General features: G+C 62.2%; 45 protein-coding genes (2 of these 45 only partly in view). 29 read left to right on the top strand and 16 right to left on the bottom strand.

Annotation, left to right across the window (positions count from 1 at the left end):
- On the top strand, window positions 1-874 hold the 3' portion of the coding sequence (locus K1567_RS02300; protein WP_034113882.1) for an amidase. 836 nt of this gene lie to the left of the window's left edge; only the last 874 of its 1,710 coding nucleotides appear in the window; the start codon falls outside the window, past its left edge; it ends in the stop codon at window positions 872-874.
- A gap of 29 nt (window positions 875-903) precedes the next feature.
- Here K1567_RS02300 and K1567_RS02295 read toward each other — a convergent pair whose 3' ends face one another.
- Together K1567_RS02295 and K1567_RS02290 are read right to left on the bottom strand one after the other, a co-directional pair.
- A complete protein-coding gene (locus tag K1567_RS02295; protein ID WP_034113883.1) occupies window positions 904-1,641 on the bottom strand; it encodes a CPBP family intramembrane glutamic endopeptidase in 738 nt (245 codons plus the stop codon).
- The gene (locus tag K1567_RS02290) at window positions 1,638-1,871 is read right to left on the bottom strand and encodes a DUF6434 domain-containing protein (protein ID WP_034113884.1); all 234 of its coding nucleotides are present in this window, start codon (window positions 1,869-1,871) and stop codon (window positions 1,638-1,640) included. Before K1567_RS02290 ends, K1567_RS02295 begins: the two co-directional genes overlap by 4 nt.
- Before the next feature lie 243 nt (window positions 1,872-2,114).
- Here K1567_RS02290 and K1567_RS02285 point away from each other — a divergent pair, with 243 nt between their 5' ends.
- The gene (locus K1567_RS02285) at window positions 2,115-2,546 is read left to right on the top strand and encodes a nuclear transport factor 2 family protein (protein ID WP_034113885.1); all 432 of its coding nucleotides are present in this window, start codon (window positions 2,115-2,117) and stop codon (window positions 2,544-2,546) included.
- Window positions 2,547-2,570: 24 nt separating this feature from the next.
- Here the strand turns inward: K1567_RS02285 and K1567_RS02280 are convergent, their stop codons facing one another.
- A complete protein-coding gene (locus K1567_RS02280) occupies window positions 2,571-3,896 on the bottom strand; it encodes a PLP-dependent aminotransferase family protein (RefSeq protein WP_220698068.1) in 1,326 nt (441 codons plus the stop codon).
- 89 nt (window positions 3,897-3,985) lie between these two features.
- Here K1567_RS02280 and K1567_RS02275 point away from each other — a divergent pair, with 89 nt between their 5' ends.
- The 3 genes from K1567_RS02275 (at window position 3,986) to yghX (ending at window position 6,396) form a co-directional block, all read left to right on the top strand.
- Complete coding sequence (locus K1567_RS02275; RefSeq protein WP_220698067.1) at window positions 3,986-4,870, top strand: DMT family transporter; 885 nt, start codon at window positions 3,986-3,988, stop codon at window positions 4,868-4,870.
- A 99-nt stretch (window positions 4,871-4,969) separates the two neighbouring features.
- Window positions 4,970-5,464, top strand: a complete 495-nt coding sequence (locus K1567_RS02270; protein WP_047882347.1) for a PaaI family thioesterase — start codon at window positions 4,970-4,972, stop codon at window positions 5,462-5,464.
- A gap of 44 nt (window positions 5,465-5,508) precedes the next feature.
- Complete coding sequence (yghX, locus tag K1567_RS02265; RefSeq protein WP_034098182.1) at window positions 5,509-6,396, top strand: YghX family hydrolase; 888 nt, start codon at window positions 5,509-5,511, stop codon at window positions 6,394-6,396.
- Window positions 6,397-6,489: 93 nt separating this feature from the next.
- On the opposite strand, the gene K1567_RS02260 is transcribed toward yghX, so the two are convergent.
- The gene (locus tag K1567_RS02260) at window positions 6,490-7,674 is read right to left on the bottom strand and encodes a DUF2252 family protein (RefSeq protein WP_034098185.1); all 1,185 of its coding nucleotides are present in this window, start codon (window positions 7,672-7,674) and stop codon (window positions 6,490-6,492) included.
- A gap of 84 nt (window positions 7,675-7,758) precedes the next feature.
- Window positions 7,759-8,637: a LysR family transcriptional regulator gene (locus K1567_RS02255; RefSeq protein ID WP_034098187.1), complete on the bottom strand. Its 879-nt coding sequence runs from the start codon at window positions 8,635-8,637 to the stop codon at window positions 7,759-7,761.
- Window positions 8,638-8,771: 134 nt separating this feature from the next.
- Between K1567_RS02255 and ampC the strand changes: the two genes are divergently transcribed.
- On the top strand, window positions 8,772-9,914 hold the full coding sequence (gene ampC / locus K1567_RS02250; RefSeq protein ID WP_220698066.1) for a class C beta-lactamase: 1,143 nt from the start codon (window positions 8,772-8,774) through the stop codon (window positions 9,912-9,914).
- A 28-nt stretch (window positions 9,915-9,942) separates the two neighbouring features.
- Here the strand turns inward: ampC and K1567_RS02245 are convergent, their stop codons facing one another.
- Together K1567_RS02245 and K1567_RS02240 are read right to left on the bottom strand one after the other, a co-directional pair.
- The gene (locus K1567_RS02245) at window positions 9,943-11,220 is read right to left on the bottom strand and encodes an ATP-binding protein (RefSeq protein ID WP_220698065.1); all 1,278 of its coding nucleotides are present in this window, start codon (window positions 11,218-11,220) and stop codon (window positions 9,943-9,945) included.
- Window positions 11,221-11,928: a winged helix-turn-helix domain-containing protein gene (locus K1567_RS02240; RefSeq protein WP_220698064.1), complete on the bottom strand. Its 708-nt coding sequence runs from the start codon at window positions 11,926-11,928 to the stop codon at window positions 11,221-11,223.
- A 160-nt stretch (window positions 11,929-12,088) separates the two neighbouring features.
- Between K1567_RS02240 and K1567_RS02235 the strand changes: the two genes are divergently transcribed.
- Window positions 12,089-13,288, top strand: a complete 1,200-nt coding sequence (locus K1567_RS02235; protein WP_034098196.1) for an MFS transporter — start codon at window positions 12,089-12,091, stop codon at window positions 13,286-13,288.
- Here the strand turns inward: K1567_RS02235 and K1567_RS02230 are convergent.
- Window positions 13,244-13,846: a tRNA-(ms[2]io[6]A)-hydroxylase gene (locus K1567_RS02230; protein WP_034113894.1), complete on the bottom strand. Its 603-nt coding sequence runs from the start codon at window positions 13,844-13,846 to the stop codon at window positions 13,244-13,246. The two genes, K1567_RS02235 and K1567_RS02230, sit on opposite strands and share 45 nt — an antisense overlap.
- Window positions 13,847-13,996: 150 nt before the next feature.
- On the opposite strand from K1567_RS02230, the gene K1567_RS02225 reads away from it, so the two are divergent.
- Window positions 13,997-14,860 (top strand): universal stress protein, encoded by an 864-nt coding sequence (locus K1567_RS02225; protein ID WP_034098198.1) that lies wholly within the window; start codon window positions 13,997-13,999, stop codon window positions 14,858-14,860.
- A 73-nt stretch (window positions 14,861-14,933) separates the two neighbouring features.
- On the opposite strand, the gene K1567_RS02220 is transcribed toward K1567_RS02225, so the two are convergent.
- The gene (locus K1567_RS02220; RefSeq protein WP_034098199.1) at window positions 14,934-15,404 is read right to left on the bottom strand and encodes a DUF1289 domain-containing protein; all 471 of its coding nucleotides are present in this window, start codon (window positions 15,402-15,404) and stop codon (window positions 14,934-14,936) included.
- Between the two features lie 398 nt (window positions 15,405-15,802).
- Between K1567_RS02220 and acnB the strand changes: the two genes are divergently transcribed.
- Window positions 15,803-18,412 carry a bifunctional aconitate hydratase 2/2-methylisocitrate dehydratase gene (acnB, locus tag K1567_RS02215; RefSeq protein WP_034098200.1) on the top strand — a complete coding sequence of 870 codons (2,610 nt, stop codon included), beginning with the start codon at window positions 15,803-15,805 and terminating at the stop codon, window positions 18,410-18,412.
- 123 nt (window positions 18,413-18,535) lie between these two features.
- On the opposite strand, the gene K1567_RS02210 is transcribed toward acnB, so the two are convergent.
- The gene (locus tag K1567_RS02210) at window positions 18,536-19,813 is read right to left on the bottom strand and encodes a serine/threonine transporter (protein ID WP_034113895.1); all 1,278 of its coding nucleotides are present in this window, start codon (window positions 19,811-19,813) and stop codon (window positions 18,536-18,538) included.
- A gap of 260 nt (window positions 19,814-20,073) precedes the next feature.
- Between K1567_RS02210 and K1567_RS02205 the strand changes: the two genes are divergently transcribed.
- From K1567_RS02205 to K1567_RS02190, 4 genes are all read left to right on the top strand, one after another.
- Entirely contained in the window at window positions 20,074-21,027 is a 954-nt protein-coding gene (locus K1567_RS02205; protein WP_034098202.1) for a 2-hydroxyacid dehydrogenase, read from the top strand.
- A 129-nt stretch (window positions 21,028-21,156) separates the two neighbouring features.
- Complete coding sequence (locus K1567_RS02200) at window positions 21,157-22,224, top strand: phosphotransferase family protein (RefSeq protein ID WP_034098205.1); 1,068 nt, start codon at window positions 21,157-21,159, stop codon at window positions 22,222-22,224.
- 9 nt (window positions 22,225-22,233) lie between these two features.
- Entirely contained in the window at window positions 22,234-23,001 is a 768-nt protein-coding gene (locus K1567_RS02195; RefSeq protein WP_034098207.1) for an SDR family oxidoreductase, read from the top strand.
- A gap of 70 nt (window positions 23,002-23,071) precedes the next feature.
- Window positions 23,072-24,505: a PLP-dependent aminotransferase family protein gene (locus K1567_RS02190; RefSeq protein ID WP_220698063.1), complete on the top strand. Its 1,434-nt coding sequence runs from the start codon at window positions 23,072-23,074 to the stop codon at window positions 24,503-24,505.
- 116 nt (window positions 24,506-24,621) lie between these two features.
- Here the strand turns inward: K1567_RS02190 and K1567_RS02185 are convergent, their stop codons facing one another.
- Window positions 24,622-25,251 carry a DNA-3-methyladenine glycosylase I gene (locus K1567_RS02185; RefSeq protein WP_034113898.1) on the bottom strand — a complete coding sequence of 210 codons (630 nt, stop codon included), beginning with the start codon at window positions 25,249-25,251 and terminating at the stop codon, window positions 24,622-24,624.
- A 218-nt stretch (window positions 25,252-25,469) separates the two neighbouring features.
- On the opposite strand from K1567_RS02185, the gene K1567_RS02180 reads away from it, so the two are divergent.
- The 3 genes from K1567_RS02180 (at window position 25,470) to K1567_RS02170 (ending at window position 28,271) form a co-directional block, all read left to right on the top strand.
- Window positions 25,470-26,795: a C4-dicarboxylate transporter DctA gene (locus K1567_RS02180; RefSeq protein ID WP_220699017.1), complete on the top strand. Its 1,326-nt coding sequence runs from the start codon at window positions 25,470-25,472 to the stop codon at window positions 26,793-26,795.
- A 70-nt stretch (window positions 26,796-26,865) separates the two neighbouring features.
- A complete protein-coding gene (locus K1567_RS02175; RefSeq protein WP_034098214.1) occupies window positions 26,866-27,567 on the top strand; it encodes a FadR/GntR family transcriptional regulator in 702 nt (233 codons plus the stop codon).
- Window positions 27,568-27,584: 17 nt separating this feature from the next.
- The gene (locus tag K1567_RS02170; protein WP_220698062.1) at window positions 27,585-28,271 is read left to right on the top strand and encodes a GntR family transcriptional regulator; all 687 of its coding nucleotides are present in this window, start codon (window positions 27,585-27,587) and stop codon (window positions 28,269-28,271) included.
- A gap of 312 nt (window positions 28,272-28,583) precedes the next feature.
- Here K1567_RS02170 and K1567_RS02165 read toward each other — a convergent pair whose 3' ends face one another.
- Window positions 28,584-33,452 carry an NAD-glutamate dehydrogenase gene (locus K1567_RS02165; protein WP_220698061.1) on the bottom strand — a complete coding sequence of 1,623 codons (4,869 nt, stop codon included), beginning with the start codon at window positions 33,450-33,452 and terminating at the stop codon, window positions 28,584-28,586.
- 504 nt (window positions 33,453-33,956) lie between these two features.
- On the opposite strand from K1567_RS02165, the gene K1567_RS02160 reads away from it, so the two are divergent.
- The 11 genes from K1567_RS02160 to K1567_RS02110 all read left to right on the top strand — a co-directional run bounded on the left by K1567_RS02160 (window position 33,957) and on the right by K1567_RS02110 (window position 48,588).
- Window positions 33,957-35,567, top strand: a complete 1,611-nt coding sequence (locus K1567_RS02160) for a dermonecrotic toxin domain-containing protein (RefSeq protein ID WP_034098220.1) — start codon at window positions 33,957-33,959, stop codon at window positions 35,565-35,567.
- Between the two features lie 91 nt (window positions 35,568-35,658).
- Window positions 35,659-36,009, top strand: coding sequence for a hypothetical protein (locus K1567_RS02155; RefSeq protein WP_034098222.1), 351 nt, complete (start codon window positions 35,659-35,661; stop codon window positions 36,007-36,009).
- A 173-nt stretch (window positions 36,010-36,182) separates the two neighbouring features.
- Window positions 36,183-37,142, top strand: a complete 960-nt coding sequence (locus K1567_RS02150) for a MoxR family ATPase (protein ID WP_034098224.1) — start codon at window positions 36,183-36,185, stop codon at window positions 37,140-37,142.
- A 5-nt stretch (window positions 37,143-37,147) separates the two neighbouring features.
- Window positions 37,148-38,080, top strand: coding sequence for a DUF58 domain-containing protein (locus K1567_RS02145; protein ID WP_034098225.1), 933 nt, complete (start codon window positions 37,148-37,150; stop codon window positions 38,078-38,080).
- Window positions 38,077-38,571 (top strand): DUF4381 domain-containing protein, encoded by a 495-nt coding sequence (locus K1567_RS02140; protein WP_034098227.1) that lies wholly within the window; start codon window positions 38,077-38,079, stop codon window positions 38,569-38,571. Before K1567_RS02145 ends, K1567_RS02140 begins: the two co-directional genes overlap by 4 nt.
- A complete protein-coding gene (locus K1567_RS02135) occupies window positions 38,564-39,652 on the top strand; it encodes a VWA domain-containing protein (RefSeq protein ID WP_034098229.1) in 1,089 nt (362 codons plus the stop codon). Before K1567_RS02140 ends, K1567_RS02135 begins: the two co-directional genes overlap by 8 nt.
- Window positions 39,649-41,397: a tetratricopeptide repeat protein gene (locus K1567_RS02130; RefSeq protein ID WP_034098231.1), complete on the top strand. Its 1,749-nt coding sequence runs from the start codon at window positions 39,649-39,651 to the stop codon at window positions 41,395-41,397. Before K1567_RS02135 ends, K1567_RS02130 begins: the two co-directional genes overlap by 4 nt.
- Window positions 41,394-43,031 (top strand): BatD family protein, encoded by a 1,638-nt coding sequence (locus K1567_RS02125; protein ID WP_220698060.1) that lies wholly within the window; start codon window positions 41,394-41,396, stop codon window positions 43,029-43,031. The genes K1567_RS02130 and K1567_RS02125 overlap by 4 nt, the downstream gene beginning before the upstream one ends.
- Before the next feature lie 90 nt (window positions 43,032-43,121).
- Complete coding sequence (locus tag K1567_RS02120; RefSeq protein ID WP_047882359.1) at window positions 43,122-44,363, top strand: exonuclease SbcCD subunit D C-terminal domain-containing protein; 1,242 nt, start codon at window positions 43,122-43,124, stop codon at window positions 44,361-44,363.
- Complete coding sequence (locus K1567_RS02115) at window positions 44,360-47,998, top strand: AAA family ATPase (RefSeq protein ID WP_220698059.1); 3,639 nt, start codon at window positions 44,360-44,362, stop codon at window positions 47,996-47,998. The genes K1567_RS02120 and K1567_RS02115 overlap by 4 nt, the downstream gene beginning before the upstream one ends.
- A complete protein-coding gene (locus tag K1567_RS02110) occupies window positions 47,995-48,588 on the top strand; it encodes a glutathione S-transferase (RefSeq protein WP_169902658.1) in 594 nt (197 codons plus the stop codon). The genes K1567_RS02115 and K1567_RS02110 overlap by 4 nt, the downstream gene beginning before the upstream one ends.
- Before the next feature lie 14 nt (window positions 48,589-48,602).
- Here K1567_RS02110 and K1567_RS27450 read toward each other — a convergent pair whose 3' ends face one another.
- The 4 genes from K1567_RS27450 to K1567_RS02095 form a co-directional block, all read right to left on the bottom strand.
- Window positions 48,603-48,728, bottom strand: a complete 126-nt coding sequence (locus tag K1567_RS27450; RefSeq protein ID WP_256203866.1) for a hypothetical protein — start codon at window positions 48,726-48,728, stop codon at window positions 48,603-48,605.
- A gap of 160 nt (window positions 48,729-48,888) precedes the next feature.
- Window positions 48,889-49,068, bottom strand: coding sequence for a hypothetical protein (locus tag K1567_RS02105; protein ID WP_034098240.1), 180 nt, complete (start codon window positions 49,066-49,068; stop codon window positions 48,889-48,891).
- Between the two features lie 156 nt (window positions 49,069-49,224).
- A complete protein-coding gene (locus K1567_RS02100; RefSeq protein ID WP_220698058.1) occupies window positions 49,225-50,400 on the bottom strand; it encodes a lactonase family protein in 1,176 nt (391 codons plus the stop codon).
- Window positions 50,387-50,677, bottom strand: a complete 291-nt coding sequence (locus tag K1567_RS02095; RefSeq protein WP_034098244.1) for a DUF5629 family protein — start codon at window positions 50,675-50,677, stop codon at window positions 50,387-50,389. Before K1567_RS02095 ends, K1567_RS02100 begins: the two co-directional genes overlap by 14 nt.
- Before the next feature lie 149 nt (window positions 50,678-50,826).
- Here K1567_RS02095 and K1567_RS02090 point away from each other — a divergent pair, with 149 nt between their 5' ends.
- Together K1567_RS02090 and K1567_RS02085 are read left to right on the top strand one after the other, a co-directional pair.
- Window positions 50,827-55,515, top strand: a complete 4,689-nt coding sequence (locus tag K1567_RS02090; RefSeq protein ID WP_220698057.1) for a hypothetical protein — start codon at window positions 50,827-50,829, stop codon at window positions 55,513-55,515.
- 40 nt (window positions 55,516-55,555) lie between these two features.
- Window positions 55,556-57,671, top strand: the beginning of a protein-coding gene (locus tag K1567_RS02085; protein WP_220698056.1) for a dermonecrotic toxin domain-containing protein. Its footprint extends 2,759 nt past the window's final position; the window shows 2,116 of its 4,875 coding nt (coding positions 1-2,116); the start codon lies at window positions 55,556-55,558; the stop codon falls past the right edge of the window.

The following is a 57,671-nucleotide window of genomic DNA, read 5'->3' as shown; positions in this document are numbered from 1 at the left end:
GGCCGGCAAGCGCTTTGGCGTGCCGCGCATGTACATCAATGCCGACCCGGACGCCGGCACCAGCGAAAAACCCGGCATCGGTGGCCCGACCGGGCAGAAGATCCACACCCGTGCCAGCGTGATCGATCTATGGCAGGCCGCGCGCCAAGCCTTGGAAGCAGCCGGCGCGGAAGTGATCGAGGTGGATTTCCCGCTGGTCTCCAACTGCGAAGGCGACCGCCCGGGCGCACCCACAGTGTTTACCCGTGGCCTGGTGTCCAAGCAGTTCCTGCACGATGAACTGTGGGAGCTTTCCGCCTGGGCCTTTGACGATTTCCTGCGGGCCAATAACGACCCGGCACTCAACCGCCTGGCGGACGTTGATGGCCCGCAGATCTTCCCCCATGACCCCGGCACCTTGCCCAACCGCGAAGACGACCTCGCCGCCGGCATGGACGAGTACGTACGCATGGCCCAGCGCGGCATCACGCCATGGAATGAAATCGCCAGCGTGCCCGACGGCCTGCGCGGCCTGGAACAAACCCGGCGCATCGACTTGGAAGACTGGATGGACAACCTCGGCCTCGACGCGGTGCTGTTCCCCACCGTGGCCGACGTTGGCCCGGCGGACGCGGATGTCAACGAAACCAGCGCCGACATCGCCTGGAGCAACGGCATCTGGGTGGCCAACGGCAACCTCGCCATCCGCCACCTGGGCGTGCCCACCGTCACCGTGCCGATGGGCGTGATGGCGGATATCGGCATGCCGGTGGGGCTGACATTTGCCGGGCGGGCGTACGATGACTCGGCGTTACTGCGCCTCGCCTCGGCCTATGAAGCAACCGGCAGCAAACGCCTGATCCCGCCGCGCACCCCACCACTGAACACACACTAACGGGTTCGATGCCTCGAACGCATTTCACGTCAGGCCACGTAGGGCACGGCAATCAGCAGGATTGCCGTGCCATGGCAGGCGGTTGCAGGCACTACCCCATAACGCATGCGCACCAGGGCACAGGCCAACCCTTCCACAAGGGTAAACAGCAGCACAGGCCATCCCAGTTGGGTCACGCTAAGGGCCAGGAAACTATGGCACGCGGCGAAGGCCACGCCGCTGATCAAGGCCGCACGAATCGGCGCGACCTGCTGCTCCAGGTGGCCCTGTAAAAAACCGCGAAACAGCACTTCCTCCAACGCGTTGGCGCCGTAAGCCAACACGATCATGCCCGGCAACCACAGCCAATAGCCTGGGATCTGTTGGGCGTCGATCCCTTGGTAGGCACGCAATGGCACGCCGATCAGACATCCCACCGCCAACCCCATCAACAACCCCGTTAAGCGGGTTCCTCGGTACCACACCACCAGTGCCCACAACTGCGGGGCCACGCGCGCAAGGCCTGCGATCAGCAGCAACGACAGCCCGCCTAACGTCGCGAGCACGACCGGGTTCGCGCTGAACGCGATCTGCATCTCGCTGCCAAGGGCCCACATGCGCAGCGGCGTCATTGCATCGCGCATCAGCACAAATGCCGCCAGCAGAATCAGAATGCGCATAGCCACCAGCGTTCTGGGGGTGAGCGCGAACCACAAGCCGAATAACAAAAGGCCTGGCGCCAGGTACGCTCCAAAGTCCAGCAGAACCACGATTGCCTGGGCGATCATCGGTTCTCAAGCGCCGACCTGTTCACACCGTGCAAACGACACCACTGATCGGCTACGTCGCCCAAAGTGCTGGGTTCGCCGCTACGAAGCCACGCCATAAAGGCCCGGTCGAACTTAAACGTCGCCCCACACTGATCACGCATAAAACGCCGAACGTTCTGGGTGCTTTTGTATTGCGCGGTGATGGGGGTGGCGCGGGTGAGAACGTCACGATGCCAGTCAATGTCCATTTTGAATCTCGGCTGAGTGATATTAAGGCGCTAGCATAACGGTGCGCGGTCCGCACAGGAAAGCACCAAGCCCTGAAAACCTTTCGACACCCACTGTTAGGACGTCACATAAATAAATCCCCTCATAAATCTCTCTATTTTTCTAGATAATCCAAATTTTACTTTCCATCCCAAGCTGATTTATTGCATGGTTGTACGACGACTTAATCGTCGTCTCGCCTCCATAACAATAAGGACCTCTCCATGCAAAACATCAAAGTGCTGATCGGCTTTCTATGTCTGTTCAGCGGCTACGTCGCCGCCGGCCCTGCCGCCGACGACCAGGATGTAGCCCAAGCCGTCGACCACCTGACCCAAGCCATGCTGCATAAAGACATCAAGCAATTGCAGGCCCTCACCGCCGAGAAGCTGACCTACGGCCACTCCAGCGGCAAGATCCAGAACAAACAGGAATTTATCGCCGACATCGAAACCGGCCGCAGCGGCTTCAAGACCCTGGAAATGCAGAAGCAGACCATCACCTTGAACGGCGATACGGCATTGGTACGCAACCACTTTCACGCCCAAGCGGTGAACAGTGGCGTCGAGGTGCCGACCGATATCGAAAACTTCCAGGTTTGGCAGAAGCAAAAAGGCCACTGGCTGCTGATCGGTCGCCAAGCGTTCAAGTTCTGACACACCCGGTGAGCCCAGCGCGGCTCACCACGCCACGATGTTGCGCACCTTGAGCAACGCCTCGCGCAGCGCCGGCATGTCCACCGACCCCAGGGCCAGGCGCAGCGCATGGGGCACATGGGTCGAGACCGCGAACGGCTCGGCGGTGGACACCGACACGCCCTGGCGCTGCAAGGCCATTGCCACTTGATCGGCGCGAGCGTCTTCGGCCAGCGGTAACCACAAAAAATACGAAGACGGATGACAGGTGTAATCCAACCCCTTGAGCACCTGTGCCGCCAACGCCTGCCGCGCCTTGGCGTCCTCGCGTTTTTTTGCTTCCAACTGCGCCACAGTGCCGTCTTCCAGCCAGCCCACGGCGATGGCGCTCATGATGCCGGGCACATTCCAGGTCGTGGCCATCACCCTGCGCTCCAGCGCGCCGACCCACGCCGGCGGTGCCGCGACAAATCCAACGCGCAAACCGGTAGCGACACTCTTGGATAACCCGCCGACATATACCGTGCGCTCCGGCGCCAGGCTGGCAACCGGCGGCGGTGCGTCTTCGGCGAGAAACGCGTAAGCCGCATCCTCGATGATCATCAGATTGTGCTGGCGGGCGATGTCCACCAACCGCTCGCGCTGCGCCAGGTCCATCACCCAACCGAGTGGGTTATGCAGGGTCGGCATGCTGTACACCGCGCGCACCGGGCGGCGGCGACACAACTGTTGCAGAGCGTCCAGGTCCGGACCGTAGGCAGTGACCGGCAGGGCAAGGATTTCCAGATGCAGGGTTTCGGCCAGCACCTTGAACCCCGAGTAAGTCAACGCATCGACGGCAATCACATCGCCCGGTTTGAGCAGCGCCATCATGGTCACCGCCAGGCCATGTTGCGCACCGCTGACCACCAGCACCTGTTCGGCCGCCACCGTTAAACCGCGACTAAGCAAGTGCCGAGCGACGGCGGCGCGCTCGTGTATACGGCCGGCATGGGGCTGGTAACGCAGTAATGCTTCCAGGTCGCCGGACAGCGCCAACTGGCGCAGAGCCGTGCGCAGCAGGTCGGCCTGGCCGGGCAAGGACGGATAGTTGAAATTCAGATCGAGCAGGCCCGCCGCCACGTTCATCTGCCCACTGCCCTGCCCCGGCGGCAAGGCGATTTCACGGACAAAAGTGCCCCGTCCCGTTTCGCCACTGACCAGGCCCATGGCCTCCAACTCAGTGTACACGCGGCTCGCCGTTGCCAGCGCCAAGCCATGTTCGGCGGCCAACTGACGGTGCGTAGGCAGCCGGGTTCCGGGCGCCAACGCACCTGAGCGGATGGCGTGGGCGAAGCGGTCGACCAGCAGTTTGTAACGGGCTCGCGGCATGGCGGCTGTATCCATGACAATTTTTTGATTGTCCCAATCCTCGCTCCTAGGATGACGCCCACGCAACTTCTCTTTTTCAGGCAGACCTCATGGAACGTTCCCTCGACACCCCGGACACCCGCACCCAGGGCTGGATCAACGGTTTTATCGGCGTGGTGATCTTCAGTGGCTCACTGCCGGCCACGCGCCTGGCGGTGATGGAATTCGATCCAGTGTTCCTGACCGTGATCCGCGCCACCCTCGCCGCGCTGCTGGCGGTATTGCTGCTATGGGTATTCAAGGAGAAACGCCCCACACGCCAGCAGTGGCTGCCTCTGGCGATCGTCTCGCTGGGCGTGGTGATCGGTTTTCCCCTGCTCACCGCCATGGCGTTGCAATACGTGACCTCCGCCCATTCCATCGTGTTTATCGGCCTGTTGCCGCTGGCCACTGCGGTGTTTGCGGTGTGGCGCGGTGGGGAGCGGCCGCGCCCGGTGTTCTGGTTGTTTTCGCTGCTGGGCAGCGCATTGGTGGTGGGTTACGCCTTGTCGCAGGGCCTGACCGCCGCTCCGGCTGGCGATTTGCTGATGCTGCTGGCGGTGCTGGTGTGCGGCCTGGGGTATGCCGAGGGCGCCACGCTGTCGCGCAGCCTCGGCGGTTGGCAGGTGATCTGTTGGGCACTGGTGGTGGCACTGCCAGTGGTGGCGCCGCTGAGCCTTTTACTGGCGCCGTCGAGCGTCTCCGGGATCAGCCTGTCGGCGTGGCTGAGCCTGGGCTACGTGGCGTTGTTCAGCATGCTGATCGGCTTCGTATTCTGGTATCGCGGCCTCGCCCAGGGCGGTATTGCGGCTGTCGGCCAGTTGCAGTTGCTGCAACCGTTCTTCGGCCTGGCGCTGGCGGCTGGGTTGCTGCATGAACAGGTCAGCCTGGGCATGCTGCTGGTGACGCTCATGGTGATCGCATGTGTGGCGGGCGCCAGGCGCTTTGCGCGGTGATCCGTCGTCGCGCAGCAGCACCATTAGCTCAGCGTTCTGTTCCCATTCGTCGTTTGTCCTGCTAAACAGAGCTATCGCCACAGAATAAAAGGATGCGACATGCACGCCCCTTCACTGCAGGACACTACTGCGCCGGAAGGCGTCTGCTACGGCTGCGGCAGCAGCAACCCCCATGGTTTGCATATCAAGAGTCGCTGGGACGAAGACCGCATCCATGTGATCGCCGAGCATCAGCCCGACGCTCGCTATTGCGGCTGGCCGGACCTGGTCTATGGCGGCCTGATCGCCATGCTGGTGGACTGCCACTCCAACTGGACCGCCATGGCCTATCACTATCAGGCCGAACAGCGCGAACCCGGCAGCCTGCCGCGTATCGACTGCGTCACCGGCAACCTGGGTATCAAATTCATCAAGCCCACCCCCATGGGCGTGCCGCTGACGTTGCGTGCGCGGGTCGAGGGCGAAGTCGGGCGCAAAACCCAGGTAATCTGCGAGGTGTACGCCGGCGATGTGCTCACGGCCATCGGTGATTCGGTGTTCGTGCGCGTCGATACCGGCCAATTGGCTGCCGCTGCCCACGGTCGCAACGACTGAACCTGGGCTACCCTCACTGCCATCGCTTATTGAGGACTGCACTAATGGAACGTCTGACCGCCAAAGACTTCGCTCCCGAACTGCTGGAACTCTATGACGGCTATGCCCACGGCACGATCAACCGCCGCGAGTTTCTCGACCGCGCCGCGCTGTTCACCTTGGGCGGGCTGACCGCATCGGCGCTGCTGGCGGCGCTTAGCCCCAACTATGCCCTGGCCGAACAGGTGAAATTCACTGACCCGGCCATCGTCGCCGACTACATCACCTACCCCTCGCCCCAAGGCCACGGCACGGTACGCGGCTATCTGGTGCGCCCGGCCAATGCCAGCGGCAAACTGCCGGCGGTGGTGGTGGTGCATGAAAACCGCGGCTTGAACCCTTATATCGAAGACGTCGCGCGACGCCTGGCCAAGGCCGGTTTCATCGCCCTGGCGCCGGACGGTCTCACATCGGTCGGCGGCTACCCCGGCAATGACGAAAAAGGCAAAGCGCTGCAAGAGAAAATCGACCCGACCCGACTGATGAACGACTTCTTCGCCGCCATCGACTGGCTGATGAAACACGACAGCAGCACCGGCAAAGTCGGCATCACCGGTTTCTGCTACGGCGGCGGCGTGACCAATGCGGCGGCGGTGGCCTACCCCGACCTGGGCGCGGCGGTGTCGTTCTACGGGCGCCAACCGGACGCCAAGGACGTCGCGCGTATCAAGGCGCCGATCATGCTGCACTTCGGCGAGCTGGACACGCGAATCAACGAAGGCTGGCCGGCCTATGAGCAAGCGTTGAAAGCGGCCGGGACGACCTATGAGGCGTATATCTACCAGGGCGCCAACCATGGGTTTCACAACGATTCGACACCGCGCTATGACGAAGCGGCGGCGAACCTGGCGTGGGAGCGCACCTTGGGGTGGTTTCGCAAATACCTGGCGTGAGATCGACTGTCAGCGGGGGCTGCCTGCCGAAAGCTAGCACATGCAACGCTTGTGATGAGCAGGCTTGCCCTGCTCATCACGGCACGCTGAGGATCAGTGTTCCAGAGCATATCGCCGGCAATGGTTGAGGTAGCCTTGTTCATGGCTGCCCACCAGTTGCACCACGCTCGTCCATAGCCATGACGGCGCATCCAGTTGTCGGGTGCGGTTTTCCTGGAGCACTGCCATCCATGCTTTGCGGGTGGCGCGATCCATCTGGCGGGCGTGGGCGATGCCGACTACGCGGGCCAGATAACCGGCAGCGTGCATGGCATCGGTTTCGCTCAGTTCATCCAGCTCCAACTTCATGTCCTGGGGCAGCAGTTCGCGGATAAAAAAGCCGTGATCCAGAAAACGCGTCGCCACCATGCGCTCGCCCAATCCTGGCGATAGATGGCGTGCGCCTTCGACCACGCGACGACCATTGTCCCGAGGCATCTTCGCCCGCGGCGCTCGAGGTGCGGCTGCGCCCACGGCTTCCTTGATATCGATCAGGCAGTATTCCTGATCATCTTTGTCACCCACGCCGAGCAATACCGCATAGCGCATCAGGCCAAGGGAACTGCAGCCTTTTACCCAATATGCAGAGTCCAGCAGTTCAACCTTGGCATCCTTTGGCCGACCTTTAAGCGAGGTGACCAACTGTTGAATGTCATCCGAGGCGCAGACGTGCTCCAACGCGCTTTTTTCCGCGCGCGACAGCGACCAGAAGTGTTTGCCCAAGGGGATCGTCGGCCGCACGCTTTCGATCCGTTCCCGCGCCAGATTCTTCCAGGTGCGTGCCACTGCGCTGCGCATGCCGGCCTTGACCTGGGAGGGGCGCGGCGGGGCTTCATCCGGCTTGTCTTTGAAGGCTTGCTCGTAACCCAGCATCATTTCTTCGAGCATGCGCGCAGTGGTCACACCTGGCAGGTCCGAACCCCGCGCGGCGGTGGCCAGGGACAGGGCCAGGCGCACCAGATCATGGGCCGGGTTGCCGATCACCGTTTGGTCGAGGTCGCGGATATGCATGTCGATACGGCCGTTGTTGTCGCCGGTCGGGCCCAGGTTGCCGGCGTGGCAGTCGCCGCAGATCCAGATCGCCGGTCCATGGGGCAAGCGGCGCCCCGGCAGGCTGTGCAGCCACTCGTAAAACTGTACGGTGCTGCCGCGCACATAGGCGTGAGCCGAGCGCGCCATCTTCAGATTGCGCAGTTGAGTCAGGTGCGGCATGCGAGCGGAGGGGCGTGGAATTTTCATGAACAGCCTCAGGTGGGGCCACAGTAGATCGCAGCGCCCGGGAGAATGTTTCATTTTGTTTCAAGATAATGGCACTAGGACAGCTCAGACGTCGCCGGATTGCACTTGCAACCACTCCTTGAACGCCAACATTGCCGAGGTTTCGGCCCGCGATTGCAGGCGCGTCAGCCAGTAACTGCCGGTGTTGATGCCGACATCGAAAGGCTGGCGGATCAGATCGTTCTCCAGTTGCCGCGTGAACATCAGCGCCGGTGCCAACGCAACGCCGATGCCTTGCAGCGCCGCATCCATCATCGCCAGTGAGGAGTCGAACACGATGCTGCGCGGCACCAGGGTGTCGACGGGCAAACCCGCAGCGTGAAACCACAGGCTCCACTCATCGGCGCGATAGGAGCGCAGCAGCGTGTGTTTCAACAGGTCGTGTGGCGTATGCAGTTGCTCGGCGATCGCGGGGATGCACAGCACCGTCAGCGGCGCTTCCAGCAGATGGCAGGCATCGGTGCCATGCCAGGCGCCGGCACCGAAACGTACTGCGTAGTCCAAGCCTTCGGCGGCCACGTCGACACGGTTGTTATGGGTGGACAAGCGCAGGTCGATAAGCGGGTAGCGGGCCTGGAAGTCGGCCAGGCGCGGCAACAGCCAGCCTACTGCGAAGGTGCCCACCGCCCCCACGGTCAGCACTTCGCGGTAATGCCCGCCTTCGAACTGGCCCAAAGTCTGGGCAACGCGATCGAAGGATTCACGCAGCACCGGCAGCAGGGTTTCGCCTTCGCGGGTGAGCATCAGCCCGCGCGGCAAGCGTTTGAACAAAGTCACATTGAGTTGCGCCTCCAGGCTTTTTACCTGATGGCTGACCGCCGCCTGGGTCACGCACAGTTCAATAGCGGCGCGGGTGAAGCTCAAGTGCCGGGCCGAGGCTTCGAAGGCACGCAAGGCATTGAGGGGCATATGGGAACGCAACATGGGTTTGAGCCCCAATTTTTCTAATGGCAGGTGCGAGATATGATCGTTTGTCGACCGAATGAAATCCACCTAGATTTGCGGCGCCTGCGCAGGCCTTTATCGCTATCGCGACACTTATAGGGAAGCCAACCACCATGCGTCACTACGCACACACCCTCGTTCTTTCTGCGCTGCTGCTCGGCGCGGGCAACTGCATCGCCAGTACCGACCTGCGCCCCGTGGTCAACGCCAGTATCGAGCCGCTGATGCGCCAGCAAGGCATTACCGGCCTGTCGGTCGCGGTGATTCACCAAGGCCAGGTGCAATACTTTAATTACGGCCTTGCCTCCCGAGAAACCCAACAACCGGTCAGCGAAAACACGCTATTTGAAGTGGGTTCGGTCAGTAAAACCTTCGCCGCCACCCTCGGCGGCTACGCCCAAGCCACCGGCAAACTCACGCTGTCGGACAAGGCCAGCCAGCACCTGCCGGCCCTCAAGGGTAGCGCCTTCGAGCAGATCAGCCTGTTGCAACTGGCCACCTACACCGCCGGCGGTTTGCCGTTGCAGTTCCCCCAAGCCGCTGACAATGCAGGCGGCATGCTCAACTACTTCCAGCACTGGAAAGCCACCTATGCGCCCGGCGCACAGCGGCTGTATTCCAACCCCAGCATCGGTCTGTTCGGTTATCTGGCGGCGCAAAGCCTACAACAACCGTACAACGTCGCCATGGAGCAAACACTGCTGCCCAAACTGGGCCTGAAACACACCTATGTGAACGTGCCAAAGGCGCAAATGGCCCTTTACGCCCAAGGCTATGACAAACAGGACAAACCCGTGCGCGTCAGCCCCGGCGCGCTGGACAGCGAAGCCTATGGCATCAAGACCAGCGCCCACGACCTGGCACGCTACGTGATCGCGAACATGCACCCGCAAACCCTGGAACAGCCGCTGCAACAGGCCATCGCCACCACCCATAGCGGTTACTACCGCGTGGATGGCATGACCCAGGCCCTGGGCTGGGAGTACTACCCCTACCCCATTTCGCTGCAAGCGTTGATCGACGGCAACTCCACGCCCATGGCCCTGCAACCCCATGCAGCCAGCTGGTTCACCCAGCCCCAGGCGCAACCGGCCAATGTGCTGTACAACAAAACCGGCTCCACCAGCGGGTTTGGCGCGTACGTGGCGTACGTACCGAGCCAGGACAAAGGCGTGGTGATCCTGGCGAACAGGAACTACCCGAACGCCGAACGGGTGAAAGTGGCACATGCCATCTTGAGTGCCCTGGCCCCATAACGCACTCAGGCGGGCGTGGTTCTGCGGGTTATTCGGCGTACGCCCAGGTCATGCGAAACGACGCCCCGCCCCATTCCGAATCCCGCACCTCGACCTGCCCGCCGTGCCACTGTGACACCCGCTGCACCAAGGCCAGCCCAAGGCCGAAGCCGCCAGTGCGGCGGTCGCGGCTGGCGTCCAGGCGCATGAAGGGTTGGAAGATTTTCGCGCGGCCGCCCTCAGGCACGCCGGGGCCGTCGTCACACACGCGCACTTCATAACCGTTACCGAATGCGAGCAATGACACGTGCACCCGGCGTTCGGCGTAACGAATGGCGTTGCGCAACAGGTTGATCACCGCGCGGGCCATAAAGCGCGGTTCGATCTGGATAAAATCCACCTCGCACACGCGCAACGATAACTGCACACCGGCCGCCTCGGCCTCCAGCGCCACGCTGCCGATCACGCTGTCGAGCCAGCTGTGGGCTTCGATGCGCTCGCGGGTGACCTGGGTGGCGCCGCGTTCCAGGCTGGCATAGGTGAGCAACTCCGAGACCATCTCTTCCAGTTCGCCGAGGTCTGCGTACATGTCGGCAATCAGTTCGCTGCGTTGGCGGGGGTCGGCCTGTTGCTTGAGCTGGTCGAGCTCGAACGACAACCGTGCAATCGGTGTACGCAATTCGTGGGACACGGCGTTGGTGAGTTCGCGCTGATTGGCGATCAGGCTTTCGATGCGTTCGGCCATCTGGTTGAAGTGGCCGGCCAGCTCGCGCACGGTGGAGCGGCGCGGCAGCAGGATGCGTGAGCCCAGGTCGTTATCGCCGAAACGCTGGGCAGCCAGGCGGATGTGTTCCAGGTCGCGCCAATGCGGGCGCACCCAAAAATACAGCACAAGGGCCAGGCACACGCCGAGAAGGCCATAGGCCCATAGGTACAGCCATTTGGGTTCTTCCGGCAGTTTGATCTCCAGCAACTGCGGGCCAGCGTCGATAGCGGCGAGGAACTCCTTGAAGTCGCCACGCACCACCAGCAGGCCCTGAGCCAGCAGCGCTTGCTCTCGGGAGGTTAGCGCCTGGGTGTCTTTGTGCACCAATTGCAGACGCAGCCCATAGTGCGGTTGCAGCTCGGCGAGCCGGTCCTGGCGCTGTGCACTGGGTAATGGCCGCAGTTGTTCGACTACGCCATACGCCGGGCCACGCATGGCCTCGCGGTTGTAGGTTTCGTTGGCGTCGGGCAGCAGCTCGTCGAAGGTGTAGTTGACCAGCCAGATTGCGCCTGCCAGGCCCAACGCCAGGATCAGATATAAACGCAGGTACAGCCGCAGCACCTAGACCTCCCACGCAAATGGGTTGAACAGGTAGCCCTTGCCCCAGATGGTCTTGATGCACACCGGTTCGCGGGGGTTGTCGTTGAGCTTGGCGCGCAGCTTGCTGATGTACACGTCGACACTGCGGTTGAGGCCATCGAAGGCGATGCCGCGCATGCGGTTGAGGATGTCATCGCGCGACAGGATGCTGCCAGCGTTACTGGCCAGCAGCCAGAGCAGCTCGAACTCCATGGTGGTCAGGTCGATGCGCTCGTCCCCTAGGCTGACCACCCGGCAACTGCGGTCGATGGCCAACCGGCCGAACGCTAGGGCTCCGCGCACCGTAGGCTCCGGCGCCTGGCGGCGTTGCAATGCACGCAGGCGCGCCAGCAGCACCGGTGGTTTGATCGGTTTGATCACGTAGTCGTCGGCACCGGACTCCAAGCCCAAGATATGGTCCAGATCGTCCTCTTTGGCGGTGAGGATCACGATGGGCGTGTCCGACACCCTGCGGATCTCGCGGCACACCTGCAAGCCACTCTGGCCCGGCAGCATCAAATCGAGCACCACCATCTTTGGCATGAAGTCTAGAAAGGCCGCCAGGGCCTCGTCGCCCCGGTGTACCACGCGCACGTCAAAGCCATGCTGCGACAAAAAATGTGCGATCAGCCCTGCCAGCCGCTCGTCGTCCTCGACAAGCAGGACCTTGCCCAGCCCCAGGTTTTCCATAGGTTCTCAGTTGCAAACGGCGATTGATTGAAGAGCGCGCAGTATAGGTGGCAAGCTGCACCACTTGAGCGGCCGGCCGGCATCGATGGGCCAAGCTTCATGCTTTTAAGAGTTTTTAACAAATAGCCCGCAGTTTTTTACGCCATCTACAGGGAGTTGTATGCGCAAGGATTACCTGGCGTTCTTCGTGTCGCTGTTCTTGTCGCGGCTGGCGGACCAGATTCTGTTATTTATCGTGCCGCTGCTCGTGTTCCAGACCACCGGCAGCGTGGCGTGGGCGGGCCTTGCGTTTTTTGTCGAGTCCCTGCCGCGCTACCTGGCATTCCCGGTGTGCGGCGCGTTGTGCGACAAGTTTTCGCCGCTGCGGATGTTGCATATCAGCCAGGTCTATCGGGCATTGGCATGTGCAGTGGCGGTGGTGCTGTATGGGTTGTTTGATGGGATTTATTGGTTGGTGATCCTGTCGGCCCTGTGCGGGGTGCTGACGACCCTGGGCATTATGGCGCGGGAAGTCGTGATGCCCCATGGCTTCGCACAGTACAGCTACGCCAAGACGTTGTCCTATTCACAGATTGCCGATCAGAGCGGCCTGGTGCTCGGCCCACTGCTGGCGGCGTTGCTGCTGGAAATATGGAGCTGGCCGTGGGTGGTAGCAGGCGTGGCCGGGCTGTTCGTGCTGGCCGATCTGGCCATGCTGATCTGGCAACGCCACACCTCGATGGGCCTGCCCAGTCATGCGCAGCATTCCGACATCTGGCTGCAACCGCTGCGTATCGCCTTGGGCCACATCGGCCGCCTGGCGGCGTTGAAGCGCATCATTATTCTGGCGGTCGGCGTCAACCTGATCGTCGGTGTCACGCTGGCGACCTCGGCGGCGTTGGTCACCGGCCAGTTCGCCGCCGGCAAGGACGCCTACGCCCTGCTCCAGGCTGGCGGGGCGTTGGTCACCATTGCGATTCTGTTCTACCTGGCCCGCGCCACTTTACCCTTGAAGCTTATGGGTGGGCTGGGGTATTCGATGATTGCAATCGGTGCGCTGATCACCGCGATCAGCCCTGCTGTGTGGGTCTATACCGTGGGTTTCCTGCTGATCACCGGCTTCGACAAGATGTTCAACGTGTACCTGCGCAGCACCCGCCAGCGGGTCATCCCGGTTCAGGACTTCGGCAAGACGGTGGGGGTGATTACCCTGCTCAACAACCTGGCGCAACCCCTGGCGGGGTTGGCGATTGCGCTGTTGGCCACGCCCCTGGGCACACAAACGGTGATCCTGTTATTAACCGGGATCACCGCGCTGATCGGCCTGGCGGTCGCCTCAGGCTGGCACGCCACTGTGAAAGCGGAACTCGACGTCGGGTGACTCGATCAGCTCTTGCTCGGCCGCCCTTACCCGCTCGATCACTTGGGCGATGTCCTTGGCGTCGCCATATTGGTAGGCCAGCTTCAAGTACCCCTGAAAGTGCCGGGCCTCGCTTTTGAGCAGACCGAAGTAGAACTTGCCGAGCTCGTCGTCCAGATGGGGCACCAGCGCTTCGAAACGCTCGCAACTACGCGCCTCGATAAACGCGCCCACCACCAGGGTATCCACCAATTTGACCGGCTCATGGCTACGCACCACTTTGCGCAGTCCCGAGGCATAGCGCCCGGCGTGCAACTGGCGCAGTTCGACCTTGCGCTTTTTCATCAGGCGCATGACCTGCTCGTGATGCACCAGCTCTTCCCGGGCCAGGCGCGACATCATATTGATCAGGTCGACATGGGCGTGGTACTTGGCCATTAGGCTCAGTGCCGTACTGGCGGCCTTGAATTCACAGTTCTTGTGGTCGATCAACAAGGTGTCCTGATCGGCCAATGCGGCCTGGACCCAGGCGTCAGGGGTACGGCAACCGAGGAATTCGTGGATTTCGGGCAGGTTCATCGGGCTCACGGGCAAAGGATCACAAAAGGGCGCCGATTATACCGACCGTGCCGCAGACCACCAGCCACCGGGCTTGATGTGCATCAACATGACGCCCGGCGCGGAGCAACTATAGTTGTGACACCCCCCTTGTTTCCGGAGTAACCGACCATGCAAGACGTCCGCAGCATCCTGGTGGTCCTTGAAACCGAACATTCCGAGAGCCTGGCCCTCAAGCGCGCCAAGCTGATCGCCGGGGTGACCGGGGCGCATCTGCATCTGTTGGTGTGCGACCGCAAACACGAGCACTCCGCGCTGCTCAGCGTACTCAAAGCGAGCCTGACCGAAGAAGGCTACAGCGTGACCACCGAACAGGCCTGGAACGATAGCCTGCATGACACCGTCATCGCGGTGCAGCAGGCTGAAGGCTGTGGCTTGGTGATCAAGCAGCACTACCCTGATAGCCCGCTGAAAAAGGCCCTGCTGACACCGACAGACTGGAAATTGCTGCGCTACTGCCCCGCGCCGGTGCTGCTGGTCAAAACCGCCACACCCTGGGCCGGCAAAGTGATCCTGGCCGCCATCGATGTGGGCAACAGCGATGTGGAGCACCGCTCGCTGCACCATTCGATCATCGACCATGGTTTCGACATCGCCTACCTGGCCAAGGCCCAGTTACATGTGATCAGCGCCCATCCCTCGCCGATGCTGTCGGCGGCGGACCCCACGTTCCAGCTCAAGGAAAGCATCGAGGCACGGTATCGCGAGCAGTGCCAAGCCTTCCAGGCCGAATTCGATGTGGACGATACCCACCTGCATATCGAAGAAGGCCCGGCGGATGTGCTGATTCCTCATATGGCCAGCAAGCTGCAAGCGGCGGTGACCATTATCGGCACCGTGGCGCGCACCGGCCTGACCGGCGCATTGATAGGCAACACCGCGGAGGTGGTGCTGGATAAAGTGGAAAGCGATGTGCTGGTGCTCAAACCGGAGACGTTGATGGATCAGTTGCAAGAGTTGGCTGCCAAGGACTGACGCCAACTTCCAACACAACTGAGATCCAAAGTGGGAGGGGGCAAGCCCCCCTCTCATATTTGGAATTGCGCTGTCAGTCAGCCAGCGCATCGTTCAGGAAAGCCGGCGCGATATAGCGCTGGTAGTGAGCCTCGGACAGGATAAAAAACTCACGGTCGATAGCATCGCGCAGTTCCGGCAGGGCCCAGTCACGAAACTCCGGCAACAGCACCATGCCATAGGCCTCCAAATTGGAAATCACCCGCGCTCCGCGAGCAATCAACTGATACGCCCAGCAGTACTCGGACTGGTGCGGCACGAAACGGATCTTGCGCTGTTCCAGTTGCCAACGCAGTTTCTGCGGGTCGAATACTTCAAGCTTGCCGGCCATCACCTGTACCAGCAACTGCTCCAAGCGCAGCCATACCGCGCGCTTTGCCTCCTCGTCGTAGCCGTTCCACTGGATCACTTCGTGATGGAAACGCTTGCAGCCGCGGCACACGAGATCGCCGTAGACCGTGGAGCACAGACCGACGCAGGGCGTCTTGATGGTTGAGTTGGACATGGGCGGCAACACGCAAATCAGCGAAACAGTGCGCCATGTTAGCCCTTTGTCTAAGCTCGATCACCCGGCAAACGTGACATGGCAACTTACCTTTAGTTTTTTTTTGCCGTAGAATCATCCGGCCTTGTAAGGCGCCAATAATCCGCTGGAAGCTGTTTTCAAAGCGTCACGAGCACAGTCGTTCCTTCAGAACGGTGTTGGCGATGGTGAATGACCCGGTAGGTCGAGCATCAGCGCCAACCCTCATCAGCTCCGTTCTGCAGGCGTAAAACTTTGAAAGCAGCTTCTGTAAGGAATGCCGGCAGCGCTGGCTTTGCGGCCCAAAAAGCCCCCGAGCGCATGCGTGCCGTTCATTTCTGGATGAGCGTCCCGTGGGACCACTGATGAGGGTAATAACTGTGCTTGAAGCCTACCGCAAACATATCGAAGAGCGTGCAGCCCTGGGTATCGTTCCCCAGCCGCTTAACGCCGAACAAACCGCAGGCCTGGTCGAGCTGCTGAAGAATCCTCCGGCTGGCGAAGAAGAATTCCTCGTTGACCTGATCACCAACCGCATTCCACCAGGTGTTGACGAAGCTGCCTACGTCAAGGCCGGTTTCCTGTCTGCCCTGGCCAAGGGCGAAGCCACTTCCCCCCTGATCGACAAGAAGCGCGCCGTTGAACTGCTTGGCACCATGCAAGGCGGCTACAACATCGTGACCCTGGTCGAGCTGCTTGACGATGCCGAGCTGGCACCTGTTGCCGCCGCTCAACTCAAGCACACCCTGCTGATGTTCGATGCGTTCCACGACGTGGCAGAAAAAGCCAAGAACGGTAACGAACACGCCAAAGCGGTGCTGCAGTCCTGGGCCGACGGCGAGTGGTTTAAGAACCGCCCGACCCTGGCCGACAAGATCAGCCTGCGCGTGTTCAAGGTCACCGGCGAAACCAACACCGACGACCTGTCCCCTGCCCCAGACGCCTGGTCCCGCCCTGATATCCCGCTGCACGCCCTGGCCATGCTGAAAATGGCGCGCGAAGGCATCGTGCCGGACGAGCAAGGCAAGACCGGCCCAATGAAGCAGATCGAAGAGATGCGCGGCCAAGGCTTCCCGATCGCCTACGTCGGTGACGTGGTCGGTACCGGTTCGTCGCGTAAATCCGCCACCAACTCCGTACTGTGGTTCTTCGGCGACGACGTTCCTTATGTACCGAACAAGCGTGCCGGTGGTTTCTGCTTCGGCAGCAAGATCGCTCCGATCTTCTACAACACCATGGAAGATGCCGGCGCACTGCCAATCGAGTTCGACGTCACCAACATGCACATGGGCGACGTGATCGACCTGTACCCGCATGCTGGCAAAGTCTGCAAGCACGGCACCGATGAAGTCCTGACCACCTTCGAAATGAAGACCCCAGTGCTGTTGGACGAAGTCCGCGCCGGCGGCCGTATCCCGTTGATCATCGGCCGTGGCCTGACAGACAAGGCCCGTGCCGAGCTGGGCCTGGGCCCGACCGATCTGTTCAAGCTGCCAGAAGCCCCGGTCGACACCGGCAAAGGCTTCACCCTGGCACAGAAGATGGTCGGCAAGGCGTGCGGCCTGCCGGAAGGCAAAGGCGTGCGTCCAGGCACCTACTGCGAACCGAAGATGACCACCGTAGGTTCTCAGGACACCACCGGTCCGATGACCCGTGACGAACTGAAAGACCTGGCGTGCCTGGGCTTCTCCACCGATCTGGTGATGCAGTCTTTCTGCCACACCGCGGCCTATCCAAAGCCGATCGACGTGACCACCCACCACACCCTGCCTGACTTCATCATGACCCGTGGCGGTGTATCCCTGCGTCCGGGCGACGGCATCATCCACAGCTGGCTGAACCGCATGCTGCTGCCGGACACCGTCGGCACCGGCGGCGACTCCCACACCCGCTTCCCGATGGGCATTTCGTTCCCAGCCGGTTCCGGTCTGGTCGCGTTCGCCGCCGCCACCGGCGTCATGCCGCTGGACATGCCGGAATCGATCCTGGTGCGCTTCAAAGGCAAAATGAAACCTGGCATCACCCTGCGTGACCTGGTTCATGCCATTCCTTACTACGCGATTCAGGCTGGCCTGTTGACCGTAGAGAAGAAAGGCAAGAAAAACGCCTTCTCCGGCCGCATCCTGGAAATCGAAGGTCTGAACGACCTGACCCTGGAGCAAGCGTTCGAGCTGTCCGACGCCTCGGCCGAACGTTCGGCTGCCGGTTGCACCATCAAGCTGTCCAAAGAGTCCATCACCGAGTACCTGAACTCCAACATCACCCTGCTGCGCTGGATGATCGGTGAAGGCTACGGCGATGCACGCACCCTGGAACGTCGCGCCCAAGCGATGGAAGCCTGGGTCGCCAACCCGGAGCTGATGGAAGCCGATGCCGACGCCGAATACGCCGAAATCATCGAGATCGACCTGGCCGAGATCAACGAGCCGATCCTCTGCGCACCGAACGACCCGGACGATGCCCGTCTGCTGTCCAGCGTTGCCGGCGAGAAGATCGACGAAGTGTTCATCGGTTCTTGCATGACCAACATCGGTCACTTCCGCGCTGCCGGTAAGTTGCTGGAACAGGTCAAGGGTCAGCTGCCAACCCGTCTGTGGCTGTCGCCGCCGACCAAGATGGACGCTCACCAACTGACCGAAGAAGGCTACTACGGCATCTATGGCAAGGCTGGCGCACGCATGGAAATGCCGGGCTGCTCGCTGTGCATGGGTAACCAGGCACGGGTAGAACCGAACTCCACCGTGGTGTCGACGTCGACCCGTAACTTCCCGAACCGTCTGGGTGACGGCGCGAACGTCTACCTGGCTTCGGCTGAGCTGGCGGCTGTCGCTTCGACCCTGGGTCGCCTGCCGACCGTCGAGGAGTACATGGGCTACGCGGCCAAGCTGGACACCATGGCCAGCGACGTCTACCGCTACCTGAACTTCGACCAGATCGCCGAGTTCCGCAAGATCGCGGCCAGCGCCAACATCCCGGTGCTGCAAGCTTAACGGTGTGTTGATGTGAAAAACGCCGCGTATCGCAAGATACGCGGCGTTTTTTTGTGTCTGGAATAAGCCATTAGTGGCAAGACAAAACAATGACGGGAGAGGACAAGCCCCCTCCCACACCACTTAAGCCATCAGCGAATACACCAACGCCGTAATCGCCACCAGACCAACCGCCGTGACAAACACGTTGGACGCCTGCCCACGGTATTTGGCCATGGCCGGCACTTTGCGGATGGCGTACATCGGCATCAGGAACAGGATTGACGCAATCACTGGGCCGCCGAGGGTCTCGATCATACCGAGGATGCTGGGGTTGAGCGTGGCGACGATCCAGCACACCACCAGCATGAAGGCGGCAGTCATGCGGTCCAGGGTCTTGGCGGCCGGGCGGCGACCGGTTTTAAGCACCAAGCCCTTGAGGCCTTCACTGGCACCGATGTAGTGGCCCAGGAACGACTTGGCGATTGCCACGAACGCGATCAGCGGCGCGGCGAACGCGATGGTCGGGTTGTTGAAGTGGTTGGCCAGGTACGACAGGATCGACAGGTTCTGCGCCTTGGCTTCGGCCAACTGGGCCGGCGACAGGGTCAGCACGCAACTGAACACAAAGAACAACACCATCGCCACCATCAATAGGTGCGCGCGGGACAGGATCTGCGAGCTGCGCTCATCGGCATTGGCGCCGTATTGGCGCTTCTGATCCACCGCGAACGCCGAAATGATCGGCGAGTGGTTGAACGAGAACACCATCACCGGAATCGCCAGCCACAGCGTATTGAGCAACGCCGACGGCGCCGGCAGCTCGCGGGCGGTGCTGAGGATGCCGCCGGTCCAGTGCGGCACCAGGTACACCGCCAGGAACAGCAAGGCGACGATAAACGGATACACCATCAGGCTCATGGCCTTGACGATCACCTGCTCGCCGCAGCGCACCACGGCCAGCAGGCCCAGGATCAGCACGAACGACAGAATCGCCCGTGGCGGCGGCAGGATATGCAGCTGGTGTTCCATGAAGCTGCCGACGGTGTTGGTCAGCGCCACGCTGTAGATCAGCAGGATCGGGAAAATCGCGAAGAAGTACAGCAACGTGATCAACGCCCCGGCCTTGATACCGAAATGCTCTTCCACCACGTCGGTAATGTCGGAGCCTTCACGACCGGACAGCACGAACCGCGTCAGGCCACGGTGGGCGAAGAACGTCATCGGGAATGCCAGCAGCGCCAGGATCACCAGGGGCCAGAAGCCGCCCAGCCCTGCGTTGATCGGCAAGAACAAAGTACCGGCGCCAATGGCGGTGCCGAACAGGCCGAGCATCCAGGTGGTGTCCTGGCGGCTCCAGCGCGTGAGGGTTGCAGGTGTCGTTGCATAGCGTTCGTCGACGCTATTGGCCTGATCATTCATCCAGTCGGATCTCCGCATTTACACAGCCGGGACGAGTCAGAAAAACCTGACAGGCAGCGCCCCGACCATAGAAGGGGCCGGATTGTCCGGGATTCTCGTGAAGAAGCAAAGACTTAGCTGAGGAATGGTTGACCGGTGCAGCCGCAGACAATCACGAACTTGCCCGACCCACGAGCAGTAAATTTTCCTTCCCGATAAAACGCTCTGTCTTACAAATCCAGCATACTGGTCCTGTCTACCCTCCAAGGAAGAGCCTTGCGATGACCACCACTGTTCTGGTCCTGGTTGAAACCATCAACGACTACCTGCCCATCATCGAAAGCAACGACTTTCATGTGATCCTGGCGCCGACGCCCGCCGAACGCGCCCACGCCATCAAAGCCCACGGCGGGCAGATCCAGGCCGTGCTGACCCGTGGCCCATTGGGCCTGTACGCCGAAGAAATCGCCGCCTTGCCACAGCTGGAGATCATCTGCGTGATCGGCGCCGGTTATGAACACGTCGACCTGCAAGCCGCCAGCAATCGCGGGATCGTGGTTACAAACGGCGCCGGCGTGAATGCACCGTCGGTGGCCGACCACGCCATGGCGCTGTTGCTGTCACTGGTACGCGGCATCCCGCAGAACGACGCCGCAGTGCGGCGTGGCGAGTGGCCCAAAGTGATGCGCCCGTCCCTGGGCGGCAAGCACCTGGGCATTCTCGGGCTTGGCGCCGTCGGCCTGGAGATCGCCAAGCGCGCGGCCCTGGGTTTTGGCATGGAGATCAGTTACCACAATCGCCAACCACGGGATGACGTGGACTACACCTACTGCGCCACGGCTCTGGATCTGGCGCGCAGCGCGGACTTCTTGATTCTGGCCACGCCCGGCGGCGACGGCACCCGGCACCTGATTGACCGACGCGTACTGGACGCCCTCGGTCCCCATGGCTACTTGGTGAACATCGGGCGTGGCAGCGTGGTGGTCACCGCCGACCTGATTGCCGCCCTCGAACAGCGGCGCATCGGCGGTGCGGCGCTGGATGTGTTCGACGACGAACCCAAGGTGCCCGACGCCCTCAAGCGCCTGGGCAATACCGTACTCACCTCCCATGTCGCCGGGCTGTCGCCCGAGGCCGCCCATGACACCGTGCAGCGCGTGGCCGACAACCTGGTGGAGTATTTCGCCGGGCGCCCGGTGCTCACCCCGGTCGCCCTGCCCCCGCCCGTAAAATGACCGATCAGGCACGTTGATCATCCTGCAACACGCTAACCTATTAAACCGCCCCGACCTTGTGGCTGGGCGGTGGCGCGCATTAGATTAGCCAATAGTCCGAGGCCTTTAGAATAAGCAGAAGGGATAAGCATGGCGCTGAACGACCAATCCACCCAGATTCGCCCCGGCGAGGAACTCGATGCCGGCCTGATCGATCCCTACCTCAAGGCCCACATCCCGGGGTTGAGCGGCACGCCCACCATCAGCCAGTTTCCCGGTGGCGCCTCCAACCTGACTTACCTGCTGGAATACCCCGATCAGGAATTCGTACTGCGCCGCCCACCTTTTGGGCACAAAGCCAAGTCCGCCCACGACATGGGCCGCGAGTTCCGCATTCTCAACCAACTGAAGGATGGCTTCCCCTACTGTCCCAAGGCCTACGTGCATTGCACCGATGAGTCGGTGATCGGCGCCGAGTTTTATGTGATGGAGCGCGTCAACGGCATCATCCTGCGCTCCGACCTGCCCGCCGAGCTGGGCCTGGATGCAGCGAAGACTCAAGCACTGTGCAAAAGCTTTATCGACAAGTTCGTCGAACTGCATCAGGTGGACTACACCGCTTGCGGCCTGGCCGACCTGGGCAAGCCCGAAGGCTACGTGGCGCGGCAGATTCGCGGCTGGAGCGACCGCTACGAAAAAGCCCTGACCCCCGATGCGCCAAAATGGGAGGCGGTACGCGCCTGGCTCAACGACAAGATGCCGGCCGATCACCCCACCTCCAGCATCGTGCATAACGACTACCGCTTCGACAACGTGATCCTCGACCCGCATAACCCGATGCAGATCATAGGCGTGCTGGATTGGGAACTGACCACCTTGGGCGATCCGCTGATGGACCTGGGCAACACCCTCGCCTACTGGATCGAAGCCGCCGACCCGGCGCCGGTGCAATTGATGCGCCGCCAGCCGAGCAACGCGCCGGGCATGCTCACTCGCCGAGAATTCGTTGACTACTACGCCGAACGCGCGGGCATCCGAATCGATAACTTCGATTTCTATTACACCTACGGCCTTTTCCGCCTGGCCGGCATCGTGCAGCAGATCTATTACCGTTTCTTCCATGGCCAGACCCAGGACAAACGCTTCGCGCAGTTCATTCAGATGAACGCACTGCTTGAGCAAATGAGCCTGAATGTCATCAGCAAATCAGCCCTTTAAGGAATCCCCATGTCCAAGACCCACCTGTTCGACCTCGACGGCAAGATCGCATTTGTCTCCGGCGCCAGCCGTGGCATCGGCGAGGCCATCGCCAAGTTGCTGGCCCAGCAAGGCGCCCATGTGATCGTGTCCAGCCGCAAGCTCGAAGGCTGCCAGCATGTGGCCGATGCGATCATCGCCGACGGCGGCAAGGCCACAGCGGTGGCCTGCCATATCGGTGAAATGGAGCAGATCAGCCAAGTATTCGCCGGTATTCGCGAGCAGTTCGGGCGCCTGGATATCCTGGTCAACAACGCCGCCACCAACCCGCAGTTCTGCAATGTGCTGGACACCGACCTCGGCGCGTTCCAGAAAACCGTGGACGTGAACATCCGTGGCTACTTCTTCATGTCGGTGGAAGCCGGCAAGCTGATGCGCGAAAACGGCGGCGGCAGCATCATCAACGTGGCCTCGATCAACGGCATCTCGCCCGGCATATTCCAGGGCATTTACTCGGTGACCAAGGCCGCGGTGATCAACATGACCAAGGTGTTCGCCAAGGAATGCGCCGAGTTCGGTATACGCTGCAACGCGCTGCTGCCGGGCCTGACCGACACCAAATTCGCCTCCGCACTGGTCAAGAACGACTCGATCCTGAAAATGGCCCTGGCGCAGATCCCCCTCAAGCGCGTAGCCGACCCGAGCGAGATGGCGGGCGCAGTACTGTTCCTGGCCAGCGACGCCTCCAGCTACACCACCGGCGTGTCGCTGAATGTGGACGGTGGCTTCCTGTCCTGAGTGCCGGCGCAGCGGTACAGATCGATTTACGAGTAATCTTGGCGCCGATCGATCTGTCTCAGGATGAAACATGGAACTCCACATCGTCATCAACGGGCGTAAGGACCTGGCGGCGCAGCTTTATCAGCAGTTGCGCGAAGCCATCGCCGCCGGGCGTCTCACGGCAGGTGCCCAACTGCCGCCCAGCCGCTTGCTGGCCGAGCAATTGGGCATATCGCGCAAGACGGTGTCCGATACCTACGCCACGTTGACCTATGAAGGCCTGCTGGTGGGCAGGATTGGCCGCGGGACCTTCGTCAACGCCTGGGCACCACAACCTGATCGCGTACAAACCGCTACAGATCTGGCCTGCTCCGCCAACCTGGCGAAATGGCAAGCGCTGCCCTCGCCCATGCATCACCCCGCCAACGACAAGCGCCTGCGCTACGAATTTATCGGCGGCGCCACCAGCCGCCAGCAGTTCCCCCAGGATGAATGGCGGCGCTGCACCCAGCATGCCCTACGGCGTATCGCCGAGCACAGCGGCTTCTACAGTCAACCCGAAGGGCTGCCGGCGTTGCGCAGTGCCATCGCCGGGCATATCGCGTTTTCCCGAGGGGTCAAATGCCGCGACAGCGACATCGTGGTCACCAACGGCGCGCAACAGGCACTGGACCTGCTCGCCCGCGTGGTGTTGGAACCGGGCAGTATTGTCGCCATGGAAGACCCCGGCTACACCCCCGCGCGCCAACTGTTCACGGCACGGGGCGCCCATGTCGCCAGCGTGCCCGTGGACGCACAGGGTATCCAGGTCGACCAGATCCCCGACGGCACGCGCCTGATCTACGTCACCCCGTCCCATCAATTCCCCCTGGGCATGCCCATGAGCGCGGCGCGCCGCGAAGCCCTGCTGGCGCGTGCGTTCGACCTGGGTGCGATCATCATCGAGGACGACTACGACAGCGAATTCCGTTACGAGGGCCGCCCCACCGATTCCCTGCAAAGCCTGGACAGTCGCGGCGTAGTGGCTTACGTCGGCACCTTTTCCAAGACCCTGCTGCCCGAGTTGCGCCTGGGCTACGTGGTGCTGCCACCGGCGATCCACGGCGCGGTACTCAAGGCCAAGCAACTGACCGACCAGCACAGCTCCACACTGCCGCAATGGGCATTGGCCAAGTTCATCAGCGAGGGCTACCTGCTCAAGCACATCCGACGCTGCCACACGGTATACGCCGGGCGCCGCGAACGTATCCTGGAGCGCCTGGCGGGCGATCTGTCGCCATGGTTCGAAGCGGTGCCCACAGTGGCGGGGTTCCACCTGGCGGCGCTGTGCAAGGTGCCGGTCAATATTGCGCTGCTACGGGAGCTGGCGCGTCAAATGGACGTCGGCCTATACCCACTGGAGGTGTTCTTCCATGACACGCCGGTGCGTGCAGGCTTGATTGTCGGGTTCGGCGCCATTGAACTGCTGGATATCGACCCGGCCCTGGACAGGGTGCGCGATATTCTGCTGAAGATTGCATGACGCTCTATAACCCGACCGCCGGGCGGGATTTTTGGGGCAGTTAACGAGAGGTCGACTGAGCCAGCGTCATCGGAGCCAAGCCCCCTCCCACAGTTTCAACCGCCCGAGTCGGCAATTCAGGGCCGCTTGAACTGGCGCCGCAGCGCTTCAATCTGCGGGCGGCATGCGCATCCTTCAAGATGATCATTGACCATCCCCATCGCCTGCATCAGCGCATACATCGTGGTCGGCCCTACAAACGTCCAACCACGCTTCTTCAGCGCCTTGGACAGACGCACCGAGGCCGGTGATGTCGGGTTACCCGTCCAGTAAGCCAGGTCCACCACGGCCGGGCGCTCTTGCGGGCCGGGTTCGAAGGCCCATAACCACTGCGCCAGAGAGCCGGTCTCGTCCACTAGCTCACAGGCACGCCGCGCATTGTTGATGGTGGAGACGATCTTCGCCCGATTACGCACGATGCCCGGGTTCTGCATTAGACGCAGGATATCCGCCTCGCCGTACTGCGCCACGCGGCGAAAATCAAAGCCGTCGAACGCTGCACGAAACTGCTCGCGCTTGCGCAGAATGGTGATCCACGCCATCCCCGCCTGAAACCCTTCCAGGCAGATTTTCTCGTACAGCTGAATATCATCGGCCACCGGCACGCCCCACTCATGGTCGTGGTAATGCAGGTATTCCGGCGCCGCGCCGCGCCAGGCGCAGTGTCGGTGCCCGTGCTTATCGATGCTCAAACCTGGTGTGTCCATTCGCCCCCCTTCTGTGCCGAGCGCCGGATGATAAGCGAAAAATTTTGCACGCCGCCAACCGCTCAAGCATCGCCCTTACCGACCCACTGGTCAGACCGGGACCTGCCAACCGCCGAATTATTACTTGTGATTTCAAAAAAACCCGGCGTAGACTGGCCCTGCACTGGACTTACCGGTATGACCACAACAATTAAGCCCTGGAACCACCAGGGCGCCGAATAGAGATCCCTCCCATGCTCAGATGGTGCTCGCGTTCGATTTTCCTGCAAGTCGTGATCGGCCTGATGTTAGGCGTTGTTTGCGGCCTGGCCCTTCCCGAATTCTCTTCGCAACTCAAACCCCTCGGCGACGGCTTTATCAAACTGATCAAGATGCTGATCGGCCTGATCGTGTTCTGCGTAGTGGTCAGCGGCATTTCCGGCGCCGGCGACCTGAAAAAAGTCGGGCGCATCGGCCTTAAGTCGGTGATCTATTTCGAAGTGCTGACCACCATCGCGTTGGTGATCGGCCTGGTTATGGCGTTCAGCACCGGCATCGGCACCGGCGCCAATATTCATCTGGAACAGCTCTCTTCCGCCGGCCTGAACGAACTGGCCGATAAGGGCCAGCACATCCGCGGCGCCAGCCAATTCCTGATGGACCTGATTCCCAACTCAGTGATCGGTGCGTTTGCCGACAACAACGTGCTGCAAGTTCTACTGTTTTCAGTGCTGTTCGGCAGCGCGCTGAACCTGGTGGGCGAAGCGGCGTCGGGCATTTCGCGACTGATCAACGAATTGAGCCATGTGATTTTCCGCATCATGGGCATGATCGTGCGCCTGGCGCCCATTGGCGTGTTCGGCGCCATCGCCTTCACCACCAGCACCTACGGCCTGGATTCCCTGCAACACCTGGGCAGCCTGGTAGGCCTTTTCTACCTGACCTGCTTTGCCTTTGTCGGCGTGATCCTCGGCGTGGTAATGCGCCTGTCGGGCCTGCGCATGCTGCCGCTGCTCAAGTACTTGCGCGAAGAGCTGCTGATCGTAATGGGCACTGCCTCTTCCGACGCTGTGCTGCCTCAGATCATGCGCAAACTGGAGCACCTGGGCATTGGCAGTTCCACCGTGGGCCTGGTGATTCCGACCGGCTACTCGTTCAACCTCGACGGGTTCTCGATCTACCTGACCCTGGCCATCGTATTTATCGCCAACGCCACCGGCACACCGCTGTCGATGACCGACCTGCTGACCATCCTGCTGGTGTCGTTGATCACCTCCAAGGGCGCCCATGGCATCCCCGGTTCGGCGCTGGTGATTCTGGCGGCCACCCTCACCGCGATCCCGGCGATTCCGGTGGTGGGCCTGGTGCTGGTGCTGGCAGTGGACTGGTTTATGGGCATCGGCCGCGCATTGACTAACCTGATCGGCAACTGCGTCGCCACCGTGGCCATTGCCCGCTGGGAAAAAGACATCGACCTCCAGCGCGCCAACAAGGTATTGGACGGCCAGCAGGGTTATGCCTTCCAGGCCAAGAAACCGGTATTGCCGGCGCACCAGGAATTCTGAAGGCGACACTACCCAGGTGGGAGCGGCAAAACTGCTCCCACCGTATCAGCATCATCAAGGAGCCATCGACGTGATCAGCACCTCAACCGTCGTCAATTCAGTGGTAGAAAAACTACGCGCCGCCCTGGCGCGGGGTCAGTGGCGCCGCGGCGAAATGCTCCCCGGCCAGCGCGAGCTGGCCGAACAGCTGGGCATCAGCCGCCCCAGTCTGCGTGAAGCGGTGATCGTACTGGAAACCCTCGGCCTGGTGCGTTCCATGCCCGGCAAAGGCGTGGTCGTGTTAGAGACCAGCGTCAGCGATCCGCAGTCCAGCGACGCCGTAGCCGACGCCAGCCTCGAAGACATTCTGCAACTGCGCTACACCCTCGAACCCTTTATCGTCGGCCTGGTGGCCCAGTCCATCAGCAGCAAGGAAGTCGGCCAGTTACGCCTGACCCTGATGGACATGCGCGAAGCCCTGGACGCCGGCGATGCCGAAGCGGGCCTGAACGCCTATGTCGATTTTCATGAAGAGCTGTTCGCGCTGACTTCCAACCCGATCTTTCAGAACGTGGTGCAGCAGACCCGCAACGCCCTCAAGCAAAGCGCCCAGGTACTGCGTAACTCGCCTGAACACCTGGCCGAACGCCTGCAGGAAAACGAAGCCGTGGTGCGCGCCATACGTAACAAGAACAGCGCCCTGGCCAGCGCCGAAATGCGTCGGCATATCCTCCAGGAGGGTCTGCGCATGGGAATTGCCCTGAACATCCCGGACGACCATCTCGGCAGCTGATTTTTTGGAGACCGGCCATGACCGCCCACGCCTTGCAACGCAACCCGATCCTGCCTGCCCTGCGCCTGGTGGCCGGTAAAAAACCCTCGGTGGACGACATCTACCCGCGCCTGTTCGACGCCATCCTCGAACAACGCATCGCCCCGTCCAGCCGCTTTACCGAAGAAGGCCTGGGCGAAACCTTTGGCGTGAGCCGCAGCGTGATTCGCCGGGTGCTGGCCAAACTTTCCCATCAGCAGGTGATCATCCTGCGTCCCAACCAACGCGCCCAGGTCGCCGCGCCGGACAGCCTGCAAGCCCGACAAATCCTCGAAGCCCGGCGCATGACCGAAGTCACCGTAGTGCAATTGGCCTGCGCCCAGGCCACACCCGCGCAGATTCGCCCCTTGCGCGAGCTGATCGCCCGCGAGCGCGAGTGCATTGAGCGCGACCAGCGTGGGCCGGCGATTCGATTATCAGGGGAGTTTCATTTGCAGTTGGCCGCGATCGCCGGTAATGCGCCGTTGGCGCAGTTCCTCAACAGCCTGGTGCCATTGACATCGTTGGTCATCGCCCAATTTGAAGCAAAAGCCTGCACGTATTGCGCGTGGCAGGAACATGTGGCCATTGTGGATGCGATTGCGCAGCGCGACTCAAACACTGCTGTAAGCCTGATGACCCAACACCTGGATCACCTGGAAAGCAAACTACTGAAACATCACTGACCTTCAGATAAATGAAGACCCAAATGTGGGAGAGGGCTTGCCCCCGGGTGGCAGTGTGTCAGTCAACCTGGATGTAACTGATCTACCGCTATCGGGGGCAAGCCCCCTCCCACAATTTTGTACGCGCCAGGCTGGGTGCCAGGGTGCTTTCTATGCCCCTTACTGGCCAAGCCCGCATACAAACCTGAAGCCAACTGAGGCCCAAATGTGGGAGGGGGCTTGCCCCCGATGGCAGTGTGTCAGTCAACCTATAAATGACTGATACACCACTATCGGCAGCAAGCCCCCTCCCCCAGGTGTTTCAACGGGGCATCAAGCCGATTGCAGCACCGACTGACCGCTCATTGCCAGGTCCAGCAGTTCACGGTTGGCCACGGCGTACATGGCGTAGTCCGTGCCGACCGCGGCACGAATTTCCACCATCATCGCGCGCCAGCGATCGGCCATGTCCTGGTGCTGCTCAAGCCACAGGGCCACGCGGGCTTCCATGTCTTGCGGCGCATCGGCCATTTGCAGTACCGAAATGGTGATCGCGCGCTGCTGCCAGTCCACATCGTCGCGGAACGCTTCGCGGGCCTGAGCCTGCCAGTTGTTGGCCACGGGCAGATCGCTGATCTGCTGCAGGTACCACGGCAGGTCCAATGCGCTGCCTACAGCGAAGTAGGCCTTGGCCACTTCGGCAGCATCGTGCCCGGTGACGTCGGCGGCTTCGATGATCGGCAACAAGGTGTACAGGTGCGTGGTGCCTGCCACCATACGCGCCAACAACTCCGGCACGCCGGCTTCGGTGTACGCCTGGTAGCGGTTCTGCCAGCCTTCGCGAGTCGGGCCTTCCAGCAGTTCGTCGAGTTTAAGACCCAACGCAGCCAGGTGCGGACCGAAGTGTGCGGTGTCGCGACCAGCATCCTGCTCATTACGGCGGCTGCGCAGGAACCAACGCGTGGCGCGGCGCCCCAGGCGCATCAGCTCGTCCATCAGTTCCAACTGCACGTCAGCGGAGACCTGATGATCCAGGGCTTCGATCTGACGGAACCAGTGCGGGAGATGGAAGATGTCACGCACGATCACATACGCACCGGCTACGTTCGCCGGGCTCATGCCGGTCGACTCTTTGAGCCGCTGCACAAAGGTGATGCCCATGTGGTTGACCAGATCGTTGGCGATCTGGGTGCTGACGATCTCGCGCTTGAGACGGTGACGGCGCATGGCCTCGCCGAACTTGGCCACCAGGCTCGGAGGGAACGCGGTCTCCATGTCACGGGTCAGGTAGTCGTCGTCCGGCACCAGAGACTTAAGCAAAGCTTCCTTGAGGTCGATCTTGCTATAGGAGATCAGCACTGACAGTTCCGGACGTGTAAGGCCCTTGCCAGTGGAGGCACGCTCGGTGAGCTGCTCCTCGGTCGGCAGGTACTCAATGGCGCGGTCCAGTTTGCCACGGCCTTCCAGGTCGCTCATCAGGCGCTTGTACTCGGCGGCACGCTCGTAGGCTTTGCGCGCGGCCAGGGACAGGGCCTGGGTCTGCTTGTAGTTGTTGCCCAACACCAGGCTGCCGACTTCGTCGGTCATGCTCGCCAGCAACTGGTTGCGCTGCTTGTCGGTCATGTCGCCGGCCTGCACCACTTCGTTGAGCAGGATCTTGATGTTCACTTCGTGGTCGGAGCAGTCCACGCCACCGGCGTTGTCGATAAAGTCGGTGTTGGAACCGCCGCCATTGAGGCCGAATTCCACACGACCCAGCTGGGTCATACCGAGGTTACCGCCCTCGCCCACTACCTTGCAGCGCAGTTCGTTGCCGTTGACCCGCAGCGCGTCGTTGGCCTTGTCGCCCACGTCGGCGTGGCTTTCGGTGCTGGCCTTGACATAGGTGCCGATACCGCCGTTCCACAACAGGTCCACTGGCGCCTTGAGCAAGGCGTTCAGCAGTTCGGTCGGGGTCAGCTTGTCGGCCTGGATATCGAAGCGTTCTTTCATCTGCGGCGAGATCGCGATGCTCTTCGCGCTGCGCGAGAAGATACCGCCACCTTCGGACATGATGCTGGTGTCGTAGTCGGTCCAGGCCGAACGCGGCAGCTCGAACATGCGCTTGCGCTCGACGAAGCTGGTGGCCGGGTTCGGGTTCGGATCGATAAAGATGTGCAGGTGGTTGAAAGCTGCGACCAGTTGCAGCTTGTCGGACATCAACAGGCCGTTACCGAATACGTCGCCGGCCATATCGCCGACGCCGACGACAGTGATGCTGTCTTCCTGCACGTTGATGCCGCGTTCACGGAAGTGACGCTGCACGCCGACCCACGCGCCCTTGGCGGTGATGCCCATTTTCTTGTGGTCATAACCGGCCGAACCCCCGGAGGCGAACGCATCACCCAGCCAGAAGCCGTAGTCGATGGCGATGCCGTTGGCGATGTCGGAGAAGGTCGCGGTGCCTTTGTCCGCCGCTACGACGAGGTACGGGTCATCGTCGTCATGACGCACGACATTGGCCGGCGGCACCAGGGCGCCGTCTTTCAGGTTGTCGGTGATGTCCAACAGGCCGGAGATGAAGATGCGGTAGCAAGCGATACCCTCGGCCGCGATTTCGTCGCGGCTACCGCCCAGTGGCAAGCGACGCGGCAGGAAGCCGCCCTTGGCACCCACCGGCACGATCACCGAGTTCTTCACCTGCTGGGCTTTTACCAGGCCCAGCACTTCGGTACGGAAGTCTTCTTCACGGTCGGACCAGCGCAGACCGCCCCGCGCAACGTTGCCGAAACGCAGATGCACGCCTTCGACCCGTGGCGAGTACACGAAGATCTCGAACTTCGGCACCGGCTTGGGCAGTTCGGGAATGGCGCGCGGGTCGAACTTGAAACTGAAGTACGACTTGTTCTGGCCGCTGGCATCGGTCTGGTAGAAGTTCGTACGCAGGGTAGCCTTGATCAAGTCCAGGTAGCGACGCAGGATGCGGTCTTCGTTGAGCACCTGAACGTCGTCCAGGGCGCTGAGGATCGCCTGTTCCAGACGCTGCTGCTTGTCTTCCAGATCGTCGGCGGTGAGTTTGCGCGCCAGGTAGAAGCGGGTCTTGAACAGCCGAGTCAACTCGCGGGCGATGTCGGTGTGGTTGTTCAGAGTGCTGGCGATGTAACCCAGATCGAAGCCCAGGCGGATCTGCTTGAGGTAACGGGCGTAGGCACGCAGCAGCGCCACATCGCGCCATGGCAGGCCGGCGGTGAGCACCAGACGGTTGAACGCATCGTTTTCGGCGTCGCCATGCACGATGTGTACGAAGGCGTCCTGCAGGGTGTCGTTGAGCTGCTGGATATCCAGGTTCACGCCTTCGGCGGCGATAAACGCAAAGTCATGGATCCAGAACTCGCGGCCATTGGCGTGGCGCAGGCGGTACGGGAACTCACCGAGTACGCGCAGACCGAGGTTTTCCAGGATCGGCAGCACGTCGGACAGCGCCAGCGGCGTATCGGCGTGATACAGCTTGCAATGCAGCTCACGCTGGCCGGAAACCTGGCCCAGCGGCTGGTAGAAGCTCATCACCAGCGGGTTGGCTTCGGTGAGGCTGAGCAGGTGCTGCATGTCGACCACCGCCGAATGCGCGGCGAAGCGCTCACGGTAGCCGGCCGGGAAGCCTTTCGGGAAGTCCGCCAACACGTTGGTGCCGTGGGCTTCGCCGAAGCTTTCCACGACGAGGCTGGCATAGTCGTCCTGCCAGCTGCGGCAGGCCTGGATCACTTCTTTTTCCAATTGCAGCGGGTCGATGTCCAGTCGGTTCTTCGGGTCGACCCGCAGAATCAGCTGCACGCGCGCCAGTACGGATTCGGAGAAGAATGTCCAGAATTCGCAGTCGCTGGCCTTGAGGCGATCCATCAGCACTTGCTGGATCTTCTGGCGCACTTCAGTGGAATAGATGTCGCGCGGCACGTAGGCCAGGCAGTAGCAGAAACGACCGTATGGGTCTTTGCGCAGGAACACGCGGATCTTGTTGCGTTCCTGAATCTGCACGATGGACATCACGGTGCTGTACAGCTCGTCCACCGGGGTCTGGAACAGATCGTCGCGGGGCAGCACTTCAACGACTTGCGCCAGCTCCTTGCCCAGGTGCGCCTTGGCCTGGAAGCCCGAGCGACGCTCGATCTCCGCGACCTTGCGGCGGATATAAGGAATCACACGTACGCTTTCGCCATACACCGACGAGGTGTACAGGCCCATGAAGCGGCATTCCTTGATGACCTTGCCGTCGGCGTCGATCTCGCGGATCGACACGTAGTCCGGGTAGGCTGGGCGATGCACGCGGCTTGGGTGTGCGGCCTTGGCGAACGACAATACGGTCGGCTCGCGCAAGTACGACACGGCGTAGTCTTCGATGCGCAAGTCTTCGGCGGTGAGACCGGCGCGCAGCAACTTGGTCAGACCGAGGAACGAGCTGGCGTCATATTCGATATGACCGCCGTCCGCCTCGTCACGTACCACAAATTCTTCGTAGCCCAGGAAGGTGAAGTGGTTACCTACCAGCCACTCCAGGAAGTTCTTGATCTCGGCTTTTTCTTCGCCATCGATGCTGAACTGGCTGGCGTCGATACCGGCCAACAGGTCCTGGACCTTGGCTTTCATCGGCTCGAAATCGGCCACGGCCACGCGCACTTCGCCCAGCACCTGCTCCAGCTCTTTGCTCAGCACGCTCAGTTCCGCGGCATTGGCGCAGCGGTCGATCTCCAGGTACATCAGCGATTCTTGCTGGATACCTTCGCCCTGAGTGCCTTTGGCCAGGATTTCCTGCAGCTCGCCCTTGCTGCCGCGACGCACGCTGAGCACGGTGGTTTGCAGGGTGTGGATGCTGTAGCCACGACGGTTCAGCTCGGTGCGCACCGAGTCCACCAGGAACGGCAGATCGTGGTGCAGCACTTCGACCGCAGTGTGGGTCGACTGCCAGCCGTGACGTTCGTAATCGGGGTTGTAGACCCGCACTTGCGGTTGGGTGTGGTCAAAGCGCTCAAGCAGGCGCCAGGCAGACAGGGTGCAACCGGCCAGGTCGGAAAGGCGACGCTGGGTCAGTTCGTCCAGGGAAATGATGCCGAAGAATTGTTCAGCGAACAGCGCCACTTGTGGCAGTGCCTGTTCACTGATGTGCTGCGCCAGTGCCGCTTGCAGTTGGTGCTGGAAGTCGGCCTTGCTGGCTGCGGTGAAGAACGCCATCTGTGGTACTCCGCTTGGGCTTGTTATTGATGGAAGCGTCGCGTGTTATCCCCTGGTGGGGAGACCGTCATCTCGGTTCGTCAGTAACCATAAACGAATCCGAGTGACAGGTGGGTGAAGCTGGACAAGTCAATAAGGTCACATTCGACGTCCACTGGATGCACCGCCTGCCGATAACGGTACGACGGGCAGGTCAGAGTCGCGCAGAAAGTCCATCCAACGCGCAGCTTAACGAGTGCAGTCAGCAGACTGCTTGCTGCACTGCGACATATTCGGACATCTCCCGGCAATGCCCGGTTGCACCAAGAGCAACCCTGATAGCCGCACAGGTGCTGGCTGCGGCTGAACGCGGGGCTGCTGTGCATAAAAGGGTCCAAAAGCCGGAAGGTAAAATTTCATACGCTCACACAATCTAAATCTTAGTTCCCTATAGGAACCGTATTGCAAAGTTCTGTCACTTAGTTCGAGCCCAATTTCATTCTATGACTACTCCATGAGGCTCAAATGAACGTGCATCCACTCTCTAACCCCACTCTTGGCGCCGCGGCCGCTGCCCCTTCCGCAATGCCTTCTACACGCTCAAGTACGAACGATGCAGCCCCTGCAGTGCGGCAGGAGTTCCCGGCGGCCTACTTCAAAGCGCCAGTGTCGGTCAATAAGGCCGTGGAACAACTTCGCACCGACTACACGCCCCCAAAAACACCTGATCAAGTCACCTCACTTGAGGTCAGGCGCCAATTAAAGGAAAGGTTCGGAAAAGATATTGACCCCGATAAAACCTACTTGGTGAGTATTCACTATGACCATCGCACCAACACGCCACCTTATAGCGGGGTCATTGTGCAAAAAATTTCACTGACCCAGGCGGCGAGGCTCAACCAGCAGGACGAACCGAGTTATAACGGCGCAATACGTTCAAAAGAAGACGGCCCTTTTGAAATAAGAGAAAGTTCAAGGCATACAGAAGAACCGGATGCCCTTGGCATGTTCCCGCGCCCCAACGAAAGCGGGTTCACCAGCCATTTCCAAGGTATTTACACAGAGCCTCAGCCAGGCTCGGAAAATATCTATGACGCCAGTAACAGAGTCGATATCTCAGCAGCCGACTTCAAACAGATGGTCTGGGACAACAGCTATAAAACCCCCTATGACCAATACTTGGAAAATTACTGGAACAACAACACCCGCCATACCTACAGCCAGGCATCGCGAGGCGCCTTTTTGAAGGCGTCGCACACACAACACCATGATCAGTCCCTTACTGAAAACGATCGAAAAATTGCCATGGGTGTCGCCGGCCTACCCGCCGACAAAAGTTACTCATCCCTGACGTCCAATGACCTGGAACAACCCTATAAGGCCGACCCAAACCTGGAAACGAAGTTCCTCACCTTCAAAGGTTATAAAATGCGCGCCTTTTACACTCAGGATAAGTCCACAGGCAGGGTCCTGTTGTACCTTCCCGATCAAGCGTCCATGTTGAAGGGTTTTGACTCGAAGACAGAAATGAATAAGTGGCTGGCCGAGCAATTGAAAGACCCGGAGAAATTCGAGAACTTCAAACTTTATTTCCGCCCGCAGGATCTCCCCAACGAGTTCATATCCAAAGGTGTCGATGCTCATATAGAACAAACTCGCGAGTGGCTTAAACAAGATGGCCTGCCAGTCTCCAAACAGGAAGAGTTAGGTTACTTTAACGAGGGTGGCCTGTTCGATGGCGAAACAGTCCAAGGCAACCCGTTCGAGGAACTCCAGCAGCGCACCGAGCAAGATCTGAAAAGCGCTACTGATTTTCAATTTGTACTCAATCGCGACTACAAGGCCAACACGGCGATCAAATACCTGAGTTGGGCGAAATATGGACTGCTCCTTCTGGCTCCGCTTGGACTCGCTTATCCGCCACTGGGGATAGCACTGACAGCGGCAAGCGTCGGGTTGGGTGGCGCAGAACTCGGCTTCGGCATAGACAGCCATGTCAATAAACGCCCGAATGCGGACAAGCGCATCATAAAGGGTGCCTTGAACACCATCTCCCCTATCGCCAGCAGCGGTATGGGGAATGCGTTCAAACCCATAAGCAGCGCGCTCAAGCTCTTGGCTATGAAACCCGGATGAGGGTTTGATACAAATGCCGGCACAAAGCCTGAGGTAATGGCAGAATTAAAGCCTGGCGGCCTCGAAGCCGCCTTTCAAACAGGACTTCTACATGCAACTGACCACCACCCACCTACTCGCCACCCCGTGCGATGACGAAGAAGACAACATGGCCATGCTGTGCTGCCACGGCAATAACGGCGAAATGTTCATGCTTAGCCGTTATCCGGACGAAGACGAGGTGGAGCTCACCTGGGATTACGAGCCGTCGACCCTGGATGGACTGAAGGTCACCCTGAGTGATACGACGTTGCGCATCGAGCTGGCTGCCGGCGATGCCGACGCACTGGGGGGCAAGGATCACTTGGAGATCACCCACGCCACCGCCGCCTCCGACCTGGCCGAGGTGGAGCAAACCTTGCAGAACATCCTCAAAGGCACCGGCACCTACACCCGGACTTAATGGTGGGAGTGTTCACAACAGGAAGTGCACCTTCGCACAAAATTCCTACAAGTTTTGCCAAAAATACCCGTTACGCCGTTAGTCGCCACGCCCCTCGATGCATTAAAGTAGTGCCCCCCAGCCCGGTGTTTGTTTCTTAGCACGCGGGCTCATCTTTCCAGGAACCGTCATCGATGGAACATCGTGAAGCGCTGCTCGCGCTGCGAACCTTTCTTTCTACGCAGATTCTCGGCCAGGAAAAGCTCATCGAGCGCCTGCTCATCGCCCTGCTCGCCGACGGTCATATGCTGGTTGAAGGCGCGCCGGGCCTGGCCAAGACCAAGGCCATCAAAGAGTTGGCCGAAGGCATCGAAGCGCAGTTCCATCGTATTCAGTTCACCCCCGACCTGTTGCCCGCCGACATCACCGGCACCGAAATCTATCGCCCGGAAACCGGCAGTTTTGTGTTCCAGCAAGGGCCGATCTTCCACAACCTGGTGCTGGCGGACGAGATCAACCGCGCGCCGGCCAAGGTGCAATCGGCGCTGCTTGAAGCCATGGCCGAGCGCCAGGTCAGCGTAGGCCGGAGCACCTACGACCTGTCGCCGTTGTTCCTGGTGATGGCCACGCAGAACCCCATCGAGCAGGAAGGTACCTATCCACTGCCCGAAGCCCAGCTCGACCGCTTCCTGATGCACGTCAAAATCGGCTTTCCCGACGCCACCGTGGAACGGCGCATCTTGCAGCAGGCCCGTGGCGAAGCGCTCAACGGCGAAACCAAGCCCGAGCGGCGCGTCAGCCAGCAGGCGATCTTTGCCGCGCGCAAGGAAATCCTCGGCCTGTACATGGCCGACGCGGTGGAGGAATACCTGGTGCAGTTGGTCATGGCCACGCGCACCCCGGCCAAGTTCGACCCGGAAATGGCCGAATGGATCGCCTATGGCGCCAGCCCGCGCGGTTCTATCGCCCTGGATCGCTGCGCACGCGCTCATGCCTGGCTGGCCGGGCGCGACTTTGTCAGCCCCGAAGACATCCAGGCGGTGCTGTTCGACGTGCTGCGCCACCGCATCATCCTGTCGTTCGAGGCCGAAGCCGCCGGTATCGATCAGGACCGCGTGGTGCAACGCATTCTCGACGTCGTTGCCGTCGCTTGAAATCGATGAATGCCAGCGATGGAATCCGCGTCACGCTCAGCGAGCTGATTGAGATGCGCCACCGCGTGCGCGAGGTGCAGCTGTTTTCCACGCCCAGCCAACGCAGCCCGTTGATCGGCCTGCACCATTCCAAGCTGCGCGGACGCGGCGTGGACTTCGATCAGGTGCGCGTGTACCAGGCCGGCGACGACGTGCGTACCATCGACTGGCGCGTCACGGCGCGCACGCAGGAACCGCACACCAAGCTGTTCCACGAAGAGCGCGAACGCCCGATTTTCATCATGGTGGAGCAAAGCTGCCGGCTGTTTTTCGGCTCCGGCCAGATGTTCAAATCGGTCCTCGCCGCCCAGGCCGCCAGCCTGATCGGTTGGGCGGCGCTGGGGCATAACGACCGGGTCGGCGGGCTGGTGTTCGGCGACAACGAGCACTACGAAATCAAGCCGCGCCGCAGCAAGCAAAGCCTGCTGCAATTGCTCAACCGCCTGGTGCGGGTCAACCAGAGCTTAAACACCGACACCCGCCCCGAGGCCGACGCCCTGGGCATGGCCCTGCGCCGTGGCCGTGAAGTCCTGCGCCCCGGCAGCCTGGTGATCGTGATCTGTGACGAACGCGCGCTGAGCGAAGGCGCCGAGCAGCAATTGAGCCTGCTGTCGCGCCATTGCGACCTGCTGCTGTTGCCGATCTCCGATCCCCTCGACCATGCGCTGCCTGCCGCCGGGCTGCTGCGCTTCGCCGAGCGAGGCGCGCAACTGGAACTGGACACCCTCAATTACGACCTGCGTCAAGCCTACAAGGCCCAGGCCGAAGCCCGCAGTGCGCGCTGGGAATTACTCGCGCAGAAACTGCGGGTATTGCTGATGCCGTTGAGCACCCAGAGCGAAATGGTCGAGCAGTTGCGCGAATACCTCAACCCACAACGCCCGGTTAAAAAGCAATGAGCAGCCTTGAGCAACTGCAACCGCTGATCGCCCCGCCGGCCATAGGTTTTTGGCCGCCCGCACCGGGTTGGTGGCTGCTGTTGTTGCTGATTCCGCTGCTTGGCTGGGGCGCGTGGTCGCTGCGCCGCTTTCTGCCAACGCGCCGCCCGGTGGTGCGTGCCGAACAACCGCTGGACCCTTTACGCATCGCCGCCCTCGCCGAATTAGCGCTGATGCCCAAACCCTACGACGGCGCGCCCGCCGGGGCTTGGCTGCAACAACTTAATGGCCTGCTCAAGCGCCTGTGCCGCAACGACTACCCCTACAGCCAGAGCCACACCCTCAACGGCCGCAAATGGCTGGCGTTCCTCGACAACCGCTGCCCCGCCGCCGGCCTGACGCGCTGGATGGTCTTGGTGGAAGGCGCCTACAAACCCGAATGCAAACTCGACGACAAGGCCATCGCCGGTCTGACCCAAGCCGTCGACACCTGGATTCGCAAACATGTTTGAGTTCGCCTGGCCGTGGATCTTCCTCCTGCTGCCGCTGCCCTGGCTGATGCGCCAAGTCTTGCCCGCCGCCGACAGCGGCGAACCGGCGCTGAAAGTCAGCTACCTCAGCGACCTCGAAAGCCTGGCCCGGCGGCGCGCGCGCTCCAACCTGCCGGGCTGGCGTCAACAGGCACCGTTCGTAGTGTTGTGGCTGTTACTGTTGACCGCCGCCGCGCGCCCCGAATGGCTCGGCGAACCGCTGCCGATCGCCGCCAGTGGGCGCGACCTGTTGGTGGCGGTGGATGTGTCGGGCTCCATGGATTTCCCCGATATGCACTGGCAGGACGAAGACATCAGCCGCCTGAACCTCGTCCAGCACCTGCTCGGCGACTTTCTGGAGAGCCGCGAAGGCGACCGCGTGGGCCTGATCCTGTTCGGCAGCCAGGCATATTTACAGGCGCCACTGACCTTCGACCGCCGCACCGTGCGCGCCTGGCTGGATGAAGCGCGCATCGGCATTGCCGGCAAGAACACCGCCATCGGCGATGCCATCGGCCTGGCCTTGAAACGTCTGCGCCAGCGCCCGGCCCAGAGCCGCGTGTTGATCCTGGTCACCGACGGCGCCAACAACGCCGGGCAGATCGACCCGTTGACCGCGGCGCGCCTGGCCGCCGAAGAAGGCGTGAAGATCTACCCCATCGGCATCGGCGCCGACCCCGAACAAACCGGGTCGCTGGGCATCCTTGGGGTCAACCCAAGCCTGGACCTCGACGAACCGGCGCTCAAAGCGATTGCCGAGGCCACTGGCGGTCAGTACTTCCGGGCCCGCGACGGTGCAGAGCTGCTAGCCATCAAAGAGACCTTGGACACCCTCGAACCGGTCGAGCAGCAACCGACCCAGGCCCGCCCGGCACTGGCGCTGTACAGCGCGCCGTTGGCACTGGCGCTGATTTTGAGCCTGTTGCTGGTGATCCAGGAGCGCTGGCCGGATAACGCGTTGCAACGCGGGTTCGACAAGTTGGCGAGCAAGGGCATGTTCCTGCAACCCAAGCCGCAATGGCGCCAACGCCTTAAACGCCTGCGTTTGCGGAGGCGTCGATGATCGACCTATGGCCGCACTGGTTCCGCCCCTGGTGGCTATTGCTGCTGCCGCTGCTCGGCTGGTTGCTGTGGCAACTGTGGCATCGGCAAAAACGCGCCGGGCGCTGGCAGATGATCCTGCCGCCGGCCTTCCATGGGGTGCTGCTCAGCGGTGGCAACGGGCGCGAAAGCAAATCGCCGTGGGTGGTGCTCGGTATCGCCTGGCTGCTGGCGCTATTGGCTTTGCTCGGCCCCAGTTGGCAACGGGTGGAGCAGTCCAGCCAGAAACCATCCGACCCCTTGGTGGTGCTGCTGGAATTGACCCCGGAAATGCTTGCCACCGACAGCCCGCCGAACCGCCTGGAGCAGGCGCGCCGCAAGCTGTATGACTTGTTGCAGGCCCGCAGCGACGCGCAGACCGCCATCGTGGTGTACGCCGGCAGTGCCCACACCCTGGTGCCGCTGTCGGACGACCTGGCCACCAGCGGCAACCTGCTGGAAGCCTTGCGCCCCTCGATCATGCCCGAGCCCGGCCATCGTGCCGACCTGGCCGTGGAAAAAGCCCTGGGCTTGCTGAACCAGGCCGGCCTGGGCCAAGGACGACTGTTGCTGATCGGCTCGTCGCTGTCCAAGCAGGAACGCCAAGGCATCCGTCTGCTGCTGCAAAGTGCCCAGGCGCCGAGCCTGTCGATCCTTGGCATCGGCAGCCGCGAGGGCACCCCGGTGACCCAAGAGAATGGCGAGTTCCTCAAGGACGAACAAGGCGCGATCCTGGTGCCGCGCCTGGACAGCCCGACCCTCAAGGCGTTCGCCAGCGAAATGGGCGGCCGTTACCGCGCCGCGCGGCTGGATGATAAAGACCTGCGCCAACTCGGCATGCTGGATGCGCCGCAGACCCTGCGCGACGACGGGCAACGCCTGCGCCTGGATACCTGGGCCGACCAGGGTTACTGGCTGCTGCTGCCATTGCTGCTGCTGGCGGCCTGCGCCGGTCGCCGCGGCTGGCTGTTCTGCCTGCCTTTATTACTGCTGAGCGCACCGCAACCCAGTTACGCGTTTGAGTTGACGGATCTGTGGCTGCGCCCGGACCAGCAAGGCCAATACCTGCTCAAGAAACAACGCCCGGCCCAAGCCGCCGAGCGTTTCGAAGACCCGCAGTGGCAGGGCGTGGCGCTTTACCAAGCCGGCAACTACGCCGAGGCGGCCAAGCGCTTTGCCCAAAGCAATGACGCCTATGCTCACTACAATCGTGGTAATGCCCTGGCCAAGGCCGGCGAGCTGGAGGCGGCGCTGGACGCCTACGACCAGGCGCTGGAAGCCCAACCCGATCTGCATCCAGCGTTGAAAAACAAAGCCCTGGTGGAGGCCTTGATACAGGAACAGGCCCAGGCGCAGGCCGAGCAAAAGCCCGAGTCACCGGCGGAAAATCCAGATGACGAACCCCATCAACCGGGCCAGACTGCGCAACCGGGCGCCGACGGGCAAACCGGCACCGGCGGCGAAGCATCCCCTCAGGGCCAGGGCGAAGCCGGCAGCGGCGATCCCCAGGCCGGCGCCAAACCGCCTAGCGGCGGCAATGAAGTCCCGGGCAGCGAGTTGGGCGACGAACAAACCACGACCCCACCGCTGCGCCGCACCGATGCCAGTTTGGATGAACAGCGCCAGGCCCTGGAACAATGGCTGCGGCAGATCCCGGATAACCCCGGCGAACTGCTACGGCGTAAATTCTGGTACGAACAGCAACAACATCAGGACAAGACTCGATGAGCCGCCCCACCCTTCTGCTTCTGCTCGCGTTGTCGGCCAGCACCGCCCAGGCGGCGAACCTGGTCGCCAGCGTTGACCGCAGCCGCCTCAATTCCGGGGAAACGGTGGAACTGACGGTGGAATCCAGCGATGTCACGCAGTTCGGCAAGCCCGACCTGTCGCCCCTGGATGCGCAGTTTGAAGTCAGCGGCACGCGGCAGATCAACCAGCTCACCACCCTGGGCGGCGACAACCACGCCACCACGCGCTGGATCATCACCTTGCTGCCCAAGGAAAACGGCACCGTGGTGATCCCACCGCTTCAAGTGGGCGAGCTTCAGACTCAGCCGATTACCTTGCAAGTGATCGAAACCGCCAGCCAGAACACCAGCGCGGAACTGGCGCCGGTATTCGTCGAAGCGAACCTCGACCAGTCCAGTGTGTACGTTCAGGCCCAGGCGCTGTTGACCGTGCGCGTGTACCACTCGGTGTCGCTGTATGACGACAGCAGCCTTACACCGTTACAGATCGCCGATGCCCGCGTCGAGCAACTGGGGGAATCGCGCACCTATGAAAAAGTCATCAACAGCATCCGTCATGGCGTGATCGAAACCCGCTATGCGATCTACCCGCAGCACAGCGGCAGCCTGGAGGTCGGTGCGCAGACCTTCAGCGCCACCCTGGTTGAATCACGCCCGCCTCAGGAAAATACGCTGCAAGGCACCAAGCCGGGCAAGCTGATCCACGTCAGCTCCGCGCCTCTGCAATTGACCGTCAAGCCCAAACCGGCGCTCTACCCGGCCGATGCCCCGTGGCTGCCGGCCCGTAGCCTGACCCTGAGCGAAAGCTGGAACCCCGAGCCGCAACAGGTGCAGGTCGGCGACTCCCTGACCCGCAGCCTCACGGTCAAGGCCGAGGGCCTCTCCAGCGCACAACTGCCGGCCCTGCCCAGCACAGATATCAGCGGCCTGCGTCGCTACCCGGATCAACCGGTGCTCGGCAACCAGACCAGCGACCGCGGCCTGATCGGCAGCCGCGAAGACCGCGAAGCCCTGGTGCCCAGCCGCGCCGGCGCACTGGAGCTGCCCGCCGTCGATGTGGTGTGGTGGAACACCCATGAGGACCACCTGGAGCGCACCAGCCTGCCGGCGCGCACTCTGCAGGTGGCCAATAACCCGAGCCTGATGGTGGACACCCCCGCCACCCCCACCATCATCACTGCTCCGGACGATAGCCGCCTGTGGCTGTGGCAACTGAGCACTTTGCTGCTGGCCTGCACCACCTTGCTGGGCTTCGGCCTGTGGTGGCGCGCCCGCCGACAACCAGCGGTGCAACGCGCGGCGCAAACCGGCCCCAGCCCGCGCACGTTGCTCGACGACCTCAAACGCGCCACCCAGGCCAACGACCCGCAGGCGACCCGCCAGGCGCTGGATGCCTGGGCGCGGCAACAACCGGAAACCCTGGCCGACATGGCCGCGCGCTTCGTACCGCTGTCGGATGCGTTGGATGGCTTGAACGGTGCGCTCTACAGCGAAAGCGGCCAGTACTGGCTGGGCGAAGACTTGTGGCGCGCGATCAAGGCCATCCCCATGGCTGAACGTGAAGCGGACCCGGCGACGGACACCACCAGTTTGCCGCCGTTGTATCCCAAATAGCCCTCCCACAGTGGATCTGCCTGGTTTGGAGCAACGGGTTGGCAATACAGGTAAACTCCCCTCCTTTCTCTCTACCCCACGGAGTTCGCCTTGCGTCTGTTCCACACCTCCGACTGGCACCTGGGCCAAAACCTCCATGGCCAGGAACGCGACTTCGAACATGCCTGTTTCCTTGAGTGGCTGCTGCGCCAGATCGGCACTCAGCATCCCGATGCGCTGCTGATCGCTGGCGATATCTTCGATACGGTCAACCCACCCCTCAAGGCCCAGGAGCGGCTGTATGACTTCATTATCAGCGCCCATGAACAAAACCCCGACCTGACCATTGTGATGATCGCCGGCAACCACGATTCCGGCTCGCGCATCGAGCTGCCGGCGCCGTTGATGCGGCGCTTGCGCACCCATGCCCTCGGCCGCGTGTTGTGGCTCGATGACGGGCAACTGGATGCCGAACGCCTGTTGATTCCGCTGCCGAACGCCAAAGGCAAGATTGCCGCGTGGTGCCTGGCGTTGCCGTTTCTGCGCCCGGCGGAGGTGACCGGCGCGCAGTTGGGCGACGACTACCTGCGCGGCATCGGCCAGGTGCATGAGAAGCTGATCGCCGCCGCCAATGCCAAACGCAAAAAAGGCCAGGCGCTGATCGCTATCAGCCATGCGCATATGGCCGGCGGTTCGGTGTCGGAGGACTCCGAGCGCAGCCTGATCATCGGCAATGCCGAGGCGCTGCCCGCCAGCCTGTTCGACAACAGTGTCGGCTATGTTGCCCTGGGCCATTTGCACAAGCCGCAAAAGGTCAATGGCGAAGAGCGCATTCGCTACAGCGGCTCGCCGATTCCGTTGTCGTTTTCCGAGATCGGCTACAAACACCAGATTCTCGATGTGACCTTCCAGGGCCAATGCCTGGTGGGCGTAGAACCGATCCTGATCCCTCGCTCTGTGGAGCTGCAACGCCTGGACGCAGCACCGCTGGCGGATATCCTCAAGCAACTCGCCGATCTGCCCGACATCGATCTGCTGGCCGAAACCCAGCGCCACCCCTGGCTCGAAGTGCGCGTGCGCCTCGACGAGCCGCAGCCGGACCTGCGCCAACAGATCGAAAGCGCCCTGCAAGGCAAGGCCGTGCGGCTGGTGCGCATCGCCGCCGAATACGCCGGTATCCGCAGTGGCAATGAAAGTGACGACGAGCGCCTGATCGAACTCGACCAACTGACGCCCCAAGAGTTGTTCAGCCGCGCCTGGCAGGACAGCTATGGCAGTGAAGTGGATGAACAGACCTTGAAGGACTTCGCCATGTTGCTCCAGGAAGTGCAACAGCAGGAGGAGCAGCCATGAAAATCCTCGCCATTCGCCTGAAAAACCTCGCGTCCCTGGCCGGGCCGTTCGAGATCGACTTCACCGCCGAGCCCCTGGCCAGTGCCGGGTTGTTCGCAATCACCGGGCCGACCGGCGCCGGCAAGAGCACCTTGCTCGATGCGCTATGCCTGGCACTGTTTGGCACAGTGCCGCGCCTGGGCGACACCGGCCAGGCGAAGATGCCGGATGCCGACAGCGATATTTCCATCGGTGACCCGCGCACCCTGCTCCGGCGCGGTACCGGCGGCGGCTATGCCGAGGTGGATTTTGTCGGCGTCAGCGGCCGTCGCTATCGGGCGCGCTGGGAGGCCAATCGCGCCCGCGACAAGGCCAGCGGCAAGTTGCAGAACAGTCGGCAAAGCCTGATCGATCTGGACAGCGAGCAACTGCTGGCCAGCCAGAAAACCGAATACAAAACCCAGTTGGAACTGGCCCTGGGCTTGAATTTCGAACAGTTCACCCGCGCCGTGTTGCTGGCGCAGAGCGAGTTCAGCGCGTTCCTCAAGGCCAACGACAACGAGCGCAGCGAGCTGCTGGAAAAACTCACTGACACGGCGCTGTACACCCAGCTCGGCCGCCGCGCCTTCGACAAGGCCAAGGAGGCCAGGGACGCGCACAAACAGCTGCAAGACCAGGCCGTGGGCGTGGTGCCGCTGAGCGCCGAAGACCGCGCCGAACTGGACCGGCAACTGGCCGAGGCTCAGCAGCAGCTCAAGGCGCAGCAAGCCCAGCTCAAGCAACTGGAAGCGCAGCACACCTGGCTCAAGGAACTGCGCGAATGGCAGGAGCGCCAGCTCGACGCCACCCAACAGCTGCAACAGGCCCAGGCCGACTGGGACAGCCTGGGCGCGCAGCGCGAAGACCTCAGCCGCTTGGAGCAACTGGCGCCCCAACGTCATCACTTCGCCCGCCAGACCGAGCTGGCCGCGGAGCTCACCCCGCTGGCCGCGCAGATTCAGCAGCACATCGCGCAGCAGGCCCAATTGCTGACGCGCCAGGACCAGGCCCAACAGCAGCAAGCCAGTGCCCACGCCGCATTGGAGGCCGCGCTGCAAGCCCAGAGCGACGCCGTCCCCTTGCTGCGCCAGGCCTTCGATGGGCAAAACAGCCTCGCCCATTTGACTAAAGACCTAGCCAAGCACAGCGCCGACCAGCAGCAACAGGCCGCCGCCAGCAGCGAAGGCCAAGCGCGCCTCAGCGCGTTGCAGGCCAAACAGGCCGAAGTTGCCGAGCGCCTGCAACGCCTGGCCGACGACCTTGAGCGCAGCGCCGCGCTGGCGCCCCTGGCCGATGCCTGGACCGCTTACCGCGACCGCCTGCAACACTTGATGCTGATCGGCAATCGCCTGAACAAAGGCCAGGCCGAACTGGCACAACTGGAACACCGCGCCAACACCACCGCCGAAGCCTTTACCGGTCAGCGCGACGCCTTGGCCCTGCTGTACCAGGAAGCCGGCGCCGAGCCCCAGGCGGTGGCCGAGCAGATCCAACTGCTCGCCAGCCTGTTGCAGGACAATCGCAAGCAGCAACGCGCCGTCGAAGACCTGACGCGGCTGTGGGACAGTCAGCAGCAGCTGGATCAGCAGGCCGCCACCCTCACCCAGAAACTCGCCGACGCCCAACAGCGACGCGAACTACTGAACCAGGCCGGCCTGCAAGCCAAGGCCGATCTGAGCGTGGCCGAGCAGACGCTGACGGTGACCCAGCAACTGCTGGAACGTCAGCGCCTGGCCCGCAGCGCCAGCGTCGAAGAGTTGCGCGCACAATTGCAGGACGGCCAGCCGTGTCCGGTGTGCGGCAGTCATGAGCACCCCTATCACCAACCCGAAGCGTTGCTGCACAGCCTTGGCCGGCATGACGACAACGAGCAAGCCACGGCGCAACAGGCGGTGGATGCACTCAAGGAGAAACTCACCGAGCTGCGGGGCGAAGTGGGCGGTTTGATCGCCCAGCAAAAGGAGTTTCTGCACCAGCAGGAGCAGTTAGCCGCGCAACAACTGGCGCTGAAGCCAAGCCTGGACGCCCACCCGCTGAGCACCGCGCTGTTCAATCAGGACGCCCCCCAACGCAGCCCCTGGCTGGCGACCCAACTGGCTCAGCTCGGCCAGAGCATCAGCCAGGACGAGCAGCGCCAGAGCGCCCTGCTCAACCTGCAACAGAACGCCGGGCGCCTGCAGCAGCAACTGCAAGCGGCCCAGGACGCGAGCCAACAAGCCCGTCAGCAATGGCTCGACCAGCAGCGCGAACTGGCCAATGACCGCGAGCGCCTGGAACAGGAACTCAACGCATTCGCCAGCCTGTTGCCCGCCGACACCCTGGACGGCCTGCGCAACGATCCGGCCGCGACCTTTATGCAGCTCGATCAACAGGTCAGCCAGCGCCTGGAACAGTTAGGCCATCAACGGGATGAACGCGAAGAACAACAGGAACGTCAGCAGGTCATCGAAAAAGAACAGACCCATCAACAGCATCGTCAGGCGCAATTGGAGGCGCTGAGCCAGCAAGTGGCCGAACTGACCCGCCAGCAACAGGCCGCCGCGCAAGCCCTCGCCGAGCTGCTGGGCCCCCACACCAGCGCGGAACACTGGCAGCAGCAGCTGGAGCAAGCGGTGGCGCAGGCGCGTCAGAGCGAGAGCGACGCCAACCAGCAACTCCAAGACACCCGCACCACCTTGATCCAACTGGCCGCCGACCTTAAGGCTTGGCAGGCACGCCAACAGGCGCTGCACACCGAACAACAGGCGCTCGATGCGCGCCTGAGCCAATGGCGTGCATCGCACCCGGAACTGGACGATGCCGGTCTCACTCGCTTGCTGGCCATGGATGACACGCAGGTCAGCGCACTGCGTCAGCGCCTGCAAACCAGCGAAAAAGCCGTGGAGCAAGCCAAGGTCTTGCTGCAAGAGCGCGAACAACGCTTGGCTGAACACCAGGCCCTGCACAATGGCAACCTCGACGCCGAACAGTTGGACAACCACCTCGCCGCGCTCAGCCAGCAACTGGCCGATGCGGAGAAGCAGTGCGCCGAACTGCGCGCGCGCCAGGCCGAAGACCAACGTCGCCAGCAGGCCAACAACGTGCTGGCCGAGCAGATCGCCAAGGCCTATGAAGAATGGCAACGCTGGGCCCGGCTGAATGCCCTGATCGGTTCGGCCACCGGCGACACCTTCCGCAAGATCGCCCAGGCCTACAACCTGGATCTGCTGGTGCATCACGCCAACGTGCAGCTGCGCCAGCTGGTGCGGCGCTACCGCCTCAAGCGCGGCGGCAGCATGCTCGGTCTGTTGGTGCTCGACACCGAAATGGGCGATGAACTGCGCTCGGTGCATTCGCTGTCCGGCGGCGAGACCTTTCTGGTGTCGCTGGCCCTAGCCCTGGGGCTGGCGTCGATGGCGTCCAGTACCTTGAAGATTGAGTCGTTGTTTATCGACGAAGGCTTCGGCAGCCTCGACCCCGAATCCCTGCAATTGGCCATGGACGCGCTGGACGGTTTGCAGGCCCAGGGGCGCAAAGTCGCCGTGATTTCCCACGTCCAGGAAATGCATGAACGCATCCCGGTGCAGATCCAGGTCAAGCGTCAGGGCAATGGCCTGAGCACCTTGGAGGTCAAATGAGCGAAGCGTTGCTGTACTCGTTCCGCCGCTGCCCCTACGCCATGCGCGCGCGGCTGGCGTTGCGCTACAGCGGCGTAGCGGTGCGCATTGTCGAGGTGAGCTTGAAGGCCAAGCCGCAAGAGATGCTGACACTCTCGCCCAAGGGCACGGTGCCGGTGTTGAGTGTGGACGGCCAGGTGATCGACGAAAGCCTGGCGATCATGCAGTGGGCCCTGGCCCAGCACGATCCCGACGATTGGTTGCTGGGCGGCGACCCGGCGGTGCTGGCGCTGATTGCCGAGAATGACGGCGGGTTCAAGCATTGCTTGAATCGCTACAAATACGCCGAACGCTACCCGGAATACCCGATGGAACACTATCGGGGCGAAGGCGCAGTGTTCTTGCACACTCTGGAAGGTTTGCTGGCTGAGCGCGCCTACTTACTGGCCGAGCACCTCAGCCTGGCGGACATGGCGCTGGCGCCGTTCGTGCGTCAGTTCGCCCACGTAGACCGCGATTGGTTTGCCCGTGCGCCCTACCCGCGCTTGCAGCAATGGCTGGATGAGTTCCTGCAATCGCCCTTGTTTATCGGCGTGATGGCCAAGGCGTAAGGTGTGCCAGCGCGTTAGCCCTGGGCCAAATTCAACAATCGCTCATGAGCCACTTCCGGCTCGCCTTCCAGGGGCTGCACGGAGGACAGGATCGGGGCGGAATACAGAAACAGGATTGCTGCAGCGAGTCGAAGGGCCATGCTGTCGTTTCCAGGAATGGGCGCGTCAAAAGTTGAGCGTCAAATTTAAACACATGGCAATGTGATATTACAGCGGCTTTTTTCACCCCAGGCAAAAACGCCAAACCACTCGAACGCCGATCGACGTTCCAGTGGTTTGGCGTCTGCTGCTGTGCAGGGCTCAGTGTTGAGTTTTGTGATCCAGCGCGGCATAGAAGTTGGCGCTTTGTTGCAGGTATTTCTGAGTGTAGGCACTGGTGCTGGACTTGCGACCGGCGACTTCCACGCTGGCCGCCGCCGGCAAGGCTACGGTGGCGGAAACAGCGGAAGCGGCGATGATGGAGAACAGGTTCAAATTCATGTCGGTAACCCTTGTGTACGGTTGGTTGAGTGGCCGGTGAAGGCCTTGGAACCCAACTTACGCCCGAGGGTTAAACCTTAGAAATGCTTTGAAACAGTAGCCGCTATTAATGCAATTAATACAAAAGCTCAGGCCCCGGCGTACGGGGCCTGTGGCTTATTGACGCACCAGGAATTTGAGGTCGCTGGGGGCATCGATCGGCAATTTCTGCACAGTTTTACCCAGCAGGCCGGTCTTGGGGTCGCGCTCGACCACCACGATTTCATTGCTTTTCTGGTTGGCGATCAGTAGGAACTTACCGCTCGGGTCCAGGCTGAATTCGCGCGGATGGTCGCCTTCCACGCTGCGGCGTTGCAGCTCGGTGAGGTGCGCGGTGGCCGGGTCCACGCCAAACACGATGATCTGGTTGGCGGTGCCGCGGTTGCTCACGTACAGGAACTTGCCGTCACTGGACGCATGCAGCGCCGCGCCGGCTTTGTCGGACACTGGTTGCCCGGCGGCGAAGTCGACCAGTTGGGTTTGTGTGAGTTTGCCGTCGGCGTAATCGAACACCGCGACCTGAGCGCTCATCTCGGTGGTCAGCCAGGCGTGCTTGCCATCGGCGCTGAACAGCAAATGGCGCGGACCGCTGCCCGGCGGCAATGCCACCGAGGCCGGGTCGGCCGGGGTCAGGGGCAGCTCGTGGTTGGCCTTGGGGTCGTAGCGGTAGACAAAAATCTTGTCCGCCCCCAGGTCATTGGCGAACACGTACTTCCCGTCCGGCGACGACACCACCGCGTGCACATGGTTGGAGGCCTGGCGCTCCGGGTTGACCCGACTGGCCGGGTGCCCGCTCAACTGCACCGGTGCGGATAACTTGCCAGTGGCGTCCACCGGCAGGATCGCCAGGCTGCCGCCTGGGTCTTCCAGTACCGAATAGTTGGCGACGAACAGGTGACGACCGTCTGCGGCGACGCTGGAGTGGGTCGGCTCGTTGCCCAGGCTCTGCACTTGGTTGATCAGTGTGAGCTGGTGATTTTTCGGGTCGATGGCGTAGCTGCTCACGCGCCCCACCGCATCCTTCTGGCCGGGGCCATTTTCATTGACCACAAACAGCCGCTTCTGGTCCTTGGACACCGTCAGCCAAGACGGGTTAGCGGCCTTGGCCGCCAGCACAGGTTTGCCCTGGAACTGCCCGGTGCGGCTGTCGAATTGCAGGCGGTAAATGCCCTCGCTGGAGCCGGCGGTGTAGCTGCCCACCAACAGTTCATAGGTGTCTGTCGGCGCGGCCTGCGCCGACATGGCACCGACACTGCCGGCCATCAGCAGCGGCCAGAATTTACGCATCATCATGCTCGTCTTCCTCGTCATTATTGTTGCCGGTGAAGGCGCTCATGCACACCAGGCGGTGTTCGCCCGAATCACCGGTCAGGGTCCAGCTTTGCAAGGCGTCGTCAAAGGTTGCCGCCTGCACCTGCATCAGGCTGAACGACCAGCGCTTTTCGGCGCGGCCGTCCATGCAGGTAATGCGCAGGCCTTTGTCGTCGGAAGTGAAATCAAAGGCATGCAAGCCATCGATTTCGAGCATGTCAGCGTTGTTAAGTTCAGCGGGCAGGCCGGTAGCAGTCATCGGGATCAGTCATCAGGAAGAAAGGCGCTGATGATAGGCCAATCCACCCTCGCCTGGCGCGCTTTGTGCGCTTGCGGTAACCGGTTATGCCTGGTCTGCGCGACGGCTTTGTCATGCTCGGCACCTTCTCATAACGCGATGGAATGCCAATGCCCGACTCAACCCCCGTCCACCCCGCCCCCCTGCTGCCGGGGGTGACCAACACCGCAGCGCAGGCGGTCGCCGCTCACTTTGCCGGGCTGCCGGACGTGGCCCACGTGGTCAGCCAACTGCTCAGCGATGCCATTGCCCAGCGCTACCCCGCCCTGGCCCTCAACCTCTCAGCGACGCGCCTGGCCACGCCCAACGGCAAGCAGTGGGTATTCCGCCCGCTGCTCTCTGTGGTGCAGGACTACCTGGGCGGCACCGCCAACCTGGATTTCAGCGACATCGGCAATCTGGGTTTCTACCTCACCACCAGCCCGCCGCGTCGGCTGACACTGCCGCAAGACGGCAAATCGCGGCTGGACATGCAGGTCATCGAGGGCCTGATCAAAGAACTGGCGGACACGGTTCCCGTGGGTTTGCAGAACGCGCTGAACGATTACTGGCGCGACCACACCGGCAACGGCCAATGGCGCTGGATGGCCCGCCTGCTCCAGGACACGCTGCATATCGCCGCCCTGCGCCGGACCGACCTGGCGGAACCGGCCCGACAAACCCTCGACCAACTGACCGCCACCCCGGACCGTGAGCAACGCATGAGCCGCCACGGCGCCCAGGCGGTATTGGTCTATTGCCTGGAAACCACCCTGCGCAGCGCCGAGCGCCGTGTCACGGTGCTCGACCCACACCTGGTGCTGACCCGCCCCACCAATGGCACTGCGACGGTATTGCTGTGCAGCCCCGGCGGCACTATCGAAGCGTTCCCGTCCATGGATGCGTTGACCCAGGCCTGGGGGCAACGCATGGCGTCCGGTTATCAGCTCGACGAAGTGCTGATCCAACGCTACGAACCGGACGGCGATATATTCGACCATCAAGCCGCGCTCATCCTCAATCAACAGTTGGAACACCTGGGCGCACTGCGACTGCCGGCCAACGGCGGGTTCGCCGCGCTACAGGCGCACTGTCGCGGGCTTGTCGACCCGACGGCGTACTTTCTCGACGCGCCCAGCGTGCCCACGGATCTGTTGGCCATGCTGCGCACCCATTTTCCCAGCGGCCTCAAGGGCGCCGACAGCAGCGCCCAGGCCGCCTACCGCCGCTACAGCCTGGCCCTGGCCAGTGCCAAGCGGCGTGGCGGCGGCCGCACCTTTCTGAGCGGCATCCCGGATATTCACGCCTTCACCGTCGCCAGCCTGCTGCGCGAGCTGCAAGCCGACGCGGTGCGCCTTGAAGGCGTGGCACAGGCCGACGTAGCGGCACTGGACCCCGACCAACTGGAACTGACCTTTGCCATTTCCGCCGGTTTCCCCGGCACTGTCGGCATCACCCAGCACGAACGCATGAGCCTCACCGACCTGGCGATCAATAACCTGAGCGCACGCCCCAGCGGCGAGATGCGCATCGCCCATCGCGCCGGCCTGACAGTCCCGGGTTGGCTGACCGCCGACTACCTCACCGGCTCGAACGGCCTGATCGAACGCGTCGACATCGGCCTGCATTACCCACGATTGCTGGAGGACCAATTGCTGGGCCCCAGTGAAGAAACCCGTCGACGCGAAACACTGTTCGCCGACCAGCTCACCGCGCAACTGCCGCTGCTGGCCCTGGAGCAGAGCCTGCGCGGCGTCAACGGCATGACCCGCGACGGCGCCCGGCGTGTGGCCGCGCTCATGGCCCTGACGGTGGCCGATCAGCAGGGCGTGGTCATTCGCCACTTGGCGTTGTTGCGTCATCCGGCGGCCAGCCCCGACGTGGTGACCAACATGTACCTGATCGAAGCCCAGGACATTGCCAGTGGTCCCCATATCCTCTATCGCCCGCTTTACGCCCAAGCCTTACTGGAATTCCCCAGCCGCGCAGCGCTGTTGGAGGCCATCGCCAGCCCGGGTGAGGTGCAGAACAGCGTATTGCTGTGGATGAGCGATAGCGCGCGCCCGGTGTATGCCAACGGCGGTTTTCGTCAGCCCCATTACCTGCGTTTTGGCCAGGGCGATGAATTCAGCCCCCTGCGCACGCCTGGGCCGGCCACCCTGTCGGAGGACGGGCTGAACGACGAGCTGCATCAATGCCTGATCACCGGTCGTCTGATGCAGTACCTGTACAGCAGCAACGCCCGCGCGTTGGTCGCCCAGGCCGACCGCGAATCGGTGTCCAACCACGAAAGCCGCTGGAAACTGCTGCTCGAAGGTGGCGGATTGTTGTTCGGTGGGGTGCTGTACCCGTTGTTACGCGGCCCGCTGTTGCTCACCACCTGGCTGGGCAATCTCTACAACAGCCTTAAACAAGACATTCAGGGCCTGAACGCCATGGATGCGCAAACGCGGGAATTGGCCAGTGTCGACCTGTTGCTGAACCTGGGCCTGTCGTTGTTCGAAGGCCCGCCGTTGCCCGCTGGCGCCACTGCCCCAGCACGGAGCCGGCGCCCGCCCCTGGCATTGCCGCGCCAGCTCGCCGAGCGTTGGCCGGCCCCGCCCGCGCCGCGTATCCATCAAGGCAGCGTCGGGTTGCCCGGTGTATTGCCAGGCACCGACAAAGCGCTGTTGGACTTCCGTTTCGCTCAATCCCACTGGCGCCTGACCGCCAGTCAGCGCGCACGCCTGAACAGTTACAGCACCACGCCGCCGCCCGATGTGCCCGAGCCGGTGGCGAGCGGGCCGCACAAAGGCTTGTACCGCATCGACAACCAGTGGTACGCCCAATTGGACGGCCAGTGGTTTCGGGTGTGGATGGAAGCGAATACTGGCGACGTACTGATCGTCGACCCCGTCGACAGCGACCGCCGAGGCCCGCCCTTGCGCAATGATCGACAGGGGAACTGGAGCGTGGATACGCGCCTGCGTCTGCGCGGCGGTATGCCGTCCAACCGCATCGCCGCACGGCGTCAGCTCAATGCCAAGCGCGTCGAGACCTTGAGCAGCGAGTACCGCCACTTTCTGGGTCAGCAAACCCAGCAGCAAAAGCGCGTGGACGTGGCCCAGGCCGTCATGGAGAAGACCCAGGACGACCCACGCTTCACACCGGCACAGCGCGCCGAAAAACGTCGGCAATTTGAAAACGCGCTGCTGACCCAGACCCAGGCATACCAACAGATTCTCGACAGCGTGCAGGAACGACGGGAGCTGAGTATCCCGCTGTCGACGCAAACCGTCGCAGCCCTGATGGAAAACATGGTCAACAACGGGCGCAAACTGGTGGTCATCGCCGAAACCGATCGCCAAGCGCTGTACACGGCCAATGCACCGTTCACGCGCCTGGGCGCGGCGTTGAAACAGGCGGTGCTGGCCAACCGCGCCGGCCACGAGCAATTTATCAAGGACCTGCTGGCGATCAACGAGCGCTCGATCCAGTGGCTGAAAGTCAAGGACCGTTACCTCGCCCAACTGCACGAATTGGGCGGCCTGGGCCTAGACGCCTTTACCCGCCTGACCCAGGACCGCCCCGACGAAATCAGTGTGCTGGCGATCCAGGCCTTGCAGATTCGCACTCTGCGCTGGCTGGCGACGCGAGGGTTCGACTCGGTGCGGCTCGACAGGCTCGACACCCTCATAGCGCCGCTGGTCGAGCAGGTGCGAACCCACAGCGAACTCAATGCCCTGGAGCTACCCGCCAGTGAGCGCATCAGCGTGCTGGAAAGCCTGGTGGAACACTACGGACGCGCCCTGGACGCCCTGCAAGGTCTGAACATCGTCGATGTGGAAGGCCTGGAGCAAAGCTATTCGGCGCCCCTGTTCACGCTGATCGAGGAGCTGTATCAGGACGTCAACCTGCAACTGGCCAACGCCATTCAGCCAAGCGATCCCAGCCCCGTGCGTACGCCAAAGCGCCAGCCGACGGCGCCGGGCAAACCGCAGAAAAAAGTCATCCGCACGCGGCGCAAAGGCACCCTGATCGGCGACTTGAAGCCAGCCGGCAGCAGCCTGCCGATCGAAGTGGTGGAGGTGCGTTCGGAAGAGAGCAACCAATTGCTAAGCCTGTACTCCCAAGACGGCGATGAATGGGTCGAGTTCAAAGAACCCCTCGCACCGCCGCCGCCCGCCCCCTCCCGTGGCTTGAGCCTGGTCAAGGGTGAAGCGCGCAAATTGCTGGCCATGCTCGACGCCCACCTGCAACGTGCGCAGCGCTACCGCAGCGTCTGTCGCCATCCTGAGGAAGTGCAGGAAATCCTGCATTACGAGGGTACGCGCTACGACAGGTTGGCCACCGAACTAGACCGCACGATCCAGGCCCTGCCCCTGGCCGAACGCCTGGCCGCCGACCTGGCGCTGGCCAGCCAGCTGCGCGAGGTCGGCATGCGCCTGACGCGCCAGGGCGATGCCTTGCGCCTGCAATTGAGCCTGGAATTGCCCCCCACCCACGGCAACCTGGAATACCTGCTCGCGCAGAAACAAGTGGCCATCGCGCGCTACAGCGAGCGTGTGCCACTGAGCGGCGAGCGGCGCGATTTTATCCAGGAATACGCCGTCACCGACCTCAATGGCGCACCGCTGTGGTACGCGCACTTTCATTACCCCAAACACGACACGCCCAAGGCCGACTACAGCGTCGCGCACCTGAAAACCAAAGCCCAGCAGAAGCAAAGCTACTACTCGCTGCTGGCCAAGACGCAAAACCCTCAGGCGGTGGTGAACGTACACCGCGGCTTGATCGGCAAGGCCCTGGCCGAGCGTTGGTTTCTGCCGCTGGCGCCGTAAGCATCGCCCTCCCATCAAGCATCAAGAAAGGACTCCCCCCATGCCCAGCCCCGATCACCTGATCCTCGCGCACGCCGTACAGGCGCGCTTCCAAGCGCGGCCGACCCTGCGCTCGGCCACCGCGCAGCGACTGAGCGACAGCCTCAAAGAACTCAGCCCGCCCCTGACCCGGCCACTGTCCGAGCTATACCTGGCCCACCCGCGCGACGGTGGCGGCCGCGCCTTGCCCTCTGTGCTGCAAGTGGCCCTGACCTACCTGGCCAACGGCACCCTGCCCGACCTCGCCACCCGCGCCGGACTCGACGCCTACCTGAGCGATGCCAGCGGCAACCGCTTGACCGAACCCGCCGTCCCCCTGAACGACCTGCAACGCATCATCCGCGAGCTGCCAACCCTGCTGCCGGCGACATTGCAAACCGCGCTAAGCAGCTTCTGGGATGAGGTCGACAGCGCCGGCATCAGCCACTGGCAATGGCTTAGCGAAGTGCTGCACAGCCTGTTTCGCCAGTGTGCGATCAGCCAATCGACCAGCGACCACGAGCAGCTCCAGGCCCTCACCGCCCTGGCGCGCTACCCGGCACGCGAAGCGCGCCGCCAGCAAACCGCCCCGGACAACAGGGTGTATGCCTATACCCTGGAAGCCCTGTTGGTACGCGGCCAGACCCGGCTTACCCTGCAATGCAGCGAGCTGTTGATCGTCAGCGGCGAACGCGTCTGGCTGTATAGCCTGCCCGGCACCGTGGAAGCCTTCGCCAGTTTGCAAGCCTTCGGGCAGGCGTGGGGCGAGCGCCTGGAAGCGCGCTACCTCGCCGACCGGATCACCTGGCGCCAGTACGAGCCCGACGGCGACATCTTCGAGCTACAAGCCGCGCTGCTGCTCAACCGGCAATTGGACGATCTGGCGGCGTTGCGCCTGCCCGCCCATAGCACGTTGGCCGATTTGGAAAGCCAAGTGGCCGCCCTCACCGACCTGGCGCCTGGACTTATCAGCGCGCCAACCACGCCGGCGCAGCCCCTTGATGCCGTTGACGGCGCATTGCCCGCCTGGCTGAGAAACGCCTCGGCCAGCGAGCGCTTCAGCTATCGCCAATGCCTGCTGGAGCAGGCCAGCCTGCGTCGCCTCAACGGCGGTGCGGGCTACCTGGACGGCATCGACGATATCCGCCGCTTTGCCGCCCACCGCCTGAACCCGCAACTGTGCCAGGCGCGCAATGCGGCGCTCAAGCGCCAGGACCGCTGCACCGACGAGTCCGCGCTGGCCTATCGCGCCGAAGACCTGCAACTGACCTTTGCGGTGTCCGTCGGCACTCTGCAAAGCGGCTATGTGCAACCGGTGACCCTGAGCCTGGTGGACCTGGCGCTGAAAAACCTCTGCGGCAAACCCAGCGGCAGCGTCACCCTGCATCACCGCTCCGGGCGGCCCATCGAAGCCTGGCTGACGCCGGACTACCTGATGCGCCTAGTGCAACAGGTGGACATCGGCCGTACCTACCCCGCTTACCTGCGCGAACAATTGCTGGCGCCCAATGCGCAGGCACAGCGACGTCAGCAGTTGTTTATCCAGCAGCATCCGGTGCGGCTCAAACTGCAAGCCCTGGAAGCCTTGATCAAGGGTGAGGCCGGGCTGACCCGGCGCGGCGTGCGCTATGTGTGTGCGGTGCTGGGCGCAAGCCGTGCGCAGCGTTGGGTGCAAGGCACTGAAATCATCATGCGCCCGCTGGCCTTCAAGCGAAAAGCCGACGCCCAGGCCGACACGGTCCCCAACATGTTCATCATCGAAGCGCGCAACGGCCAGGAAGGTCCGCACCTGCTCTACCGTCCGGCCTATCAGCCGGCGCTGTTGGAGTTCCCTAGCCGCGCACAGTTACTGAGCGCCATCACGCGTCCCGGCCCGCTGCAAGACAGTGTGCTGACCTGGCTGCCCGACAGCGCGCGGGCGATCTACAGCAATGGCGGCTTTCTGGAGCCCCATATCATCCGTTTCTACCAGGGCTCGGAGTTCGACGTATTGCCCAGCCGTCCGAGCCCGGCGATCCTGGCCGAGGCCGACGACGAGAGCGCGGATGAGATGCGCCTGTTCCTCAACAATAATCGGCTGCTGGAATACCTGTTCGGCGCCGAAGCCCGGCAATTGGTGGAACTGGCCGAGCGCGAGT

The organism is Pseudomonas sp. S5F11 (assembly GCF_019641515.1).
Taxonomy (GTDB): domain Bacteria; phylum Pseudomonadota; class Gammaproteobacteria; order Pseudomonadales; family Pseudomonadaceae; genus Aquipseudomonas; species Aquipseudomonas rhodesiae.
Note: the sequence above shows the minus strand (reverse complement) of the source record. Positions and strands in the feature narration are given on the sequence as shown.

Bases quoted from the DNA above. Each gene is read 5' to 3' on its own strand.
- K1567_RS02150 (WP_034098224.1), top strand. From the start codon at position 36,183: ATGGAACATCGTGAAGCGCTGCTCGCGCTGCGAACCTTTCTTTCTACG.
- K1567_RS02260 (WP_034098185.1), bottom strand. From the start codon at position 7,674: ATGAAAATTCCACGCCCCTCCGCTCGCATGCCGCACCTGACTCAACTG.
- K1567_RS02190 (WP_220698063.1), top strand. From the start codon at position 23,072: ATGGAACTCCACATCGTCATCAACGGGCGTAAGGACCTGGCGGCGCAG.
- K1567_RS02200 (WP_034098205.1), top strand. From the start codon at position 21,157: ATGGCGCTGAACGACCAATCCACCCAGATTCGCCCCGGCGAGGAACTC.
- K1567_RS02170 (WP_220698062.1), top strand. From the start codon at position 27,585: ATGACCGCCCACGCCTTGCAACGCAACCCGATCCTGCCTGCCCTGCGC.
- K1567_RS02280 (WP_220698068.1), bottom strand. From the start codon at position 3,896: ATGCCGCGAGCCCGTTACAAACTGCTGGTCGACCGCTTCGCCCACGCC.
- K1567_RS02155 (WP_034098222.1), top strand. From the start codon at position 35,659: ATGCAACTGACCACCACCCACCTACTCGCCACCCCGTGCGATGACGAA.
- K1567_RS27450 (WP_256203866.1), bottom strand. From the start codon at position 48,728: ATGGCCCTTCGACTCGCTGCAGCAATCCTGTTTCTGTATTCCGCCCCG.
- K1567_RS02290 (WP_034113884.1), bottom strand. From the start codon at position 1,871: ATGGACATTGACTGGCATCGTGACGTTCTCACCCGCGCCACCCCCATC.
- K1567_RS02210 (WP_034113895.1), bottom strand. From the start codon at position 19,813: ATGAATGATCAGGCCAATAGCGTCGACGAACGCTATGCAACGACACCT.
- K1567_RS02270 (WP_047882347.1), top strand. From the start codon at position 4,970: ATGCACGCCCCTTCACTGCAGGACACTACTGCGCCGGAAGGCGTCTGC.
- yghX (WP_034098182.1), top strand. From the start codon at position 5,509: ATGGAACGTCTGACCGCCAAAGACTTCGCTCCCGAACTGCTGGAACTC.
- K1567_RS02285 (WP_034113885.1), top strand. From the start codon at position 2,115: ATGCAAAACATCAAAGTGCTGATCGGCTTTCTATGTCTGTTCAGCGGC.
- K1567_RS02130 (WP_034098231.1), top strand. From the start codon at position 39,649: ATGATCGACCTATGGCCGCACTGGTTCCGCCCCTGGTGGCTATTGCTG.
- K1567_RS02255 (WP_034098187.1), bottom strand. From the start codon at position 8,637: ATGTTGCGTTCCCATATGCCCCTCAATGCCTTGCGTGCCTTCGAAGCC.
- K1567_RS02165 (WP_220698061.1), bottom strand. From the start codon at position 33,452: ATGGCGTTCTTCACCGCAGCCAGCAAGGCCGACTTCCAGCACCAACTG.
- ampC (WP_220698066.1), top strand. From the start codon at position 8,772: ATGCGTCACTACGCACACACCCTCGTTCTTTCTGCGCTGCTGCTCGGC.
- K1567_RS02185 (WP_034113898.1), bottom strand. From the start codon at position 25,251: ATGGACACACCAGGTTTGAGCATCGATAAGCACGGGCACCGACACTGC.
- K1567_RS02110 (WP_169902658.1), top strand. From the start codon at position 47,995: ATGAGCGAAGCGTTGCTGTACTCGTTCCGCCGCTGCCCCTACGCCATG.
- K1567_RS02195 (WP_034098207.1), top strand. From the start codon at position 22,234: ATGTCCAAGACCCACCTGTTCGACCTCGACGGCAAGATCGCATTTGTC.
- K1567_RS02275 (WP_220698067.1), top strand. From the start codon at position 3,986: ATGGAACGTTCCCTCGACACCCCGGACACCCGCACCCAGGGCTGGATC.
- K1567_RS02105 (WP_034098240.1), bottom strand. From the start codon at position 49,068: ATGAATTTGAACCTGTTCTCCATCATCGCCGCTTCCGCTGTTTCCGCC.
- K1567_RS02205 (WP_034098202.1), top strand. From the start codon at position 20,074: ATGACCACCACTGTTCTGGTCCTGGTTGAAACCATCAACGACTACCTG.
- K1567_RS02295 (WP_034113883.1), bottom strand. From the start codon at position 1,641: ATGATCGCCCAGGCAATCGTGGTTCTGCTGGACTTTGGAGCGTACCTG.
- K1567_RS02100 (WP_220698058.1), bottom strand. From the start codon at position 50,400: ATGATGATGCGTAAATTCTGGCCGCTGCTGATGGCCGGCAGTGTCGGT.
- K1567_RS02095 (WP_034098244.1), bottom strand. From the start codon at position 50,677: ATGACTGCTACCGGCCTGCCCGCTGAACTTAACAACGCTGACATGCTC.
- K1567_RS02115 (WP_220698059.1), top strand. From the start codon at position 44,360: ATGAAAATCCTCGCCATTCGCCTGAAAAACCTCGCGTCCCTGGCCGGG.
- K1567_RS02235 (WP_034098196.1), top strand. From the start codon at position 12,089: ATGCGCAAGGATTACCTGGCGTTCTTCGTGTCGCTGTTCTTGTCGCGG.
- K1567_RS02220 (WP_034098199.1), bottom strand. From the start codon at position 15,404: ATGTCCAACTCAACCATCAAGACGCCCTGCGTCGGTCTGTGCTCCACG.
- K1567_RS02145 (WP_034098225.1), top strand. From the start codon at position 37,148: ATGAATGCCAGCGATGGAATCCGCGTCACGCTCAGCGAGCTGATTGAG.
- K1567_RS02125 (WP_220698060.1), top strand. From the start codon at position 41,394: ATGAGCCGCCCCACCCTTCTGCTTCTGCTCGCGTTGTCGGCCAGCACC.
- K1567_RS02140 (WP_034098227.1), top strand. From the start codon at position 38,077: ATGAGCAGCCTTGAGCAACTGCAACCGCTGATCGCCCCGCCGGCCATA.
- K1567_RS02090 (WP_220698057.1), top strand. From the start codon at position 50,827: ATGCCCGACTCAACCCCCGTCCACCCCGCCCCCCTGCTGCCGGGGGTG.
- K1567_RS02135 (WP_034098229.1), top strand. From the start codon at position 38,564: ATGTTTGAGTTCGCCTGGCCGTGGATCTTCCTCCTGCTGCCGCTGCCC.
- K1567_RS02240 (WP_220698064.1), bottom strand. From the start codon at position 11,928: ATGGAAAACCTGGGGCTGGGCAAGGTCCTGCTTGTCGAGGACGACGAG.
- K1567_RS02230 (WP_034113894.1), bottom strand. From the start codon at position 13,846: ATGAACCTGCCCGAAATCCACGAATTCCTCGGTTGCCGTACCCCTGAC.
- K1567_RS02225 (WP_034098198.1), top strand. From the start codon at position 13,997: ATGCAAGACGTCCGCAGCATCCTGGTGGTCCTTGAAACCGAACATTCC.
- K1567_RS02160 (WP_034098220.1), top strand. From the start codon at position 33,957: ATGAACGTGCATCCACTCTCTAACCCCACTCTTGGCGCCGCGGCCGCT.